Origin of the sequence: Micromonospora sp. NPDC051141 (genome assembly GCF_044455765.1) — a bacterium.
GTDB lineage: Bacteria > Actinomycetota > Actinomycetes > Mycobacteriales > Micromonosporaceae > Micromonospora.
The window spans coordinates 4,984-46,730 of record NZ_JBITFD010000028.1 but is presented as its reverse complement, the minus strand read 5'-3'; the positions used below and the strand labels follow the sequence as shown (position 1 = coordinate 46,730).

37 protein-coding genes, 2 tRNA genes, 1 other RNA gene and 1 pseudogene are annotated in these 41,747 nt (G+C 72.9%); 15 read left to right on the top strand and 26 right to left on the bottom strand.

Annotated elements, in window-relative coordinates; genetic code table 11:
- Nucleotides 1-115 precede the first annotated feature (115 nt).
- The 3 genes from ACIA6B_RS31910 to ACIA6B_RS31900 all read right to left on the bottom strand — a co-directional run bounded on the left by ACIA6B_RS31910 (nucleotide 116) and on the right by ACIA6B_RS31900 (nucleotide 3,739).
- The gene (locus ACIA6B_RS31910) at nucleotides 116-1,858 is read right to left on the bottom strand and encodes a bifunctional metallophosphatase/5'-nucleotidase (protein WP_396779097.1); all 1,743 of its coding nucleotides are present in this window, start codon (nucleotides 1,856-1,858) and stop codon (nucleotides 116-118) included.
- 307 nt (nucleotides 1,859-2,165) lie between these two features.
- On the bottom strand, nucleotides 2,166-2,951 hold the full coding sequence (locus ACIA6B_RS31905; RefSeq protein WP_396779095.1) for a histone deacetylase: 786 nt from the start codon (nucleotides 2,949-2,951) through the stop codon (nucleotides 2,166-2,168).
- A gap of 8 nt (nucleotides 2,952-2,959) precedes the next feature.
- Nucleotides 2,960-3,739, bottom strand: coding sequence for a phosphodiesterase (locus tag ACIA6B_RS31900; RefSeq protein ID WP_396779093.1), 780 nt, complete (start codon nucleotides 3,737-3,739; stop codon nucleotides 2,960-2,962).
- Nucleotides 3,740-3,903: 164 nt separating this feature from the next.
- On the opposite strand from ACIA6B_RS31900, the gene ACIA6B_RS31895 reads away from it, so the two are divergent.
- On the top strand, nucleotides 3,904-5,361 hold the full coding sequence (locus ACIA6B_RS31895) for a diguanylate cyclase domain-containing protein (RefSeq protein ID WP_396779091.1): 1,458 nt from the start codon (nucleotides 3,904-3,906) through the stop codon (nucleotides 5,359-5,361).
- Between the two features lie 362 nt (nucleotides 5,362-5,723).
- Here the strand turns inward: ACIA6B_RS31895 and ACIA6B_RS31890 are convergent, their stop codons facing one another.
- Both ACIA6B_RS31890 and ACIA6B_RS31885 read right to left on the bottom strand, forming a co-directional pair.
- Nucleotides 5,724-6,782, bottom strand: a complete 1,059-nt coding sequence (locus ACIA6B_RS31890; protein WP_396779089.1) for an aspartate-semialdehyde dehydrogenase — start codon at nucleotides 6,780-6,782, stop codon at nucleotides 5,724-5,726.
- 5 nt (nucleotides 6,783-6,787) lie between these two features.
- Nucleotides 6,788-8,053: an aspartate kinase gene (locus ACIA6B_RS31885; protein WP_281934251.1), complete on the bottom strand. Its 1,266-nt coding sequence runs from the start codon at nucleotides 8,051-8,053 to the stop codon at nucleotides 6,788-6,790.
- A 273-nt stretch (nucleotides 8,054-8,326) separates the two neighbouring features.
- Between ACIA6B_RS31885 and ACIA6B_RS31880 the strand changes: the two genes are divergently transcribed.
- The 3 genes and pseudogenes from ACIA6B_RS31880 (at nucleotide 8,327) to leuA (ending at nucleotide 11,738) form a co-directional block, all read left to right on the top strand.
- Entirely contained in the window at nucleotides 8,327-9,091 is a 765-nt protein-coding gene (locus ACIA6B_RS31880; RefSeq protein ID WP_396779087.1) for a hypothetical protein, read from the top strand.
- A gap of 83 nt (nucleotides 9,092-9,174) precedes the next feature.
- A pseudogene (locus ACIA6B_RS31875) lies at nucleotides 9,175-9,704 on the top strand (nitroreductase family protein).
- 294 nt (nucleotides 9,705-9,998) lie between these two features.
- Nucleotides 9,999-11,738, top strand: a complete 1,740-nt coding sequence (gene leuA, locus ACIA6B_RS31870; RefSeq protein ID WP_396779085.1) for a 2-isopropylmalate synthase — start codon at nucleotides 9,999-10,001, stop codon at nucleotides 11,736-11,738.
- 20 nt (nucleotides 11,739-11,758) lie between these two features.
- On the opposite strand, the gene ACIA6B_RS31865 is transcribed toward leuA, so the two are convergent.
- Nucleotides 11,759-13,201, bottom strand: coding sequence for an MFS transporter (locus ACIA6B_RS31865; protein ID WP_396779083.1), 1,443 nt, complete (start codon nucleotides 13,199-13,201; stop codon nucleotides 11,759-11,761).
- A 103-nt stretch (nucleotides 13,202-13,304) separates the two neighbouring features.
- Here ACIA6B_RS31865 and ACIA6B_RS31860 point away from each other — a divergent pair, with 103 nt between their 5' ends.
- Together ACIA6B_RS31860 and ACIA6B_RS31855 are read left to right on the top strand one after the other, a co-directional pair.
- Complete coding sequence (locus tag ACIA6B_RS31860; protein WP_396779081.1) at nucleotides 13,305-13,964, top strand: HNH endonuclease family protein; 660 nt, start codon at nucleotides 13,305-13,307, stop codon at nucleotides 13,962-13,964.
- Nucleotides 13,946-14,437 (top strand): hypothetical protein, encoded by a 492-nt coding sequence (locus ACIA6B_RS31855; protein WP_396779079.1) that lies wholly within the window; start codon nucleotides 13,946-13,948, stop codon nucleotides 14,435-14,437. The genes ACIA6B_RS31860 and ACIA6B_RS31855 overlap by 19 nt, the downstream gene beginning before the upstream one ends.
- A gap of 53 nt (nucleotides 14,438-14,490) precedes the next feature.
- On the opposite strand, the gene ACIA6B_RS31850 is transcribed toward ACIA6B_RS31855, so the two are convergent.
- The 9 genes from ACIA6B_RS31850 to ffs form a co-directional block, all read right to left on the bottom strand.
- A complete protein-coding gene (locus ACIA6B_RS31850) occupies nucleotides 14,491-15,600 on the bottom strand; it encodes an ABC transporter ATP-binding protein (protein ID WP_396779077.1) in 1,110 nt (369 codons plus the stop codon).
- On the bottom strand, nucleotides 15,597-16,583 hold the full coding sequence (locus ACIA6B_RS31845) for an ABC transporter ATP-binding protein (RefSeq protein WP_281934235.1): 987 nt from the start codon (nucleotides 16,581-16,583) through the stop codon (nucleotides 15,597-15,599). Before ACIA6B_RS31845 ends, ACIA6B_RS31850 begins: the two co-directional genes overlap by 4 nt.
- 43 nt (nucleotides 16,584-16,626) lie before the next feature.
- A complete protein-coding gene (locus ACIA6B_RS31840) occupies nucleotides 16,627-17,568 on the bottom strand; it encodes an ABC transporter permease (RefSeq protein ID WP_306766836.1) in 942 nt (313 codons plus the stop codon).
- Between the two features lie 95 nt (nucleotides 17,569-17,663).
- Nucleotides 17,664-18,671, bottom strand: a complete 1,008-nt coding sequence (locus ACIA6B_RS31835) for an ABC transporter permease (RefSeq protein ID WP_396779075.1) — start codon at nucleotides 18,669-18,671, stop codon at nucleotides 17,664-17,666.
- 104 nt (nucleotides 18,672-18,775) lie between these two features.
- A complete protein-coding gene (locus ACIA6B_RS31830) occupies nucleotides 18,776-20,449 on the bottom strand; it encodes an ABC transporter substrate-binding protein (protein ID WP_396779073.1) in 1,674 nt (557 codons plus the stop codon).
- Between the two features lie 184 nt (nucleotides 20,450-20,633).
- On the bottom strand, nucleotides 20,634-21,227 hold the full coding sequence (gene recR, locus ACIA6B_RS31825) for a recombination mediator RecR (RefSeq protein ID WP_396779072.1): 594 nt from the start codon (nucleotides 21,225-21,227) through the stop codon (nucleotides 20,634-20,636).
- A gap of 8 nt (nucleotides 21,228-21,235) precedes the next feature.
- Nucleotides 21,236-21,544 (bottom strand): YbaB/EbfC family nucleoid-associated protein, encoded by a 309-nt coding sequence (locus ACIA6B_RS31820; RefSeq protein WP_281590015.1) that lies wholly within the window; start codon nucleotides 21,542-21,544, stop codon nucleotides 21,236-21,238.
- 233 nt (nucleotides 21,545-21,777) lie between these two features.
- Nucleotides 21,778-24,309 carry a DNA polymerase III subunit gamma and tau gene (locus ACIA6B_RS31815; RefSeq protein ID WP_396779071.1) on the bottom strand — a complete coding sequence of 844 codons (2,532 nt, stop codon included), beginning with the start codon at nucleotides 24,307-24,309 and terminating at the stop codon, nucleotides 21,778-21,780.
- A 107-nt stretch (nucleotides 24,310-24,416) separates the two neighbouring features.
- Nucleotides 24,417-24,506, bottom strand: an RNA gene (gene ffs, locus ACIA6B_RS31810) — signal recognition particle sRNA small type.
- 81 nt (nucleotides 24,507-24,587) lie between these two features.
- Between ffs and ACIA6B_RS31805 the strand changes: the two genes are divergently transcribed.
- Nucleotides 24,588-24,672 (top strand) — tRNA-Ser (locus ACIA6B_RS31805).
- Nucleotides 24,673-24,963: 291 nt separating this feature from the next.
- Nucleotides 24,964-26,727 carry a glycosyl hydrolase gene (locus tag ACIA6B_RS31800; protein ID WP_396779069.1) on the top strand — a complete coding sequence of 588 codons (1,764 nt, stop codon included), beginning with the start codon at nucleotides 24,964-24,966 and terminating at the stop codon, nucleotides 26,725-26,727.
- A gap of 64 nt (nucleotides 26,728-26,791) precedes the next feature.
- Here the strand turns inward: ACIA6B_RS31800 and ACIA6B_RS31795 are convergent, their stop codons facing one another.
- From ACIA6B_RS31795 to ACIA6B_RS31780, 4 genes are read right to left on the bottom strand one after another with little or no spacing between them, the layout of a single operon-like run.
- Nucleotides 26,792-27,436 carry a LuxR C-terminal-related transcriptional regulator gene (locus ACIA6B_RS31795; RefSeq protein WP_396779067.1) on the bottom strand — a complete coding sequence of 215 codons (645 nt, stop codon included), beginning with the start codon at nucleotides 27,434-27,436 and terminating at the stop codon, nucleotides 26,792-26,794.
- A gap of 14 nt (nucleotides 27,437-27,450) precedes the next feature.
- Nucleotides 27,451-28,776 carry a sensor histidine kinase gene (locus ACIA6B_RS31790; RefSeq protein ID WP_396779065.1) on the bottom strand — a complete coding sequence of 442 codons (1,326 nt, stop codon included), beginning with the start codon at nucleotides 28,774-28,776 and terminating at the stop codon, nucleotides 27,451-27,453.
- A 17-nt stretch (nucleotides 28,777-28,793) separates the two neighbouring features.
- Nucleotides 28,794-29,564 carry an ABC transporter permease gene (locus ACIA6B_RS31785; protein ID WP_396779063.1) on the bottom strand — a complete coding sequence of 257 codons (771 nt, stop codon included), beginning with the start codon at nucleotides 29,562-29,564 and terminating at the stop codon, nucleotides 28,794-28,796.
- A complete protein-coding gene (locus ACIA6B_RS31780) occupies nucleotides 29,561-30,286 on the bottom strand; it encodes an ABC transporter ATP-binding protein (protein WP_396779061.1) in 726 nt (241 codons plus the stop codon). Before ACIA6B_RS31780 ends, ACIA6B_RS31785 begins: the two co-directional genes overlap by 4 nt.
- 163 nt (nucleotides 30,287-30,449) lie before the next feature.
- On the opposite strand from ACIA6B_RS31780, the gene ACIA6B_RS31775 reads away from it, so the two are divergent.
- Complete coding sequence (locus ACIA6B_RS31775) at nucleotides 30,450-31,064, top strand: hypothetical protein (protein ID WP_396779059.1); 615 nt, start codon at nucleotides 30,450-30,452, stop codon at nucleotides 31,062-31,064.
- Nucleotides 31,061-31,591: a hypothetical protein gene (locus ACIA6B_RS31770; RefSeq protein WP_396779057.1), complete on the top strand. Its 531-nt coding sequence runs from the start codon at nucleotides 31,061-31,063 to the stop codon at nucleotides 31,589-31,591. Before ACIA6B_RS31775 ends, ACIA6B_RS31770 begins: the two co-directional genes overlap by 4 nt.
- Nucleotides 31,592-31,631: 40 nt before the next feature.
- Here ACIA6B_RS31770 and ACIA6B_RS31765 read toward each other — a convergent pair.
- Nucleotides 31,632-31,721: transfer RNA gene (locus tag ACIA6B_RS31765), tRNA-Ser, on the bottom strand.
- 75 nt (nucleotides 31,722-31,796) lie between these two features.
- Between ACIA6B_RS31765 and deoD the strand changes: the two genes are divergently transcribed.
- Nucleotides 31,797-32,504: a purine-nucleoside phosphorylase gene (deoD, locus tag ACIA6B_RS31760; protein WP_396779055.1), complete on the top strand. Its 708-nt coding sequence runs from the start codon at nucleotides 31,797-31,799 to the stop codon at nucleotides 32,502-32,504.
- A gap of 107 nt (nucleotides 32,505-32,611) precedes the next feature.
- Here the strand turns inward: deoD and ACIA6B_RS31755 are convergent, their stop codons facing one another.
- The 4 genes from ACIA6B_RS31755 to ACIA6B_RS31740 all read right to left on the bottom strand — a co-directional run bounded on the left by ACIA6B_RS31755 (nucleotide 32,612) and on the right by ACIA6B_RS31740 (nucleotide 34,420).
- Nucleotides 32,612-33,148, bottom strand: coding sequence for a nucleoside deaminase (locus tag ACIA6B_RS31755; protein WP_396779103.1), 537 nt, complete (start codon nucleotides 33,146-33,148; stop codon nucleotides 32,612-32,614).
- 85 nt (nucleotides 33,149-33,233) lie between these two features.
- Entirely contained in the window at nucleotides 33,234-33,758 is a 525-nt protein-coding gene (locus ACIA6B_RS31750) for a tRNA adenosine deaminase-associated protein (RefSeq protein ID WP_396779053.1), read from the bottom strand.
- Nucleotides 33,759-33,880: 122 nt separating this feature from the next.
- Nucleotides 33,881-34,117 (bottom strand): hypothetical protein, encoded by a 237-nt coding sequence (locus ACIA6B_RS31745; protein ID WP_396779051.1) that lies wholly within the window; start codon nucleotides 34,115-34,117, stop codon nucleotides 33,881-33,883.
- A gap of 6 nt (nucleotides 34,118-34,123) precedes the next feature.
- A complete protein-coding gene (locus tag ACIA6B_RS31740) occupies nucleotides 34,124-34,420 on the bottom strand; it encodes a hypothetical protein (protein WP_396779101.1) in 297 nt (98 codons plus the stop codon).
- Nucleotides 34,421-34,628: 208 nt separating this feature from the next.
- On the opposite strand from ACIA6B_RS31740, the gene ACIA6B_RS31735 reads away from it, so the two are divergent.
- Together ACIA6B_RS31735 and ACIA6B_RS31730 are read left to right on the top strand one after the other, a co-directional pair.
- A complete protein-coding gene (locus ACIA6B_RS31735) occupies nucleotides 34,629-35,393 on the top strand; it encodes a M23 family metallopeptidase (RefSeq protein ID WP_396779049.1) in 765 nt (254 codons plus the stop codon).
- Between the two features lie 82 nt (nucleotides 35,394-35,475).
- Complete coding sequence (locus tag ACIA6B_RS31730; RefSeq protein ID WP_396779047.1) at nucleotides 35,476-36,546, top strand: PHP domain-containing protein; 1,071 nt, start codon at nucleotides 35,476-35,478, stop codon at nucleotides 36,544-36,546.
- A gap of 4 nt (nucleotides 36,547-36,550) precedes the next feature.
- Here the strand turns inward: ACIA6B_RS31730 and ACIA6B_RS31725 are convergent, their stop codons facing one another.
- Nucleotides 36,551-37,528, bottom strand: a complete 978-nt coding sequence (locus tag ACIA6B_RS31725; protein WP_396779045.1) for a DMT family transporter — start codon at nucleotides 37,526-37,528, stop codon at nucleotides 36,551-36,553.
- Between the two features lie 90 nt (nucleotides 37,529-37,618).
- Here ACIA6B_RS31725 and ACIA6B_RS31720 point away from each other — a divergent pair, with 90 nt between their 5' ends.
- Both ACIA6B_RS31720 and ACIA6B_RS31715 read left to right on the top strand, forming a co-directional pair.
- Nucleotides 37,619-38,242 (top strand): Uma2 family endonuclease, encoded by a 624-nt coding sequence (locus ACIA6B_RS31720; protein ID WP_396779043.1) that lies wholly within the window; start codon nucleotides 37,619-37,621, stop codon nucleotides 38,240-38,242.
- Nucleotides 38,243-38,294: 52 nt separating this feature from the next.
- Complete coding sequence (locus ACIA6B_RS31715) at nucleotides 38,295-39,965, top strand: DUF885 domain-containing protein (protein ID WP_396779042.1); 1,671 nt, start codon at nucleotides 38,295-38,297, stop codon at nucleotides 39,963-39,965.
- Between the two features lie 138 nt (nucleotides 39,966-40,103).
- Here the strand turns inward: ACIA6B_RS31715 and ACIA6B_RS31710 are convergent, their stop codons facing one another.
- Entirely contained in the window at nucleotides 40,104-41,627 is a 1,524-nt protein-coding gene (locus ACIA6B_RS31710; protein WP_396779040.1) for a DUF6114 domain-containing protein, read from the bottom strand.
- Between the last annotated feature and the right edge of the window lie 120 nt (nucleotides 41,628-41,747).

Genomic DNA, 41,747 nt, shown 5'->3' with positions numbered 1-41,747 from the left:
AACCACACACCACCCCCCCCCCCCCCGCCCCGCGGGGGGGGGGGGGGGGGGGGGGGGGGGGGGGGGGGGGGGGCGCCCGGGCCCCGCCCCCCCCCCCCCCACTGGCGGTACGGGGTCAGGCGGCGGGGATCTCCACGGTGGTCTGGATCCGGTCCAGCGCCGGTGCGGACACCGGCGACTTCTCGGTCAGGTACGCGGTGAAGGCGTCCAGGTCGATCTGGCCGGTCACCGCGTTGGTGCCGCCGGTCAGGACGCTGAAGCCGTCGCCGCCACCGGCGAGGAAGTTGTTCACCGTGACCCGGTAGGTCGCGGTGTCGGTCACCGGGGTGCCGTTGATGGTGAGGCTGCCCCGGACCACCCGGCTGCCGGCACACGGCGTGCCGGCCGGCGCGGTGGTGCCGTTGACGTCCACCACGTAGTGCACGGACGAGGACGCGTAGAGCACCCGCGCCACGGTGAACTGCTGCTCCAGCATGCAGTAGAGCTGCGCACCGGTCAGGTCCAGCGTCACCAGGTTGTTGGCGAACGGCTGGACGGTGAACGCCTCGGCGTAGGTGACCGGGCCGGCGTCGAGGTCGGCGCGGACACCACCGGGGTTCATGAACGCGGCGACCGCGTTCTGCTCGGTGTCGGTGGCGGCGAGCTGGGCGTCGGCGATCACGTTGCCCAGCGGCGACTCACCGGTCTGGTACGTCGGCTTGCCGTTGGCGTCGACCCCGGTCTGGTACAGGTTCTCCTGGGTCTTGGTGATCGCGGTGGCGGTCTCGCCGACCACCCGATCGGCCACCGGGCCGAGCGCGGTCTTGTACCGGCTGATCAGCTCGGTCGAGGCCGGGTCCTTGGCGACGTCCCGGGTGACCACGACGTTGTTCGCCGATGCGCTGACCACGTCCCGGGTACGCGGGTCGATCTTCAGGTTGATGTCGGTGACCAGGCGGCCGAACGAGCTGGCGCTGGTGACCAGCTTGCCGTTGATGTTGCAGTTGTACGCGGCGTGGGTGTGGCCGCTGACGATCACGTCGATCGCCGGGTCCATCCGGTTGGCGATGTCGACGATCGGGCCACTGAACCCGGTGCAGTCGTTGATGCCGCCGCCGTTCTGCACGCCACCCTCGTGCAGCAGCACGACGATGCTCTTGACGCCGAGCAGGCGCAGGATCTTGGCGTACTTGTTGGCGGTGTCGGCCTCGTCGGTGAAGCGCAGCCCGGCCACGCCCTGCTGGCTGACGATGTTCGGGGTGCCCTCCAGGGTCATGCCGATGAAGCCGATCGGCACGCCCTTGACGATCTTGATGCCGAACGGCTGCATCAGCGGCAGGCCGGTGGAGGTCTTGAACGCGTTCGCGGAGAGGTACTTGAACGTGGCGCCCTCGAACGGCGTGCCGTCGGCGCAGCCGTCCACCGGGTGGCAGCCGCCGCGCTGCATCCGCAGCAGTTCCTTGGCGCCCTCGTCGAACTCGTGGTTGCCGACACTGGCGAACTCGAGCCCGGCGAGGTTCATCTCCTCGATGGTGGGCTCGTCGTGGAACGCGGCGGAGAGCAGCGGCGAGGCGCCGATCAGGTCGCCCGCGGCGACCGTGACGGTGCCCTTGCCCTGCGCCTGCGCCGCGGCGCGCATGGCCTTCAGATGGCTGGCCAGGTATTCGGCGCCACCGGCGGGCTGCCCGTCGATGGTGCCGCTGGAGCCGGTCGGCGGCTCCAGGTTGCCGTGGAAGTCGTTGATCGCGAGCAGTTGGACGTCGACCGGCTTCGAGTGGGCCTCAGCCTGGTCGGGGGTGACGGCGACGGCGGTGAACGCGGTCGCGGCGAGTGCGGCCAGGCCGACGGCGGCCCGGCGGCGCATCCCGGGGACGGACATGGAACTCCTCGTGAGATACCGGCGCGTGGTTGCCCGGACGATGGTTCGCCCGGCGACCCTGATCCGTGCCGTGACAGGGGTCGATCGCGGAAGGCGGCACTCGGGGGAACGCCGCCCCGCCCGGGGTAGCTTCTCATCCACCGGGCCGCAGGTCGACCGGGGTGGCAATCGGAATGTTCACCGCGCCAGGCGACCCGTGCCGGTCTGCCCGACGAGTCCGACATGACCGTCGGGTGAATTCCCGCACGGCGCGCGTCGGTCACGAAAGGGCGCCGGCCCCCAGGGACCAGGGAGCCGGCGCCGTCGCTCATGTCACGCCGAAAACGTTGCTCTGGCAACCTTCCTGACCGGAAAAACCCCCGGCGGGCCATCCGGCGCCGACCGAACGGCCGTTCATGTCCACCGGTCCGGCGGCCGGAGCGGACTGTCCGAACTCGACCTGGACACCGGAGGGCGGTTCGGCGACCGCGACGTGGGCGGCGCCGACAAGCGTCCGGAGCGCCGCCCGGCTCCACCGCCCGGCGACACCCGGCCGGCCGGACAGATAGTCGACGGTGCGCGCCACACCCCAACCGTGCGCCTCCCGCAGCCCCCGGGCCAGCATGCCGAGATAGACCGGGGCGGGACGGGTCCAGGGCACCGCCACCGCCCGGTGCGGGGCGGTGAACGTGAGCATCGGCCGGCCGTCGCGCTCCCCGACCCGCAGCAGCGTCTCGTACCGGCCCGGACCGAGCGTGGCCCGGCCGTTCGCGACCGCCGCGCCGATCCCGGCCAGATCCGCGCCGGGCGGCCGGTACATCTCCTGGGCGGCGATGTCGGCGAACTGCTCGACCGTGACCAGGTAGCCCCGGACCGCCGCCCGGCCCGGCAGCTCCGGGTCGTAGAACGCCATGCCGCCGGTCCAGGCGCGGGACTCGCCGGCGAAGTAGACGCCGCCGGGGATCAGCGCCGGGACCGTCCGGCGCGGCGGTCGGCAGTCCCGGCAGCCCGGGTACGTGCGCAGCCCGCCCGCCGGGCGCCCGCCGCGCAGGTACCGGTCGAGGCGCGCGGCGTGCAGGTTCGACCCGTACGCGACATACCAGAGCAGGGACACCGGAACGGTCAGAACCCGCACGTCCGGCCGGCGGCGTGACTGACCTGGACGGTGTGTGTGACGCAGCCACCGTCGGCGACCCGGTGCAGCAGGAAGCCGGTCGGCTCGGCGACCCAGCCGATCTCGTCCCCGTCGCTCATGGTCAGGCTGGCCTGGATCCAGGTGCTCGGCGCGCAGGTCAGCACCGTACCGGCGAACGCGCTGGTCACCTGGCGGTGCAGGTGGCCCGCGGCGACGCGTACGACATGGGGGTGTCGGGCGATCACGGCGGCGAGCGCGTCGGCGTCGGCGAGCCGGATGGCGTCGGCGGCCGGGAGGCCCACCGCGACCGGCGGATGGTGCAGGCACACGACGGCGGGCGCTTCCGGCCGGCCGGCGAGCACCCCGTCGAGCCAGTCGAGCTGCTCGTCGCCGAGGCGACCGCCGGAGCCGCCCGGGGTGAGCGAGTCGAGCACCACGAGCGTCGCGTCCGGGTGGTCGACGTGGTAGTGCGCGGAGAACCCACCGGCCAGGTGGGGGGTGCCGCCGAACGTGTCGAGCATCGACTCGCGGTCGTCGTGGTTGCCGGCGGCCAGGTGGACCGGCAGCGGGAACCGCCCGACGATCTCGCGGAGGGCGAGGTATTCGTCCGGCCGCCCATGACCGGTGAGATCGCCGGTGATCACCACGCAGTCGGGCCGGGGGCGCAGGGCGAGCGCCGTGCCGAGCGCCCGGTGCAGGCCGGCCGCCGGCTCGGCGGCGAGCGGACCGGTGGTCACGTGCGGATCGCTGAGCTGGGCGATGAGCATCGGCGCCTCCTCGGGCCGGGACCCCTCACGCTACCGCCGCCCCGGCCCGCGCGTTGCCCACAGGCCGCGTCCACAGCCTGTGGATAGCACATGTGTACGAAGGTCGACGGCGGTCCCGCTGAGTACGCTTGATCGCGAACCCACCCCCTCCGAGCAGGAACGACGTGGATCACGAGCGAGTCCTCCGCGACGTCACGGTGCGCCTTCCCACGGCGTCGACCGTGCCGGAGGCGTGCCAGTGGACCGTCGCCGCGCTCGCCCGGCACACCCCGGCGACCGCCTCCGTCCTGCTCCGCGTCCACGACCGCCTCCGGTGCGTCGCGGCCACCGGCGCCTGGCAGGTCTTCTCCCACGTCCCGGCGACGGCCGACGACGCCGGGCCGGCCCGGCACCGGCCCGAACCGTCGGTGGTGCGGCGGGTCTACGCCTCCGGCGAGACCGCCGCCGTGCCCGACGTGGCCGCCGACCCCGACTACCTCCCGATCCGCCCGGACGTCACCACGGAACTCTGCGTGCCGGTACGCGACCCGGCCGGCCGCCCGATCGGCGTGCTCGATCTCCAGTGGAGCGAGCCGGTCCCGCTGGCGCCCTGGCAGGAGACCGCCGAGCGGCTGGCCGACCGGCTCGGCGCCCGGATCGCGGCGCTCGGCGGCCCACCCGCCGAGAGCCGCAGCGAGAAGCTGCTCCGGCACGCCGCCGCGTTCACCGCTGCCGGAACCGACTGGGACCTGATGACCGCCGCCATCGCCGCGGCCCGGGACGTGTCCGCGCTCTCCGCCGCCGTGCTGGTGCTCACCGGTCGCGGTGGCCCCCGGCTGGGCGCGCCCACCGACATCCCGGGGGCGCTGGAGGCACGGATCCGGGCCGAACTGGCCGGGGCCGGCCCCGCCACGCTGGACCGGATCATCGACCGCGCCCACCGCTACGGGTCGGCGTACACGCTGGGCGAGGCGGGGCACCCGCCGACCGAGGAGTACCTGCCGCTGACCCGGGCCGGCGCGCGCACGCTGGTGGCGGTGCCGGTCGGCACGCCGTCGAGCGGCGGCGTGCTGCTGGTCGCCGACGGACGGCCACTGCGACCCGACCCGACCACGGTCAACCTGATCGAGCTGCTGGCCGGGCAGGCGTGGACCTGTCTGGACCGGCTCCGGACGCTGGCGCGGCTGCGTGAGCAGGCCAGTTCGGACCCGCTCACCGGGCTGCGGCACACCGGCCCGTTCGGGCAGCGGATCGCCACCGCCACGCCGGGGCGTACCGCGCTGCTGGCCATCGACGTGGACGGGTTCAAGCACGTCAACGACACGTACGGCCACCAGGCCGGCGACCGGCTGCTGGTGGGGCTGGCCCGGGCGCTTGAGGGCGCGCTGCGGCAGGGCGACGAGCTGTACCGGACCGGCGGCGACGAGTTCTTCGCGGTGATCGAGGTGAGTCACCCGCAGGAGGCGGTCCGGATCGCCGAGCGGCTCACCGAGGCGGCCCGTCGCACCGGCCGGACGATCAGCGTCGGCATCGCGCTGCCCCGCCCCGACGAGCCCCCGGAGCGCACCCTGCACCGCGCCGACCAGGCCCTCTACGCGGTGAAGCGGCACGGCCGAGACGGCGTCCACCTATCCGCGGCCTGACCCATCCGGCCCGCCCACCCCACGCCCGCCCCACCTCCACGCCCGCCCGACCTCCGCGCCCGCCCGACCTCCGCGCCCGCCCACCTCCGCGCCCGCCCACCCCGCGCCCGCCCGACCTCCGCGCCCGCCCACCTCCGCGCCCGCCCACTCCGTGCCCGCCCACCTCCGCGCCCGCCCACCTCCGCGCCCGCCCACCCCGCGCCCGCCCGACCTCCGTGCCCGCCCACCCCGCGCCCTCTTTCACGGAAATAGTGGCTATGCGGACCCGAATAGCCACTCTTTCCGTGAATGTGGGCGCGCGAGGCGCGCGAGGCGCGAGGCACGGGGCGCGAGGCGCGAGGCACGGGGCGCGCGGGGTGGGGTTAGGGGGTTAGTTCCTTGGCCAGGAGTTCGGCGATCTGGGCGGTGTTGAGGGCGGCGCCCTTACGGAGGTTGTCGCCGGTGACGAAGAGGTCCAGCGCGCGGGGGTCGTCCACCGCCCGGCGGATGCGGCCGACCCAGGACGGGTCGGTGCCGACCGCGTCGATCGGCATCGGGAACTCCCCGGCGGCCGGGTCGTCGACCAGGATCACGCCCGGCGCGTTGCGCAACGCCTCGCGGGCCCCCTCGGCGGCCACCTCGGTGGCGAAGACCGCGTGCACGGCGACCGAGTGACCGGTCACCACCGGTACCCGTACGCAGGTCGCGGAGACCTTCAGGTCGGGCAGGCCGAGGATCTTGCGGGACTCGTTGCGGAGCTTCAGCTCCTCGGAGGACCAGCCGCCGTCTCCGAGCGAGCCGGCCCAGGGCACCACGTTGAGCGCCAACGGGGCCGGGAACGGGCCCAGTTCCTCGCCGACCGCCTGGCGTACGTCGCCGGCCCGGGAGCCGAGCGCCCGGTCGCCGGCGATCTTGCCGAGCTGGAGGTGCAGCGCGTCCACCCCGGTCCGCCCCGCCCCGGAGGCCGACTGGTAGGAGGCGAGGACCAGTTCGCGCAGGCCGTACTCGCGGTGCAGCGGGGCGATCGCCACGATCATCGCCAGCGTGGTGCAGTTGGCGTTGGCGATGATCCCCTTGGGTCGGTTGCGGACCTGATCGGGGTTGATCTCGGGGACCACCAGCGGCACGTCGCGGTCCATCCGGAACGCGCCGGAGTTGTCCACCACCACCACGCCCCGGGACACCGCGATCGGCGCCCACTCGGCCGAGACGTCGTCGGGCAGGTCGAACATCGCCACGTCGACGCCGTCGAACGCGTCGGCGGTGAGCGCCCGGACGGTCAGCTCCTCGCCCCGGCACAGCACCCGGCGGCCGACCGAGCGCTCGGAGGCGACCAGTCGGATCTCGCCCCACACGTTGCGGCGGGAGGAGAGGATCTGGCACATCACCGTGCCGACGGCACCTGTCGCCCCGACCACGGCGAGGGTGGGCAGCGACGGCATCCGCGCTACCGCCCGGTGCCGGCGTAGACGACGGCTTCGGTGTCACCACCCAGCTCGAAGGCGTCGTGGATCGACTTGACCGCCTTGTCGAGGTCGGTGTCCCGGCAGACCACGGAGACCCGGATCTCGGAGGTGGAGATCATTTCGATGTTCACGCCGGCGGTGGCGAGCGCGGCGAAGAAGCCGGCGGCGACGCCCGGGTGCGAACGCATGCCGGCCCCGATCAGGGAGACCTTGCCGACGTGGTCGTCGTAGAGCAGGCCCTTGAACTTGACCGGCTCCTGGATCTTGCTGAGCGCGGCCATCGCGGTGGGCCCGTCCGCCTTGGGCAGCGTGAACGAGATATCGGTGCGGCCGGTGCCCTCGGTGGAGACGTTCTGCACGATCATGTCGATGTTGATCTCGGCACCGGCCACGGTGTCGAAGATCCGCGCGGCGGCGCCCGGCTCGTCGGGCACCCCGACGATGGTGATCTTCGCCTCGCTGCGGTCGTGGGCGACCCCGGTGATCAGTGCCTGTTCCACGGGAAGGTCCTCCATCGATCCGGTGACCATGGTGCCGGTGTTGGTCGAGTATGACGAACGGACGTGGATCGGCAACCCCGCGCGCCGGGCGTACTCGACGCTGCGCAGGTGCAGCACCTTCGCGCCGCAGGCGGCCAGCTCCAACATCTCCTCGTAGGTGATGTGCTTGATGTGCCGGGCGTTCGGCACGATCCGCGGGTCGGCGGAGAAGATGCCGTCCACGTCGGTGTAGATCTCGCAGACGTCCGCGTGCAGCGCGGCGGCGAGCGCCACCGCCGTGGTGTCCGAGCCGCCCCGGCCGAGCGTGGTGACGTCCTTGGTGTCCTGCGAGACACCCTGGAAGCCGGCGACGATCACCACCGCGCCCTCGTCGAGCGCGCCCTTGAGCCGCCCCGGGGTCACGTCGATGATCCGGGCGCGGCCGTGCACCGAGGTGGTGATCACGCCGGCCTGGGAACCGGTGAACGAGCGGGCTTCGTACCCCAGGTTGTGGATGGCCATGGCGAGCAGCGCCATGGAGATCCGTTCCCCGGCGGTGAGCAGCATGTCCAGCTCGCGGCCGGGCGGCAGCGGGCTGACCTGGTTGGCCAGGTCGAGCAGCTCGTCGGTGGTGTCGCCCATGGCGGAGACCACCACGACCACGTCGTCGCCCGCCTTGCGGGCCGCCACGATGCGCTCGGCCACCCGCTTGATCCGCTCGGCGTTGGCGACGGAGGACCCGCCGTACTTCTGCACCACGAGTGCCACGACTGTGCACTCCCTCCCGGTGACGACCCTGAGCGTGCCGACGCCGCCGGGTCTGAAGGTCCGGCGGCGCGTGTCAGACGCCCTCAGGGTATCGGGCGGGCCGCGCGGCCGGGTCGGGTGATCCCACCATCCGGCCCGGCGTGGGGCGGCTCACCAGCCCCGGGCGTCACCCGGCACGGCGGGCGGCACCGGCCCGGACGTCGTGCGACACGCCGAGCGGTACAGCCGTACGGTGGGCTGACCGGAGCCACCGTCGCACCGCAGAATGACCCGGTGCACGCTCATCGACGCGCGGCCCGCCGACTGTCCGGCACCCTCGCGCTCACCCTGCCGACGCTGCTGGCCGCCTGCGTCGCCGACCCGCCGGGTTCGGCGCCGGCCGGCACCGTCGATCCCGTGCCGGTGCAGGTCGACGCCGCCCGCGACGAGCTGGCCGGGTTGGCCGCCGCCGCGCAGGACCGGCACCTCACCGCCACGTACGCGTTCGCGCCGCCCGACGGCCCCGCCCGCACCGTGGCGGTGACCAGCGGGAACGACGGAAGCTGGCGGGTCGACGTGCCCGGCTGGGGGCGGGACGGCACGGTGGACGTCTCGCTCGCCGCCACCTCGGACGGGCTCTTCCAGTGCGCCCTGCCCTCGGCCGGTTGGGCGGGGCCCGCCGGCTGCGTACGCCTCGGCGACGCCGACGACGCGGTGCCCCGCCGGCTGGACCCGCGTGTGCAGCACCCGTTCACCGACTGGCTGGAGGTGCTCACCGACCGCCGGGCCCCGCTGGCGGTCTCCCCCGCCCCGCCGCCGGCGGGCGTCACCGGCCGGTGCTACGCGGTCGACTCCACCTCGGCCTCGCTGAACGCACCGCTGGACGTGGGCGTCTACTGCTTCGGTGAGGACGGCACTCCGGTGGCGGTCCGCGCCACGCTCGGCAGCCTCACGCTGACCGGCTCGCCCGGTCCGGCGCCGGCGACCGTCGAGCTGGCCGGGGCGGTGAGCGAGGGGGAGCCGGTGGGCCGGGACGCGCCGACGCCCGGAACGTCGTAACGCTTTGTCCGTTACGGGTGGCCTTGCCCACATCATTCCACCCCAACCTCGATGACAAACCGGGCATCAGGGACGCTCTGCCCATGACCGACCTGACCCGCTGCTCGCCTTCCGCTGGAGCCCTCGTGCGTTCGACCCCGACGCCGAGTTGACCGCCGACGAGGTGGGCGCGCTGCTGGAGGCGGCCCGCTGGGCGCCGTCGGCCGGTAACGCGCAGCCGTGGCGGTTCGCGCTCGGTCGCCGGCAGGACGAGACGTGGAAACGGATCCTGGTCGGCCTGCCCGACACCGACCAGGGCTGGGCCCGGCACGCCGCCGCCCTGCTGCTCGCCGCGCACGCCGGCGGCGACCCGGAGCGGAGCGCGTACGACCTGGGCCAGGCCGTCGCCCACCTCACCGTGCAGGCCACCGCGCTCGGCCTGCACGTCCGCCAGCTCACCCGCCTGGACCGTCGCCGTCTCGCCGCCGAGTTGGACCTGCCCGACGACGTCCGGCCGCTGGTGGTGGCCGCGGTCGGCCGCCTCGGCGACCCGGCCACGCTCCCACCCGACCTGTACGCCCGGGAGACCGCGCTCCGCCGCCGCCGACCCCTCCCCGCCCTGCTGCTGCGCTGACGGCGACCGCTCGCACCCGACCCGGCGGGCTCGGGTGCGGTGACTCTGGTCCCATAGTCCGGACCGGCCTTCCCACCGTCCGTCCCACCACGTAGGGTGACCCTGTCATGTGGCAGGCGTACCTTCTCCTTGGCTGCCGCGACGAGGCCTGACCGGCCGGCACCTCGTCGCGGAGTTGAACCGCGCCGTCCAGCACATCCGAACTTCCTCTCGGCACCGCCGCGCACCGTCGCCCGGCACCTCGCCGACACCTTCCGATCTGCTGACGCCACATGTTCCAGGGAGCACTCCGAGATGGCTCAACCTGTCACCGATCCGTTCGCCCAGCAGCGTCCCAGCCGCATGCCGGTGCACCGTTACCTCCCGTACGACAGGCAGTTCCGGGTCGAACTGCCGGACCGCACCTGGCCGACCCACCGCATCGAGGCCGCGCCCCGCTGGTGCGCCGTCGACCTCCGCGACGGCAACCAGGCGCTGATCGACCCGATGTCGCCCGAGCGCAAGCGCCGGATGTTCCAGCTCCTGGTCCAGATGGGCTACAAGGAGATCGAGGTCGGCTTCCCGTCGGCCAGCCAGACCGACTACGACTTCGTCCGGCAGCTCATCGAGCAGGACCTGATCCCGGAGGACGTCACCATCCAGGTGCTCACCCAGTGCCGGGAGCACCTGATCGAGCGCACGTTCGAGTCGCTGCGCGGCGCCCGCCGGGCCATCGTGCACTTCTACAACTCCACCTCGACGCTCCAGCGCCGGGTGGTCTTCGGCCTGGACCGCGACGGCATCACCGACATCGCCACCCAGGGCGCGCGGCTCTGCCAGAAGTACGCGGAGATCCACACCCCGGACACCGACATCCACTACGAGTACTCGCCGGAGTCCTACACGGGCACCGAGCTGGAGTACGCGCTGGAGGTCTGCGCGGCGGTGATCGAGGTGGTCGACCCGACCCCGGACCGGAAGCTGATCGTCAACCTGCCGGCCACGGTCGAGATGGCGATGCCGAACGTCTACGCCGACTCGATCGAGTGGATGCACCGGCACCTGCCCCGACGGGACAGCCTGTCGCTGAGCCTGCACCCGCACAACGACCGGGGCACCGGCGTGGCCGCCGCCGAGCTGGGCCTGCTGGCCGGCGCCGACCGGATCGAGGGCTGCCTGTTCGGCAACGGCGAGCGCACCGGCAACGTGGACCTGGTGACGCTGGGCCTGAACCTGTTCTCCCAGGGCATCGACCCGATGATCGACTTCTCGAACATCGACGAGATCCGGCGCGCGGTCGAATACTGCAACCAGCTCCCGGTGCACGAGCGCCACCCGTACGCGGGCGACCTGGTCTACACCGCGTTCTCCGGTTCCCACCAGGACGCGATCAACAAGGGCTTCGCCGCGCTGCACGCCGACGCCGCCGCGGCCGGGGTGCCGGTCGACGAGTTCACCTGGGCGGTGCCGTACCTGCCGATCGACCCGAAGGACCTGGGCCGCACCTACGAGGCGGTCATCCGGGTCAACTCGCAGTCCGGCAAGGGCGGCGTCGCGTACATCATGAAGTCCGAGCACCAGCTCGACCTGCCGCGCCGTCTCCAGATCGAGTTCTCCGGAGTGGTGCAGACGGTCACCGACCACGACGGCGGCGAGGTCGAGCCGGGCACCATGTGGGAGATCTTCGCCCGCAACTACCTGGTCGACCACCAGGTCGACCCGGCGGTCACGCTGGCCGGCTACACCATCGGCACCGTCGACGGCAAGGTCGAGATCGACGCCCGGGTCGGCTTCGGCGGCGAGACCCGCGCGCTCACCGCGGTCGGCAACGGCCCGATCGACGCGTACGTCAACGCGTTGCAGTCGCTGGGCGTCGCGGTACGCGTGCTCGACTACCACGAGCACGCGCTCGCCTCCGGCGGTGACGCGCAGGCCGCCGCGTACGTGGAGTGCGAGGTGGACGGCCGGACGGTGTGGGGCGTCGGGGTGGACGCCAACATCGTCACCGCCTCCGTCAAGGCGGTCACCAGCGCCGTGAACCGCACCCGCGCCTGACGTGCAAGGAGGGGCCCCTCTCACGAAGGGGCCCCTCCTTTCCCCCGGGGGCGGTGGATGAGCAGCGCGGCGAGCAGGGCGCCGGCCAGCAGCAGGCACGCACACCACAGCAGCGCGCCCCGGTACGCGTCGGCCAACGCGCTCTTCTGCTCGTACCCGGTGCCGGAGAGCCCGACCAGCAACGGCAGCGCGGCCACCGCGAGCAGGCCGCCGGCCCGGGAGGCGGCGTTGTTGAAGCCGCTCGCCACCCCGGCGAACCGGTCCGCCACGGCACCGAGCACGCTCGTGGTCAACGGCGCGACCACCAACGTGAGCCCGGCGCCGAACAGCGCCACGCCGGGCAGCACGTCCACCCAGTACGACGCGCCCGGCCCGACGCGGCGCAGCAGCAACAGGCCGGCGGCGGCGACCACCGGGCCGACGGTGAGCGGCAGCCGGGGGCCGATCCGGGCGGAGAGCGCGCCGGCCCGGGGCGAGCCGACCAGCAGCAGCAGCGTCATCGGCACCGTGGCCAGGCCGGTGAGCAGCGCCGACCAGCCGACCACGTTCTGGAGGTAGACGGCGAGGAAGAAGGTGAACCCGCCGAGCGCCGCGTACACCACCACGGTGAAGATGTTGAGCACCGAGAAGAGTCGGCTGGAGAACAGCCCGGTGGGCAGCATCGCGCGGTCCCCGCGCCGCCGTTCGACAAGCACGAAGGCCGCCACGGCGGCCAGTCCGACCACGGCGGCGACCAGCACCGCCGGGGCGGCGCCGCGCGCCGGCGCGTCGATCAGCGCGTACGTGATCCCGCCGAGCGCCAGCGCGCCGAGCAACGCGCCGGCCACGTCGAATCCACCGTGTCCACCGGTACGCGAGACCGCCTCGTCCCGGCTCTCCGGCACCCAGCGCATCGCGGCGAGCACCACGCCCACGGCCAGCGGCAGGTTCACGAAGAAGATCCACCGCCAGGAGAGCGCGTCGATCAGCCAGCCACCGACCAGCGGGCCGAGCGCGGTGGACACGCCGGAGAGCCCGGACCAGGTGCCGATGGCCCGACCCCGGTCGTCGGGGTGGAAACTGGCCTGGAGCACGGAGAGCGAGCCGGGGGTGAGCAGCGCCCCGCCGGCGCCCTGGAGGAACCGGGCGGCGATGAGCCAGCCGGTGCCCTGGGCCAGCCCGCAGAGCACCGAGGCGACCGCGAACCAGACCACCCCGAGCAGGAAGATCCGCCGTCGGCCGAACCGGTCGCCGAGCGCGCCGCCGAGCAGCACGAACGCGGCGAGCATGAGCAGGTAGCCGTTCACGGTCCATTGCAGACCCGCCACGGTGGCGTCCAGTTCGGCGCCGAGGCGCGGCAGCGCCACGTTGACCACGGTGCTGTCCAGGAACACCATGCCGGAGGCGAGGATCGCGGCGAGCAGCGTGCCCCGTCCGGCGGCGGAGCGGGTACGCAGTGCGGGAGCGGCAGAGGTCACGTCCATCCACTCTGCCCGTGATCCCCCCACCTACGCCACGAATCACGGAAACCGCCGCCGGGTACTGTGCGGACTCGCCCGGAGCCCGCAAGCTGGAGAGGTGTCGTCTGTGCGTACGAGATCAGGAGTCCGAGCCGGGCTGACCGCCGCGCTCACCGCGGTGCTCGCCCTCGGCGCGGCCGGCTGCGACGGCTCGGTCACCGAGCCGGACGCGCCGCCGAGCGCCTCCGGCAACGTGAACCAGCAGCTCGGTGAGCTGACCGTGGCCTCGGCCGGGTCGATGAAGGGCTACAGCCGTTCCCGGTTCCCGCACTGGCGGGACACCGGCAAGAACTGCGACGTCCGGGACACCGTGCTGCAACGCGACGGGGAGAACATCAAGCTTTCCGGTTGCAACGTGGTGGGCGGGCGGTGGGAGAGCGCCTACGACGGGGTGGTGCTGACCGACCCGTCGGACGTGGACATCGACCACATCGTGCCGCTGGCCAACGCGTGGCGGTCCGGCGCGGACGAGTGGGACGACTCGAAGCGCGGCGACTTCGCCAACGACCAGACCCGGCCGCAGCTCATCGCGGTTTCCCTCCGCTCCAACCGGGCAAAGGGTGACCAGGACCCGTCCCAGTGGAAGCCGGCGAACCGGTCGTACTGGTGCCAGTACGCGGCGGACTGGGTGACGGTCAAGCACTACTGGCGGCTGACGGTGACAAGTGCCGAGAAGGCCGCCCTCACCGACATGCTGGAGGGCTGCACATGGGCGAGCAAGCCGTGACCGGGGCGGGTGGCACACCGGCGCCGGAGAAGACGCCGGACGCCACCGGCGACGACGCCGCGGCGGCCGGCACCGACCCGACCCCGCCCGGTCCGGCCCCGAGCGGTCCGGCCCCGAGCGGTCCGGCCTCGGCCGGGATGACCGCAGACGGCCAGCAGGCCGCGCCCGCCGACGTCTCCGGGGCGGGCATGTCCGCCGACGCCGCGCCGGGCGCTCCGGCCGGCCCGGCGAACCGCACCGCCGACATCACCGCCGGCCCGGGCGGGGTGATGACCGACGAGGTGGGCGTGGTGACCGGGGAGCTGACGTTGCGCACCGAGCACGCCGACGGCCGGGTGACGCTGCGGGTGCAGTACAAGGACGCCGACGAGTGGTACGCGGTCACCGGCGGCTCGGCGCCGCTGGCCGACCCGGCCGCGCTGGACGCGGTGCACACGGTCGCGGTGGGCCTGCTGAACCGCCCCGAGGGCTGAGCCGGACGGACGCGTCGGCCCGCCCGACGGGACGGGCCGACGCGTCCGGTGGGTCACGGGGTGGGGATGAGTTCGCCGGTGTCGCCCGGCGCCGCACCGTCGTCCGGCCGGACCAGTTCCGGCTCCACCTCGTGCGGCCGGATCCGCCCGGCCGCGATGTCCTCGGCGTAGTGGCAGGCCACCCGGTGCCCGTCGAGCACCTCGCGCAGCGCGGGCCGCTCGTCGGCACAGCGGGTGGGCTGGGCCCACGGGCAGCGGGTGTGGAACCGGCAGCCCGCCGGTGGGTTCGCCGGTGACGGCAGGTCGCCGGCGAGCAGGATCCGCTCCCGGCGGTCCTCCACCTGCGGGTCGGGCACCGGCACCGCCGACATGAGCGCCCGGGTGTACGGGTGCATCGGCTCCCGGTAGAGGTCGTCGCTGGACGCCTCCTCCACCAGTCCGCCGAGGTACATCACCCCGACCGTGTCGGCGATGTGCCGGACCACCGCCAGGTCGTGCGCGATGATCAGGTACGTGAGCCCGCGCTCCTCCTGCAACTCGTCGAGCAGGTTGAGCACCTGGGCCTGGATCGACACGTCCAGCGCGGACACCGGCTCGTCGGCGACGATCAGGTCCGGTTCGAGCACCAGCGCGCGGGCGATGCCGATGCGCTGGCGCTGGCCGCCGGAGAACTCGTGCGGATACTTGCTCAGCGCGGACGCGGGCAGGCCGACCGCGGCGAGCGCGTCCCGGAGCCGCTTGTCGACGGCCGCCTTGTCCTTCGCCAGGCCGTGCGCCCTGAGGCCCTCGACCAGCAGCGACTCCACCGACTGCCGGGGGTCGAGGCTGGACAGCGGGTCCTGGAAGATCATCTGGATGCGGCGGCGGATCCGGCGCATCGGCTCGGCCTTGAGCGAGCGCAGGTCGGTGCCGTCGAAGACGATCTCCCCGTCGGTCGGTTCGACCAGCCGCAGCAGGCCCCGGCCGAGCGTGGACTTGCCGCAGCCCGACTCGCCCACCAGCCCGTACGTCTCGCCCTTGTTGATGGTGAGCGAGACGCCGTCGACGGCGTAGACGTGCCCGATGGTCCGGTCGACGAGCACGCCGCTCTTGATCGGGAAGTGGACCTTGACGTCACGCAGTTCGATCAGGGGTTCGGTCGTCCGCTCGGTCGACTCGGTCACGGGACCGCCACCTCCTCGGAAACGGGGTTGTTGCAGCGCAGGTCGCCGCCGTTCGCGGTGGGCTCCAGCGGGGGCGGCCCGTCGAGGCAGGCGTCCACCACGTTGTCGCACCGGGGGGCGAACGCGCAGCCCTCCGCCCACGGGATGTTGTCGGCCACCGAGCCGCGGATGGCGTGCAGCCGCTCACCGCGCGGCGAGTCGAGCCTCGGCACGGAGTTGAGCAGCCCGTGCGTGTACGGGTGCCGGGGCCGGGCGAACAGTTCGTGCCGGGCCGCCCGCTCCACGATCTTGCCGCCGTAGAGCACGTTGACCGTGTCGCAGAGCCCGGCCACCACGCCCAGGTCGTGAGTGATCATGATCAGTGCGGTGCCGGTCTCGTCGACGAGCTGCTTGAGCAGCGTGAGGATCTGCGCCTGGATCGTCACGTCCAGCGCGGTGGTCGGCTCGTCGGCGATCAGCAGCCGCGGCTTGCAGGCCAGCGCGATGGCGATCAGCGCGCGCTGCCGCATGCCGCCGGAGATCTGGTGCGGGTACTCCTTCAACCGCCGGGTCGGGTCCGGGATGCCGACCGCGTCGAGCAGCTCCCGGGCCTCCTTCAGCGCCACCTTGCGGTCCATGCCCCGGTGCCGTTCGAGCACCTCGGCCACCTGGGTGCCGATCGGGATGACCGGGTTCAGCGAGGAGAGCGGGTCCTGGAAGATCATGCCGATGTCCCGGCCACGCCGGTCCCGCAGATCCTCCGGGCGCAGCTTCAGCAGGTCGGCGCCGTCGAAGTTCACCTCGCCGGTGACCTTGTTGCCGCGCTTCGGCAACAGGCCCATGATCGCCAGGCTGGTGACGCTCTTGCCGCAGCCGGACTCGCCGACCAGGCCGACCGTCTGCCCCGGCTCCACGCTGAAGCTGACCTCGTCGACCGCGGTGAACGGCCGCTCACCCTTGCGCTGGAACACGACGCTCAGGTCGCGTACGTCGAGCAGGCTCATCGGGTCACGTCCTCACCGTGCTGGTCGTTGGTCCACACCGCGCTCACCGCCGGCTCTTCGGGTCGATCGCCTCGCGCATGCCCTCGCCCAGCAGGGTGAAGCCGAGCGCGACCACGATGATGGCGGCGGCCGGGAAGTAGGCCAGCTCCGGGCGGACCTCGAAGTACCGCTGACCGTCCACGCCGAGCATCAGCCCCCACTCGGCGCGGTTGATGTCGGGGTCACCGAGACCGAGGAAGGAGAGCGACGCGGCCTCCAGGATCGCGGTGGAGAGCGTCAGTGTCGCCTGCACGATCACCGCGGTCATCGCGTTGGGCAGCATGTGCCGCAGCACGATCGCCCCGCGCTTGACGCCCAGCGCGCGGGCGGCCAGCACGTGGTCGCTCTCCCGCTGGGCGAGCATCGAACCGCGCAGCAGCCGGGCGAAGATCGGCACGTTCACGATGGCCACCGCGAGGATGACCGTCCACTGGCTGGACCGGCTGGCCAGGGCCACCAGGCTGATCGCCAGCAGCAGCGCCGGCAGGGCCAGCATGACGTCGGTGAAGCGCATCAGGATGTTGTCGACCCAACCGCCGAACGCGCCGGCGAGCGCGCCCACCAGCACGCCCAGGGCCAGCCCGATCAGCGTGGCGAGCACGCCGACGAACAGCGTCTGGCGGCTGCCGTGGATCATCCGGGACAGGAAGTCCCGGCCGAGCGGGTCGGAGCCGAGCGGGAACTCGCTGCTGGCGCCGGGGATGTTGTCGACGGTCAGGTTGCGGGTCAGCTCGTCGAAGCGCTGCGCCGGGTCGTGCGGCGCCAGCAGCGGCGCGAAGATCGCGACCAGCACGAAGAGCGCCACGATCGCCGCGCCGACCATCGCGGTCGGGTTGCGCCGCAGCCGGCGGAACGCGTCCCGGACCAGGCTGACGCCACCCTTGTCGGCGGTGGCCTGGGCCAGTTGCTCCAGCCGGGCGCGCTTGCGCTCGCCGAGCCGGTCCAGGCCGCGGGGCAGGGTGCCCTCGGGCTTCTCGGTGACGGCCGACGGGTCCACGCTCTCGCGCGGAGCGCCCACCGTGGGCCGGGTGATCGGATCGCTCATCGCACACGCACCCTCGGGTCGATGAAGGCGTAGGAGAGGTCGACCAGGAGGTTGACCACCACGAAGACCAGCGCGGCCAGCAGGATCAGCGCCTGGAGCACCGGATAGTCGCGACCGCCGCTGATCGAGTCGTAGATCAGCGTCCCGAGACCACCCCAGTTGTAGACCCGCTCGGTGAGCACCGCCCCGGAGAGCAACGCGCCGGTCTGCAGGCCGATGGTGGTGACCACCGGCAGCAGCGCGTTGCGCAGGATGTGCCGGCCGCGGATGGTCTTGTGCCGCAGCCCCTTCGCCTCGGCGGTACGGACGAAGTCCTCGTTGAGGACGTCGAGCACGCTGGCCCGGGTGATCCGGACGACGACCGCGAGCGGGATGGTGGCCAGCGTGATCGCTGGCAGGATCAGGTGCCACAACGCGTCACCGGTGGCGTCGAACTCCCGGGTGAGCAGCCCGTCGAGCACGAAGAAGCCGGTGACGTCGGTGTTGTCCATTCCGGTGCTGATCCGGCCGGACGGCGGGAACAGGTGCATGTTCTGGGTGAACACGTCCTTGAGCAGGTAGCCCAGGAAGAAGATCGGGATCGAGATGCCGAGCAGGGTGCCGCCGATGCTCAGGTTGTCGAGCAGCCGGCCGCGGTGCCGGGCGGCCAGGTAGCCGAGCGGCACACCGAGCCCGATCGCGATGATCATGGCGGCGGCGGCCAGCTCGACGGTCGCCGGGAACGCACGGCCGATCACCTCGGTGACCGGGTCGCCGCTCCGGATCGAGTTGCCGAAGTCGCCGGTCACCAGCCGCTGCATGAACTTGGCGTACTGCACCAGGATCGGCTGGTCGTAGCCGAGCGCCTTGACCAGCAGCGCGCGCCGCTCCGGCGTGGCCCGCTCACCGAGCAGCGCCTCGATCGGGCCGCCGGGCAGGTTCCGCAGCCAGACGAAGACCAGCGCGGACAGCCCTATCAGGGTCACCACCAGCTGCAACAGGCGGCGAACTATGACTCGCAACATCTCTCACACACCAGATTCTCGGTTGAACAGCGGGTCGGCCCGGGCCGGGAGCGAGAGCCCGGCCCGGGCCGATTCCGCGTGTGGCGTCAGCGGTGGATGCTGCCTCAGCCGACGCTGACGGTGTTGAACCGCTCGTCGGTCAGCGGGCTGGCGACGAGACCCTTGACGTCCTTGGTGACCACGATGGCCGGCGGGGCGTGCCAGACCGGCACGGCCGGCAGCCACTTGGTGGCGATGTCGCGGTTGACCTGCTCCCAGGCGGCCTTCTTGCCGGCCTCGTCGACCGTGGCGTCGGCCTTGGTGATGGCCTCGAACATCTCGGTCATGCTCTGGTCGCCGAACTCGACCTTGCCGCGGCCGAAGAACGTGCCGACGAAGTTGCCCGGGTCGTTGTAGTCACCGGTCCAGCCGAGCAGGTGCAGGTCGTGCTTGCCGAACTGCTGCACGTCGTCCTTGTAGCCACCGTTCCACGGCCGGGCCACCCCGTTGACCGTGATGCCCACGGCCTTCAGGTCGTTGGCCAGCACGGTGAAGATCTCCTGCGGGTTCGGCATGTACGGCCGGGACACGTCGGTGGGGTAGTAGAAGTTGAGGGTCAACTTCTCCGCGCCCGCCTCCTTGAGCAGCTGCTTGGCCTTCTCCGGGTTGTAGTCGTACTTCTGCACGTCCGGGGCGTAGCCGAGCACGGTGTCCGGCATGAACTCGTCGGCGACCTTGGTGCCACCCGGGCCCTTGGTCTGGACGAGCTGCTGGCGGTTGAGCGCGTACGCGATCGCCTGCCGGACCCGCAGGTCCTTCAGCTTCGGGTTCTTCTGGTTGATGCCCAGGTAGAGGATGTTGAACGCGGGGCGGTCGAGGACCTGGTAGCCCTCGCCGGACAGCGCCTTCCGGTCGGCCGGGGCCGGGAAGTCGATGCCCTGGACGGTGCCGGCGCGCAGTTCCTGCTTCCGGGTGTTCTCGTCCTTGATGATCTTGATGACGAGCTTGTCGACCTTGGCCTTCTCGCCCCAGTAGTCGGCGTTGCGCTCCAGGGTGATCTCACCCTTGGTCTTGTCCCAGCCCGCGAACTTGAACGGACCGGTGCCCACCGGGTGCTCGTTGGCGAACGCGCTGTACTCGAACGAGTCGCCGTTCTGCTTCACCGTGTCGGCGTCGTACTTCTTCAGCGCCTCGGGGCTGGCGATGGAGAGCGCGGTCAGCGCGAAGGCACCGGGGAAGGCGCCCTTGTACTGGTTCATCGTGACGACGGCGGTGCCGTCGTCCTTCGCCTCGCACTTGTTGTAGACGGGCTGGCCCACGCCCTCGGCCTCGTTCTTGGCGAAGCCGCCGAACGTGTCCGAGTAGTAGATCATCTGCGACTGGGCGGCGGCGCCCTTCATGTTGAACCAGCGGTCGAAGTTGAAGCAGACCGCGGCGGCGTTGAAGTCGGTGCCGTCGTGGAACTTCACGCCCTTGCGGAGCTTGAAGGTCCAGACCTTGCCGTCCGGGTCGTGCTCCCAGCTCTCCGCCAGGGCACCCTGAAGCTCGGCGGTACCGGGCTTGTTCTGCACGAGGGTGTCGTACATCTGGCGGATCGGCCGGAACGACTCACCGTCGTCGTTGAAGATCGGGTCGAAGTTCTTCGGGTCCCCGGCACCGGCGAAGACGAAGGTGCCGCCGCTCTTGGCGCCGCTCCCACCCTCGTCGTCCCGGTCGCTCTTGGCGCAACCGGACGCACCGACCGCCAGGGCGGCCGCGGCCGCGAGGGCCATGGCCGTTTTCAGCCTGCTCGCCTGCATCTCTCACCTCTGTCATGCGCATGTGTTCACGCCGAGCTGTGACTCAGTCCGTGAGCGGGAGGTTATGGCATGTCACACAGAAGAGGAACGGGCGAAGGGCAATCGCTATCAAGCCGACACCTTCCGAGGCCGCCTCGCATCACGGCCCGGTGGTGGGCGGTGTGCCCACCACCGGGCCGGCGACTCAGACCGCCCGGCGCCCCTCGAAGGCCCGGCCCAGCGTGATCTCGTCGGCGTACTCCAGGTCGCCGCCGACCGGCAGGCCGCTGGCCAGCCGGGTCACCGCGATCCCCATCGGCTTGACCATGAGCGCGAGATAGGTCGCCGTCGCCTCGCCCTCGGTGTTCGGGTCGGTGGCGAGGATCAGCTCGCGGACCTGGCCGCCGCCCAGCCGGGTCATCAGCTCCCGGATCCGCAGGTTGTCCGGGCCGATGCCCTCCAGCGGATTGATCGCGCCGCCGAGCACGTGGTAGCGCCCGCGGAACTCGCCGGTCCGCTCGATCGCCACCACGTCCTTCGGCTCCTCGACCACGCAGAGCACCTCATCGGTACGCCGTGGATCGCGACAGATCCGGCACTGCTCGGACTCGGCCACGTTGTAACAGGTCGTGCAGAACCGGACCAGGTCCTTGACCTTGCGCAGCGCGCCGGCCAACCGGTTGACGTCGGCCGGATCGGCCGACAGGACGTGGAACGCGATCCGCTGGGCGCTCTTCGGGCCCACGCCCGGCAGCCGGCCCAACTCGTCGATCAGATCCTGGATGGCGCCTTCATACATCTGTCGGCTCAGAACCCGGGCAGGCCGAGGCCGCCCATCCCGCCCGCGACCGGGCCCATCTTCTTCTCGGTCAGCTCCCGGGCCGCCTCGGCGGCGTTGTGCACGGCGGCGACGACCAGATCCTCCAGCGTCTCCACGTCCTCCGGGTCGACCGCCTTCGGGTCGATCTTGATCGCCTTCAGCTCACCGGTGCCGGCGACGGTGGCGGTGACCAGACCACCACCGGCGGTGCCGGTCAGCTCCGCCTCGGCCAGCTCGGCCTGGGCGGCGGCGATCTGCTGCTGCATCTTCTGCGCCTGCTTCAGCATCTGCTGCATGTTCGGCTGTCCACCTGGGCGCACGGACCGCTCCTTCTCGCACTCGTCTGCTCGGCCGCCGCTCAGCCTATCCGCTGGGACCGACCCCACCCCGGCCGGCGTGGCCGCCCACACCCGGCCCCGACACCGCCGGCCCGGTCCTGCCGGTGGCCGCCACCACGTCTGTTCGTCCGGGTGCGGCGATCGACGGCCGAACGCCCCCAGCTGCCGGCCGGAGCCCAGCGCCGGGTTGCCTACCGGGCGTCCACCTCGTCGATGCGCTCGGCGCCGAACGCGTCGCGGAGCAGGCGTACCGCCTGTTCCTCACTGGACTCGCGCGCCGTGCGCTCGTCGATGACCTCGTCCAGTGGCTCGTCGCCCGGGTCGAAGCCCTCGAAGTTCGTCGGCGCGGCACCAACGCCCGACCGCTTCGCACCGCCGCGCACCGGACCGTCGAAGTCCGGGTCGTACGGCGGTTCACCGGCCCAGTCGGCCTCGGCCGTCTTCCGGGCCGCCGGCCCGGTACGCGGGCCACGTCCCGCCGCAGCCGCCCGGGCTGCCGCGATCGCGCTGCTCACCGGCGGACCCGGGGGCGCGGCCGGCTGCGCCGGTGGCCCGGCCGGTCTCGGCGGGGCCGGTGCGCCGTGGGCGGCCGACGCGCTGGCCGGTGGAGCGGATGCCGACGCCCCGTCCGTGCTCGGCGCGCCACCCGGGCGGGCCGGCTCGGGCCACTCGTCCGCCTTCGCGGGCGCGCCAACCGGTGCGGGCCGTTCGCCCGCGCCGACGGTCGCGCCACCCGGGCGCGCCGGCTCGGGCCAGTCCTCCGCCGGGTCGACGGTGGGCGCGCCACCGGCGGACCGCATCGCCCCGTCCCGGCCGTTCACCCCGTCACCCGCGCCGTTCGCCCGCCCCGATCCGCCGGGCGCGACACTGGCTCGACCCGCACCGTCGGCCCCACCGGCCGGGTGGGCGCCACCCGGCTCCGGGCGGGCGGGCGTCTCCGGAGGCGGGGATGCCGGTCGGGCCGGCGCGGCGGGCCGGGACGGGCCACCGAGCGACGCGCCGCCCCGCTCGCCGGCCACCTCGCAGCGGATCTGCCAGCGACCGCCCAGCTCCTCGTAGAGCGCGTCGGTGAGCACGGCGGCGTGATCCGCCATCATCTTCGCCAGCACCGTCGACTTCACGGTCAGCACCAGCGTGTCACCGTCCAGGTCACGCACCACGGCGTCGCGCATCAACGCGGCGATCCGCTTGTTGCTCCGGTTGACCTTGCCGACCACCTCCGGCCAGACCCGGCGCACCGCCACGGCGTCCAGCGCGCCGGGACCCGCCGCGCCTGGACGGGGCGGCTCGGGCGTGGCCGGATCGGGCATCACCGCCGACGACGGCACCGGACGACGGGCCGGGGCGGCCGGCTCCCGGTCGGTCGGCAGCGGGGAGCCGGCCCCCGCGCCCGAACCGACCGGACCGGGAGCGGCGGCGGGCCCGGTCGGGGCATCGGCAGCCGCCGGCGTGCCGGCGGTCGACGGGTGGACCGCGGCGGCAGCCGCGCCCGGGGCGGGAGCGGCTGGGCGTACCTCCTGGGTGGGGGTGGCCGGCGCGGACGGCGACGGCTCGGCGCCGCCCAGCGTGAGTCGGCGTTCCATCCGCTCCAGACGCTGGAGCAGGCCGCCGGACGAGTCGTCCGCGCCGGGCAGCAGCATCCGGGCGCAGATCAGCTCCAGCAGCAGCCGGGGCGCGGTGGTGCCGCGCATCTCCACCAGGCCGTTGTGCACGATGTCGGCGCAGCGGGACAGCGTGGCCGGACCGAGCCGGTGGGCCTGGGCGGCCATCCGCTCGATCTGGTCGGCCGGGCCGTCGATGAGGCCCTTGGCGGCGGCGTCCGGCACCTGCTGGAGCACGATCAGGTCGCGCAGCCGCTCCAGCAGGTCGGAGGCGAAACGGCGCGAGTCGTGGCCGGCCTCGGCGACCCGGTCGACTGTCGCATAGGCCGCGGCGCCGTCCCCGGCGGCCAGCGCGTCGCACATCTCGTCGATCAGCGCGGAGTCGGTGACGCCGAGCAGCGCGGCGGCCCGCGCGTAGCCAACCCCCTCCGGGCCGGCGCCGGCGATGAGCTGGTCGAGCACGGAGAGGCTGTCCCGCGCGCTGCCGCCGCCGGCGCGGACCACGAGCGGGAAGACCGCCGGGTCGACCTTGACGCCCTCGGCCTCGCAGAGCTGCTCCAGGTAGGGCCGGAGCACGTTCGGCGGGAACAACCGGAACGGGTAGTGGTGGGTCCGCGACTTGATCGTGCCGAGGACCTTCTCCGGCTCGGTCGTGGCGAAGATGAACTTGACGTACTCCGGGGGCTCCTCGACCAGCTTGAGCAGGGCGTTGAAGCCGGCCGACGAGACCATGTGCGCCTCGTCGATGATATAGATCTTGAAGCGGCTGCGGGCCGGCGCGAAGAACGCCTTCTCCCGCAGCTCCCGGGCGTCGTCGACGCCGCCGTGGCTGGCCGCGTCGATCTCGATGACGTCGATCGACCCGCCGCCGTCGGGGGCCAGCCCGCGGCACGACTCGCACTGCCCGCACGGCTCGGGCGTGGGGCCCTGCTCACAGTTGAGCGAGCGGGCCAGGATCCGGGCGCTGGAGGTCTTGCCGCAGCCGCGCGGGCCGGAGAAGAGGTACGCGTGGTTCAGCCGGCCGCTGCGCAACGCCTGCGACAGCGGCTCGGTGACGTGCTCCTGACCGATGACCTCGGCAAACGTGCGGGGCCGGTACTTGCGGTAAAGGGCCAGTGCCACCCGTCCCGCCTCCTCTCGACCGAGCCATTCTGCGCCGGTCGGCCCCGGGTGACCACCCACCACCCCGTGACCCGACCCGCGGCGACGTTACCCGGCCCCGGAGACAGAAAGGCCTCCCGTGCACCCGGCAGAGCTCGCTTATCCTTGCTGCCTTCCGGCCCTGGGGAGGTTCACGAGGTACCGCCGCACGGGAGGTGACGCCAAGCCTACCCGAAGGCTTGTGGATCTTCCGGGAGGGTGGGGTGGCCCGCCGTCGCGGGACCTGTATCCTGGCTCGCGGAGGATTCGCCTAGAGGCCTAGGGCGCACGCTTGGAAAGCGTGTTGGGTTAACACCCTCACGAGTTCGAATCTCGTATCCTCCGCGCTCTCGTGCGCAGGGCCGGCCCCGCTGGGGCCGGCCCTGCTGCCGTTTCCGGACCCTCCCCTCCGGCCGACCATCGCCCCTTGGCGGGCGGAGTGCCGATAACGTTTTCTTTACCGGTTCATGGGGTTGATGAGCACATCAGCGCGTGCTTAGGCATTGACAGAGTTAACCGGTTAAGCCGACCATCGTGGATATCTTCGCCGGGTCGGACGCCGGAAGGGCAACCGACGTTCCGACCCGTCCGGGCGGCGAGGGCTCCCCGCAACCATCACCCGTACGGGAGTTCCTCATGATCCAGCGCACCCGCACGCGGGCCTGCCTGGCCGGGGCGGCGGCAGCCGTCACCGCACTGGCCACCACGCTCGTCACCACACCCGCCGCCCAGGCCGCCCCCGGAACCTGCTCGGTGACCTGGCAGGTCACCAACGACTGGGGCGGCGGCGCCACCACCAACGTGACGATCACCAACACCGGGGCCGCCGTGAACGGCTGGACCCTGGGCTGGGCGTTCCCCGGCAGCCAGGTGATCGGCGACATGTGGAACGCGACGAAGACGCAGTCCGGCGCGAACGCCACCGCCACCAACGTCTCCTACAACGCGAGCGTGCCGGCCGGCGGCACGGTGAGCTTCGGCTTCAACGTCACCTACACCGGGTCGAACCCGACCCCGACCGCGTTCACGCTCAACGGCGCGGCCTGCGGCGACACCACGCCGCCGAGCCCGAGCCCGAGCCCCACCGGCAGCCCCAGCCCGAGCCCGACGGTCGACCCGGATCCGACCGCCACCCCGAGCGGCAACCTGGCGCTCAACCGGCCGGTCACCGCGTCGTCGACGGAGAGCCCGAACGCCGCCGCGCAGGCAGTGGACGGCAACGGGGGGACCCGCTGGTCCAGCCTCTACGCCGACCCGCAGTGGTTGCAGGTCGACCTGGGCGCCGCGTACCCGATCAACACGGTGCGGCTGCGCTGGGAGGCCGCGTACGGCAGGGCGTACCAGATCCAGACCTCGACCGACGGCACCACCTGGACCCCGGTGTTCAGCACCACGACCGGCGACGGCGGCACCGACGACGTCACGCCGACCGGGGCCAGCGGCCGGTACGTGCGGATGTCCGGCACCGCACGCGGCACCGCCTGGGGTTACTCGCTCTACGAGTTCGAGGTGTACGCGGTCGGGCCGCCCACCCCGCCCGGCCCGGACTGCGGCCAGGCCCCGGCCGACCCGCAGGCGAACTCGAAGGCCCGCAACCTGATCTGCTACCTGCGCACGCACACCTACGTCAGCGGCCAGACCGACCTGCCGGACGCGGACAAGGTGCAGCAGTTGACCGGCCGCTACCCGGCGATCGTGGCGTTCGACTTCATGGAGTACACCCGGGGCGGCATCGAGACCCAGCAGGTCATCGACTGGGCCAGGGCGCGCAACGGCATCGTCGCGTTCCAGTGGCACTGGTACTGCCCGCGCGGCGGCAACTACTCCGCGCCCTGCGACTTCCAACCCGACCTGAGCAACCCGTCGGCCAAGCTCTACCAGGACATCGACCTGGTGGTGCGCGAGCTGAAGAAGATGGGCGACGCCGGTGTGCCGGTGCTGTTCCGCCCGCTGCACGAGGCGAACAACAACTACATGTGGTGGGCGAAGAAGGGCCAGGACGCCTACAAGCAGCTCTGGCGGCTGATCTACCAGCGGGCGCAGCTCGCCGGCGCGCACAACATCGTCTGGGTGTTCAACGGGATGGCCAGCGGGCAGGGCACCTCGCTGGCGTCCTGGTACCCGGGTGACGGCTACGCCGACCTGGTCACCTCGGACTACTTCCAGAGCAGCAGCGACTTCGCCACCACCAAGGCGGTCAGCGGCACGAAGACCACCGGCGTGGCGGAGACGTTCAGCCCGCTCAACCCCAACTCCGACCCGGCGTGGCCGTACTACGTGGTCTGGGCGTCGCGGGACTGGAGCGGCAGCGACAAGGACGTGGCCGGGCTGTGGCGTACCGCGATGGCCAACCCGAGGACCATCTCGATCGACCAGCTCCCCGACATGTCCGCGTGGTGACGACCTGATCGCCAGGGGGCCGGGCCCGTCGAGGGTCCGGCCCCTTCCGGGAGTACGCCTGACGTCAGCCGCCGAGGTGGCGCAGCACGGCCAGGACCCGCCGGTTGTCGGTGTCCGAGGACGGCAGGCCGAGCTTGGCGAAGATGTTCGCCACGTGCTTCTCCACCACCCCGGGCGTGATGACCAGCGCCGCCGCGATGCCGCTGTTGGACCGCCCCTCGGCCATCAGTGACAGCACCTCGCGCTCCCGTGGGGTCAGCGACGCCACCCCGGCGGTGCCCTGCCCGGCCCGCATCAGGTGGCCGACCACCTCCGGGTCCAGCGCGGTGCCGCCGGACGCCACCCGGGTCAGCGCGTCCACGAAGTCGGCGACGTCGGCGACGCGGTCCTTGAGCAGGTAGCCGACGCCGGCCGGCCGGGCGGCGAGCAGGCGGGTCGCGTAGCGGGTCTCCACGTACTGGGAGAAGAGCAGGACGCCGACGCCGGGGTGGTCGCGCCGGATGTCGATCGCGGCGCGCAGTCCTTCATCGGTGTGCGTCGGCGGCATCCGGATGTCGACGACCGCCACGTCCGGCACGGAGGCGGCGACCGCGGAGCGCAGCGCGTCCGCGTCGGCCACCGCGGCGCACACCTCGAAGCCCCGGTCGGCGAGCAGCCGGACCAGCCCCTCACGCATCATCGCGGCGTCCTCCGCGATCACCACCCGCATGCCGTCGCCTCCGTTCACGCGTGCGTGGGCAGGTCGATCTCGATCCGGGTGGGCCCCCCGTCCGGGCTGTGCACGCGCATCCTTCCGTCCACGACACCGACGCGTCGGGCCAGCCCGGCCAGGCCCGGGCCGGCCGGATCCGCTCCGCCTGTCCCGTCGTCGTCGACGGTCAGCGTCAGACGCTCCCCGGAGCCGGCCACGCCGAGGCCGATCCGGGTCGCCCGGCTGTGCTTGGCCGCGTTGGCAAGTAGTTCGGCGGCGCAGAAGTAGGCGATGGTCTCGATCGCCGGCGCCGGACGCTCGGACAGGTCGATGGTCACCGCGACCGGGACGGCGCTGCTCGTGGCGAGCGTCGCCAGCGCGTCACCGAGGCCGTTGTCGAGGATCGGCGGGTGGATCCCGCGCACCAGGTCGCGCAGGTCGGTGAGGGCGTCCTTCGCGCCCCGGTGGGCGAGCGCGACCAGCTCACGGGCCTGCGCGAGGTCGGGCGGCGGGCCGTCGGCCCCGAGCTTCTCGGTGGCCATGCCGAGGTTCATGGCGAGCGTGGCCAGCCGGATCTGCGCGCCGTCGTGCAGGTCCCGTTCCAGCCGGCGCATCATGGTGGCCGCGTCGTCGATCGCCCGGGCGCGGCTGGCCTGGAGTTCGCGTACCCGTTGGTCGAGCCGGCGCGGGCCGAGCAGCCGCCGCATCGCGGCCAGGTCCGATGTCGTGCCGGCGCGCATCACCCACGGCGCGACGAGCAGCATGGCCAGGCCGGCGGCGGCGATGAGGAACGTGCCGGCGTACGTCCGCGCGCCGACGAGGCCGAACGGGGTCACCGCCCACACCGGGCCGAGGCGGGTGCCGGGCGGGTGGTTGCGGAACAGCGGCCACCAGAGCGGGTAGCTGAGGTTGACCGGGCCGAGCAGGTAGCAGAACAGCCCGTAGCCCTGGGGAATGGCCAGCGGCACCTTCAGCAGGCCGTATCCGACGGCACGCCAGCCCGGCCCGTCGGCGACCAGGGCGCCGATCCGCTTCGAGGCCCGCGGTGGCGGGGCCGCCACGCGTACGCCGAGCAGCCGGCCGGCGAGCCGGCGGTGCACCGCGCCGGTGGCGCGCCCGACCGGCGCGGCCAGCACGACCAGGAGCGCGACGGTGAGCGGCAACAGCACCAGGAAGATCGGTGCGACGGTCGGCGCGGGCTGCCGGGACATGCCTCCGGTGGCCCAGAGGACGACCGCGCCCAGCGCCGGCACGAGCGCCGGCACCGCCAGGATCGCGACCGCGCTGACCACCCCGACCAGGCAGAACACCGCCCGGCGCAGGGTCGGCGCGGTGAACGGGGCGCGCAGCGCGGTCACCGGCCCATTGTCGCCTGTCACGCGTCACGCCGACGGAGCAGCAGGCCGCCGCCGAGGATCGCCACGGCCGCGTACCCGCCCATCAGCAGCACGCTGACCCAGCCGGCGAACAGCCCGGGGGTCGGCGTGATCACCGCGACGGAGTTGAGCAGCATCAGCAGCGGGACGAAGCGGCCGACCGTGATGCCGTCCGCGCCGAACAGGCCGACCGCGAACGACGGGACGAACACCAGCGCGAACAGCACGCCGATCGCGGCACCGGAGTGCCTGACGACAGTCCCGACGCCCACGCCGATCAGCGCGGTGGCGGCCAGGTAGCCGCCGGTGAGCAGGACCGCGCCCAGGATCCGCGGGTCGCCCAGGGAGGCGGCCGGGATGGCGGTGCCGCGGATCGCGAGTTGCCCACCCAGGTAGCCGGCGAAGCTGGCGAGCAGGCCGACGACGAGCGCCGCGCCACCGCCGACGGTTGCCTTCGCGGCCAGGACGGTCCGGCGGCGGGGGACGGCGGCGAACGTCGAACGGATCATCCCGGTGCCGTACTCACCGGTCACCGCGAGGACGCCGAGCGCGCCGAGCAGGAGTTGGGCCAGGATGGCCCCGCTCAGGCTGTTGTTGAGGATCTGGGCGGTGGTGGCCACCGGCGTGTGCCCGCGGTAGCCGAGTCCCACCCCGACGCCGGCCGCCGCCATCGAGAGCACCGCCGCCGTCGCCAGCCACCACGTCGACCGGACGCTGGTCAGTTTGATCCACTCCATCCGGGCCGCGTGCCGGAATCCGTAGCCGCTCATGACACATCCGTTCCGTGGTAGTCGGTGACCCGCGAGGTGAGCCGGAAGAACGCGTCCTCCAGGTTGTCGCCGCCGGCCGCGAGTTCGGCGACGGTCGTCTCGGCCAACAGGCGGCCCCGGCCGATGACCACCAGCCGGTCCACGGTCAGCGCCGTCTCGGCGATCAGGTGGCTGGAGACGAAGACGGTCCGGCCCTCGGCGGCGAGCCCGCGCAGCAGGTCCCGGATCCAGCGGATGCCCTCCGGGTCCAGCCCGTTGACCGGCTCGTCGAGCAGGAGGACGCCCGGGTCGCCGAGCAGCGCGACCGCGATCCCGAGCCGCTGGCGCATGCCCAGCGAGTAGGTGCCGGCGCGCCGGTCCGCCACGCCGGCCAGCCCGACCACGCGGAGCACCCGTTCGACCCGGGACCCGGGGATGTCGTTGCTCGCGGCCAGCGCGGCCAGGTGCGCCCGCCCGCTGCGGCCGGGGTGGAACGCGCCGGCGTCGAGCAGCGCGCCGACGGTCCGCAACGGCCAGGTCAGGTCCGCGTACCGGACGCCGTCGACAAGCGCCTCGCCGTGGTCCGGGGCGTCCAGGCCGAGGATCATCCGCATCGTCGTGGACTTCCCGGACCCGTTCGGGCCGAGGAAGCCGGTCACCACGCCCGGCCGCACCCGGAGGGTGAGCCTGTCCACGGCGGTCCGGTTCCCGTAGCGTTTGGTCAACTCACGTAGTTCGATCACGGGATCGACGCTAGGCACCGCGCTCGGGCGCGGTAAGCCGGAAACCATCCGACCTGGTCCGGGGGTTTTCCACCCCCGGCGGCGGCTACCGTTCCAGGGCGACAGCAGGATCCGTCGTCGTACACATGTTCCATCCACAGGCTGTGGACGCCGAGAGGACCGGATGAGTTACCAGCTCAGTGCCGTGGTCGCCGACGTCGAGCTGCTGCGCGAGCAGACCGCGGACCTGGACCACGCGGTGCTGGCCGCGCTCCGGCAGGACTTCGCGCTGCTGCCGGTCACCCCGCATCTCGTGGCGGAGCTGACCGGCGAGCCGCCGGATTTCGCCGCCGAGGAGCCCTGCGCGGTACGCCCGTTCCGGCTGGTCCTCTCGCCGCCGCTGGCGGGGCTGCTGGCCCGCTGGTCGAAGCGCGGGCCGGTGGCGTACCTGGAGGCGGAGTTCGCCGGCGGGCTCGGTCACCAGGCGGCGGTGGTGTGGCTGGACGGCGACGTGACCTGGGGCCCGCGCTACGACGGCGCGCTGGACCGGCCGCGGGCGCAGTGGCCGATCAACACGGCGCTGGCCCGGCTCGGCGCCGAGCCGGGCGCGTGGATCGACCCGTTCGCCGAGCTGGGCATGCACCTGGAGCGCGACACGGCCGGCTGGTTGGCGCACGGCCGGCGCGGGCTGTCCGCCGACTACTGGGACGAACTGGCCGAGGAGTGGGAACTGCGCCAATCCGGCCCGCACCAGCAACCTCCTCGCCCCGGTCCCGTTGGGGACTGGGGGATTGCATGAAAATACGACAATTCGGCTTTATCGCCACACTGCTCGCCGCCGCTTCCATCGCCGGAAGCGGCGTCCATCCACATGGGCCGGACGTGCCCGCCCGACCGGTCGGCGCCGCCGAGGTGGTCAGCCTGAACGGACTGCGCAACGCGGGGTTCGGCGACACCGAGGAGGACCTCACCCGGCGCGGCCTGCTGCGCACCGACGAGGAGGCTTGTGGGCCCACCCTGGCCGGGCACGGCGAGGTCAGCCCGATCTTCGTCGACGACCGGCTCGTCCTGCTCTGGCTCGACGACCCGATGACCACGCCGGAGGGGATCAGCGCCGGCACGCCGGTCGCCGAGGTCCGCGCCGCGTACCCCGGCGCCGCCGCGCTGCCGGCGCCGCCCGGCAGCCACCGCTTCGCCGGGCTGCTCGCCCGCCACGGCGACCGCGCGTACCTGTTCCTGCACGACGGCCTCACCGTCCGGGAGATCATCGCCGGGTACGCGGACTGGGCCCGCCGCCTCTTCGACGAGGGCTACGGCCCCTGCTGAACGCCGAAGCGCCCGGGGAATCCCCGGGCGCTTCGGCAATTGGCGGTGGCGGCGGGATTTGAACCCGCGGAGGGCGTAAACCCTCACACGCTTTCGAGGCGTGCTCCTTAGGCCACTCGGACACGCCACCGCCGACGAGGGTACAGGACCACCGCTTCGGACGCCGAACCGGTATCCCGTCGGCCGGCCTGGCAGGATCTTTGCCATGAGTACGCACATCGGCGCTGAGCCGGGAGAGATCGCCGAGCGGGTCCTGATGCCGGGTGACCCGCTGCGGGCCAAGTGGATCGCGGAGACCTACCTCGAGGAGGCCCGCTGCTACACGACGGTGCGCGGCATGCTGGGCTTCACCGGGCGGTGGAACGGCGTCGACGTCTCCGTCCAGGGTTCCGGCATGGGCATGCCGTCCGCCTCCATCTACGCGCATGAGCTGGTCAACGAGTACGGCGTGAAGACGCTGATCCGGGTCGGCTCGTGCGGGGCCCTGACCGAGGACCTGCAACTGCGGGACGTGGTGGCGGCCATCGGCTCGTCCACCGACTCGAACATGAACCGGATGCGCTTCGACGGGCTGATCGACTACGCCCCGGTCGCCGACTTCGGGCTGCTGCGTACCTCGGTCGAGGTGGCCGAGCGGCGCGGCATCACCATGCGGGTCGGGCCGATCCTGGCCGCGGACGCCTTCTACACCGACCGGCCGGACCTGTACGACACGCTCGCCGACTACGGCGTGCTGGCGGTGGAGATGGAGTCGGCGGCGCTCTACACGATCGCGGCCCGGTTCAAGGCACGCGCGCTGACCATCCTGACCGTGAGCGACCACATCAAGACCGGCGAGAAGACCACGTCGCAGGAGCGTGAGCAGACGTTCGGCCAGATGGTCGAGATCGCCCTCGACACCGCCATCGCCTGACCGACCTTCCCGGCCGTTCCGCCCCCGGCACCACCCGGTGCCGGGGGCGGCGGCTCGTGTGAGAAGGGGCCCCAGCTATACCGCAGGCGTCAACAGGGGGCCCGGCCTTACCGGAAGAACGCGCGCAGCAACGCCGCGCTCTCCGTCTCCAGGACGCCGCCGTACACCTCGGGGCGGTGGGTGACCCGGCGATCGCGCAGCACGTCCCAGAGCGAACCGACCGCGCCCGTCTTCGGTTCCCATGCCCCGAACACCACTGTCGAGACCCGGGCCAGCGCGATCGCGCCGGCGCACATGGTGCACGGCTCCAGCGTCACCACAAGCGTGCAGCCGTCCAGCCGCCACCGGCCCAGCCGCTGCGCGGCGCGGCGCAGCGCCAGCACCTCGGCGTGCGCGGTCGGGTCGCCGGTCAGTTCCCGCTCGTTGCGCCCGATCGCCAGCTCCCCGCCGTCGGGCCCGTAGAGCACGGCCCCGACCGGCACGTCGTCGACGCCCTCGTCCGGCGTCGGCCCGTCCGGGCCGGTCGCGGCGACGTGCAGGGCCCGACGCATCCACAGCTCGTGCCGCTGCCGGCGCCCCACCGCGCCCGGGTCGGCCAGTTCCTCGTCCGCGCCCGGCCCCGCCCGTCCGGGTCGACCCGGCATCGGCTGGCCGGGCCGCAGCGTCTCCAGCGCCGGGTCGGTGGCGTCGGCCGGTTCCACGGCGCCGGGCGTCACGGATTCGCCGGGCTCAGACCTCACGCAGCTCCTCGACCTCGTCCGCGCAGCCGAGCACCTGGCAGATCTCGGCGGTCACGTCGGCCGGCATGTTGCCCTCGTGCGCGCAGAGCGCGAGCAGCTTCGGCGCCGGGATGCCGAGGTCGGCGAGGAGGTCGGCGTCGCCCACCGGGTCGGCCTCCGGGTCCACGGCCGGCTGCTCGGTCTCGTCGTCGCCGCCGGACGGGCGCGGCTCGTCGACGTCCTCCAGGCCGGTGACCGAGGTCTTCAGGTCGCCGACCAGCAGCGCGCCCAGCCGGGACTCCTCCGCGTACGCCGAGTCCGAGCCGAAGACCCGCAGGTCCTCCCCCTCGTCGAGGCGCAGGATGACCAGGTAGGTGTCGTCCGCCTCGACGAACAGCAGGGAGAGGTCGGCGTCCGGCTCGACGTCACGCAGTCGGTCGGCCGCCTCCTCGATGTCGGTGACGCCCCGCAGGCTGACCTCGCCGGCGGTCCAGCCGCCGTCGATGCGCGCCACGGCAGCAGCGAAGTACGACACGGTCCCCCCAAATTGGCCTCGGCAGCACGCCGACACGTCACGCGATGCACGTTAACCGGTCGGGTCGGCGGGCGACCGGTCAACGCCCCGACAGGGGCCGGCCGTTCCTGGATAAAGTCGCCTCAGCCGGCCACGCGGCGACGGGTGGCGATGAGCTGGCGCAGGCGTTCGCTGCGCGCCCGCTGCGGCCGCTCGCGCTGCTGTACCGCACGGGCACCGGCCAACTCGGCAAGGAGTTGTAGGCGACGGCGGCTCCGATCGGGGTCGAGCCGCGGCGGTGTGGTCCAGGCCATACGGCGAGCGTGAACCGTCACCGCGCGTACGTCAAGATGGTCTTCGCTACGCAGCGAAAGCGGCACGTAAGGTCACCAGAGCGGCCAGTCGCCGGTCTGCGCCCACCGCACCGCGACGATCGCGGCGGCGATGCTCCAGCCGCCCGCGGTGACGATCGCCACCCCGGTCGCCACCCCCCGGTCGCCGTGGCGGACCAGCACCGCGGCGACCGCCCAGGCGACGCCGCCGGCCAACATTGTCCACCAGGCGTAACCGGGCACGTCGCGGCCGACCAGCCCGAACAGCAGCAACCAGGCGAAGGTGACCACCGCGCCGAGCGCCACGCCGGCGCCGGTCACCGGGTACGGCTCGCGGTAGCTGGGCCGCATCGGCCCGCCGGACGGGAAGAGCCCCGACGGGGTACGCGGCGGCGCGTGGAACGCCCCCGGACCGCTCGCTCCGGCTGCCCCGTGCCACCCGTTCGTCACCGCTGCTCCCCTCCCCGACCCGTCGACCCCGACGTCACCCACCGTGACCGCCAGGTGCGACCGGGTCGGCGCTGTCGTTCCCACGGTAGTGGTCTGCCAGGATGATCGGATGCGCTCGCCATCGATCGGCCGCCGTGCGCGTCCGGCGTTCCCGGTCCTGTTGCTCGTCGCGGCGTTCGCCGCCGGGTGCGACCGGCCCGCGACGCCCGCGGACGCGTGGCAGGGCCCGAGCCCGATGGTGACGGCGACGCAGCCCGCCGAGCCGACGGCGAGCCCGGACCCACCGGCCGCCTCCGCCGCCCCGACCGCCACCGTCGCCCCGACACCGTCACGCCCCGCTCCGCGACGCGTCTTCCCGGTCCGGGCCGGCAACGTCGACTACCACCCGACGCACGGCGGCTACCCGGGCACCGACGTCTTCGCCGACTGCGGTGAGCCGGTGGTGGCGGTCACCGACGGGGTGGTGCTCGAGGTGAGCCGGGTGGACCGGTTCGACAGGCGGGGGCCGTTGGGGCCGAACAACGGCGGGCTCTCGGTCTCGCTGCTCGGCGACGACGGGGTGCGGTACTACGGTTCGCACCTGAGCGCGATCGCGTCCGGCGTCGACGCCGGCGTCCGTGTCCGCGCCGGGCAGCAGCTCGGCAAGGTGGGCCGCACCGGCAACGCCAACAACGTGTGCCACCTGCACTTCGGGCTCTCCCCGAAGTGCTCCGGCCACGACGACTGGTGGATCCGTCGCGGGGTGGTCTGGCCGGCGCCCTACCTGAACTCCTGGCGCAAGGGCGGCAACCGGTCCCCGGCCGCCGAGGTCGCCACCTGGCAGCGCAGGCACGGCTGCCCGGCGTCGCCGGGCGGGTCCGCGGCGGGCGGCTGACCGACGCGCGGATCAGGCGGCTGACCCGACGCGCGGGTCCGGCGGCGCACGGCGGGCGGTCGGAGCGCGTAGGTTCCACTGCATGACTGCCCGAGATCCCCTCGCCGATCTGCGCCGGATCGCGTTCCTGCTGGAACGGGCCAACGAGGCCACCTACCGGGTCCGGGCGTTCCGGTCGGCGGCTGCGGCGCTGGGCGCGTTGCCGGCCGGTGAGGTGGCCGAGCGGTCCCGCACCGGCAAGCTGACCGAGTTGGCCGGCGTCGGCGACGTCACCGCCCGCTGCGTGGCCGAGTCGCTGGCCGGCGAGGAGCCGGTCTACCTGCGGCGGCTGCTGGCCACCGAGGGCACCGACCTGGACGAGGAGGCGGCGACGCTGCGCGACGCGTTGCGCGGCGACTGCCACACCCACTCGGACTGGTCGGACGGCGGCTCGCCGATCGAGGAGATGGCGCTGGCCGCGGTCGAGCTGGGACACGAGTACGTGGTGCTCACCGACCACTCGCCCCGGCTGAAGGTGGCCCGCGGGCTGACCGCGGACCGGCTCCGCCGGCAGCTCGACCACGTGGCCGCCGTGAACGAGGCGCTGCCGAAGGGTTTCCGCATCCTCACCGGCATCGAGGTCGACATTCTCGCCGACGGCTCACTCGACCAGACCGACGAGTTGCTGGCCCGGCTGGACGTGGTGGTCGGCTCGGTGCACAGCGGGCTCAACGACGAGCGGGCGAAGATGACCCGCCGGATGGTGACCGCGATCGCCAACCCGCACCTGGACATCCTCGGGCACTGCACCGGCCGGATGGTGTCCTCCCGGCCGGCCGGCGTGACCGGGCCGGGCGACAAGGGGCACCGGCCGCGTACCCGCAAGGAGAGCGAGTTCGACGCGGACGCCGTCTTCGCCGCCTGCGCGGAGCACGACGTCGCCGTCGAGATCAATTCCCGGCCGGAGCGGCAGGACCCGCCGAAGCGGCTGATCCGCCGCGCGCTGGAGGCGGGCTGCCGGTTCGCCATCGACACCGACGCGCACGCGCCCGGGCAGCTCGACTGGCAGCGCTTCGGGTGCGAACGGGCGGCGCGCTGCGGCGTACCGGCCGACCGGGTGATCAACACGTGGACCGCCGACCGTCTGGTGAAGTGGACGGCCGGCCGGGGCTGAGCGGTCAGGCCCGAGTGGCCGGCTCGACCGGGCGGGCGGCGGGCGCCACCGGCGTCGGGGCGGGCCGGCGCCGGCCGACCAGGCCCTGCGCGACCGCCACCCCGACCAGCACGATCAGCGCGCCCACCGGCTGGTGCCAGTTCATCCGCTCGCCGAGCACCACGACGCCGACCACCACCGCGAAGACCGGGACCAGGTACGTCACGGTGGACGCCGTGCTGGCCCCGGCCAGCCGGATGTTGCGCAGGTTGATCACGAAGGCGAGCCCGGTGCCGAGCGCGCCGAGCGCGAGCACGCTGGCCACCACCCGGGGCGACAGGTCGGTCGGCGCCGGCGGCGCACCGGCCACCAGCGGCGCGACCAGCGCGAGCTGCGCGGTCGCCACGAGCAGTTGGGCCGCCGACAGCGACAGTCCCGAGTACGCGCGGCCGGCGATGAACTTCTTCTGGTACGGGATCGCCAGCCCGTAGCAGGCCGCCGCCCCGAGGCACATGAGCTGGCCGGTGAAGTGCGCGCCACCGACGCCCGCCCAGACGCCGAGCACCACCAGCACGCCGACGAAGCCCAGCGCCAGCCCGACCGCCCGGCGCGCGGTCAGCCGCTCGGTGCGGAACACCAGCACCGCCAACGGCAGCACGATCAGCGGAGTGGTGGCGTTCCAGATGCCGGCCAGCATGGACTCGACCCGCTGCTCGCCGTAGCCGAACAGGGTGAACGGCAGCGCGACGCCGAACCCGGCGACCACCAGCAGGTGGCCCCAGACCGCCGGCTCGCGGGGCAGCCGGTCGCGCAGCACGACCAGCACCACGAGCAGCGTGGCCGCGCCGGTGGCCACCCGGTAGAGCGTGAGGTGCACGGGGTGCAGCTCACCCACCCCCACCTTGATGAAGAGGAAGCTGGAGCCCCAGATCGCGGCCAGCGCGACGAACCCGGGCAGCCAGCTCCGCAGCGGCGCCCGGTCAGGGGCGGAATCCGTGTTCACCCCTGACACTCTGCCCCTCCGGTACGACGAAGTCGCGCGGATTTCGGCCGCCGTGTCGACCGCCACAGCAACCGACCTACAGTGGGGACGTTGACCGGTCGAGGAGGTGACAAGTCGATGGCCGCGCCGCTGCGTTTCGATCCGCTCGTCGATTTCGACGGGATGTGGACCACCCGGCTCGCCGACCGTTACCTCCCGTTGCGCGAGCTGCCCGACGCGCGCTACGAGTGCATCGACGGAAGGCTGGTCATGACCCCCGCCGAGACCGGCACCAACAGCTATGCCGAGGGTGAGCTGCTCCACCTGCTCAAGCCGGCGGCGAAGGAGGCCGGCTTCTACGTCTTCGGCCAGGTGAACCTGACGTTCGCCCCCGACCGGTGGATCCAGCCCGACCTGACCATCCTGCACGCCCTGCCCGGAACCGACCAGGAGGACCGGTGGATTCCGGTTCGGTTGTGCACGATGGCGGTCGAGTTCGTGTCACCGGGAAGCCGCCGGCAGGACTTCGTGGACAAGCCCCGCCGCTGCGCCGAAGGCGGGGTGCCGTACTTCATGCGGGTGCAGATCGCCCGACAGCTCCGGCACGTCGGCGTCGAGTTCCTCTCGCTCGACAACGGCGGCTACGTCAGTACGGCGCAGGCGGTCAGCGGTCAGCGGCTCAAGCTGGACCTGCCGTTCCCGATCGACTTCGACCCCGCCGATCTGCTGCCCTGAACACGGCAAACAGGCTCGACACCGGGGTGACCCGGTCACGTAGGGTCGCCCCGTGGGACGAATCGATGACCTCGCCAACCGGTACGTGGCCCAGTGGGCTCCGCTGAGCCCGACCGGGGCCACCTACGTCGGCATCGCCGGCTACGACGACCAGCTCGACGACCTGTCGCCCGAGGGCTACGCGGCCCGCGCCGAGCTGGCCCGGCGCACGCTGGGCCAGCTCGACGTGACCGAGGCGGAGACCGAGGCGGAGCGGACCGCGCAGGAGGCGATGCAGGAACGCCTCGGCCTGGAACTCGCCCGCTACGACAGCGGCGAGACCACCAGCGAAGTCAGCGTGATCACGAGTGGGCTGCACGAGCTGCGGATGGTCTTCGACCTGATGCCGACCGACGGCGAGGAGGCGAAGGCGAACGTCGCCACCCGGCTCAACCGCTTCGCGTCCGCGTTGGAGGGCTACAAGCGCACGCTGCGTGAGGCGGTGGCGGCCGGCCGGGTCAGCTCGCAGGTGCAGCTCGTCGAGGTCGCCAAGCAGTGCGACATCTGGGTCGACCCGGAGGGCGACAACTTCTTCCACGGCCTGGCCGAACGCCTCGACGCGGACGGCACGCTCGGTGCCGAGCTGCGCAAGGGCGCCGCCGCCGCGACCGCGGCCACCGCCGAGTTCGGGCACTTCCTCCGCACCGAGCTGGCCCCGGTCGGGCGGCAGAAGCAGGCCGCCGGCCGGGAGCGCTACGAACTGGCCTCGCAGTACTTCCTCGGCGCGAAAATCGACCTGGACGAGACGTACGCCTGGGGTTTCGCGGAGCTGGCCCGCCTGGAGGCCGAGATGCGGGCGGTGGCCGCGCGGATCGTCGGCCCCGGCGCCTCGGTCGACGACGCGGTCCGTGCGCTCGACGCCGACCCGGCGCGGACGGTCCGCGGCAAGGAGGCGTTCCGCGACTGGATGCAGGCGCTCGCCGACCAGGCGATCAGCGAGCTGGACGGCACCCACTTCGACATCCCGGAGCAGGTCCGCCGGATCGAGTGCTGCCTGGCGCCGACAAGCGACGGCGCGATCTACTACACCGGCCCGAGCGAGGACTTCTCCCGGCCGGGGCGGATGTGGTGGGCGGTGCCGCAGGGCATCACCGAGTTCTCCACCTGGCGTGAGGTGACCACCGTCTACCACGAGGGGGTGCCGGGTCATCACCTCCAGGTCGCGCAGACCGCCGTCCGGGCCGACCTGCTCAACCGCTGGCAGCGGCTGCTCTGCTGGGTCTCCGGGCACGGCGAGGGCTGGGCGCTCTACTCGGAGCGGCTGATGGACGAGCTGGGCTACCTGGCCGACCCGGGGGAGCGGCTCGGCATGCTCGACGGGCAGGCGTTGCGGGCGGCCCGGGTGATCGTCGACATCGGCATGCACCTGGAGCTGGAGATCCCGGCGGACAATCCGTTCGGCTTCCACCCGGGCGAGCGCTGGACGCCGGAGCTGGGTTGGGAGTTCATGCGGGCGCACTGCCGGGTGCCGGACGAGACGCTGCGCTTCGAGCTGAACCGCTACCTCGGCTGGCCGGGGCAGGCCCCCTCCTACAAGGTGGGCGAGCGGATCTGGTTGCAGGCCCGGGAGGACGCGAAGGCCCGCAAGGGCGCCGACTTCGACCTGAAGGAGTTCCACCGCCAGGCGCTCGACCTGGGCGCGCTGGGGCTCGACCCGTTGCGCCGGGCACTGGGCCGGCTCTGAGGACGACGGCGGGGGGGGGGGGGGGGGGGGGGGGGGGGCCCCGGGGCGGGGCGGGGGGGGGGGGGGGGGCCGCCGGCGGGGGGGGGGCGGCCCCGCCCCCCCCCCCCCCCCCCCCCCCGTTTCCGTGGTGCGCCCGGATCAGGCCAGGTCGACCCGGAGCACCGGCTTGGCGGTGAGCGACTTCGAGTGCTCGTACGCCAGCTCGATCACCGGGTCGTCGAAGCTGATCGGGATCGGCGAGGTGATCGGGATGCCGTCCGGGAAGGGCAGGTCCGGCGTCAGCGTGATCTTGATGCCGAGCAGGTGCCCGACGAACCGGGTGGCGTAGAACGCGACGTCACCGGAGACGGTGAGCCGGTCGGTGACGTACCGCTGCTTCTTGCCCGCCGGGCCGTTGGCCAGCAGCGTGAAGTCGTCGGTGACCGCCTTGTCCATGGTGAACTTCAGGCACTTGAGCTTGCCCCGGTAGGTGGGCAGCTCGACGATGCCCTCGAAGCGCAGCCCGGTCATGGTCACCTTGGAGCCGGTGAGCCGGGAGGGCGGGTCGGCCACGAGCGGCTGGTCGGGGTCGGCGGCCAGCTTGGGCAGCGGCTTGCCCTCCTCGACCGGCGCGGGCTTGGTCGGGGCGGGGTCGGCCTCGTCGCAGTCGGCGTCCGGCTTCGCCGGGGTCGACGGCTTGGCGCTGCCGCTGGGCTTCGGCGTGCCGCTCCCGCTCGGCGTGGCGGCTGCGGCGGCGGGGGCCACGGTCGGCGACGGCGACGGCTCGGCCTCCTCCTCCCCGCCGGTGAACAGGCCGGTGATGCCGTCAACGAGGTCGGTCAGCAGGTTGCCGTCCGGGTCCTCGGCCGGCGGCGCGGTCGTGGCGGTGGCGCTCGGGCTGGCCGACGGCGACGCCGACGCGGTCTTCGAGGCGGACGGCTTCGGCGCCGGCGCCGACGTGGTCGGGCAGGCCGCCGGCGCGGCGACCGCGGGCCGCTGGTCGCGGAGCGCCACCAGGCCGGCCAGGGAGACCGCGAGAACCAGCAGGATCGCGTACGCCCGGGGCGCGTAGCCCGACCCGTGGGGCGTGTCCGGTCCGGCGGGGTCGACGGGCGACGCCTCGCGCAGCGGGTTACGCGGCTCCGGCAACGTGTCGGTGAGGACGCCGGTGGCGTCGTCCTGCCGCTGCCGGGGCGGCAGCAACTCGTCGACCAGGGCCGGCTCCGGCTCCTCGGCCGGCTCGGTCGCCGGCTCGTCGACCGGCTGGGCCGGCTTCGGGTCGCCGGCGGTTTCCTTGCGCGGCACCCAGGCGAAGCCGAGCGCGCTGCCGATCATGCCGAGCAGCAGGCCGATGAAGAAGCCGCCGAGGTTCACGCCGATCAGCGAGTAGAGCGCGGTGATCGCCGCGACCACCGCGTAGAACATCCGCTGGGCCGGGCTGAACCAGAGCAGCATGCCGCAGGTCACGAGGATGGTCGGGATGAGCCAGGACAGGAAGCCGGTGGGCCCCATCTGGAACGTGAGGCCGTTGAGGCTCATCTGGGTGGTGGCGAAGATCTCCAGACCGGCCAGCGCGGTGAAGAGCCCGCCCCAGAACGGTCGCGCCCGGCGCCACCGGCGGAAGCCACGCCACGCCTGGCCGGGCCGACCCGGCCGGGCCTGCTGCGTCTCGGCGGTTGTCACGTACTCCTCCTGGCGGTGCTGACGGGGTGAGACATGGCCGAGGGGGGGGGGGGGGGGGGGGGGGGGGGGGGGGCGCCCCGGGGGGGGCCCCGGCGGCGGCGGGGGGGGGCCGCGAGAGAG

What these genes read in the sequence shown, in the direction of transcription:
- ACIA6B_RS31910 (WP_396779097.1), bottom strand. Translation starts at nt 1,858, where the DNA reads ATGTCCGTCCCCGGGATGCGCCGCCGGGCCGCCGTCGGCCTGGCCGCA.
- ACIA6B_RS31900 (WP_396779093.1), bottom strand. Translation starts at nt 3,739, where the DNA reads ATGCTCATCGCCCAGCTCAGCGATCCGCACGTGACCACCGGTCCGCTC.
- ACIA6B_RS31890 (WP_396779089.1), bottom strand. Translation starts at nt 6,782, where the DNA reads ATGCCGTCGCTGCCCACCCTCGCCGTGGTCGGGGCGACAGGTGCCGTC.
- leuA (WP_396779085.1), top strand. Translation starts at nt 9,999, where the DNA reads ATGGCTCAACCTGTCACCGATCCGTTCGCCCAGCAGCGTCCCAGCCGC.
- ACIA6B_RS31865 (WP_396779083.1), bottom strand. Translation starts at nt 13,201, where the DNA reads ATGGACGTGACCTCTGCCGCTCCCGCACTGCGTACCCGCTCCGCCGCC.
- ACIA6B_RS31855 (WP_396779079.1), top strand. Translation starts at nt 13,946, where the DNA reads ATGGGCGAGCAAGCCGTGACCGGGGCGGGTGGCACACCGGCGCCGGAG.
- ACIA6B_RS31845 (WP_281934235.1), bottom strand. Translation starts at nt 16,583, where the DNA reads ATGAGCCTGCTCGACGTACGCGACCTGAGCGTCGTGTTCCAGCGCAAG.
- ACIA6B_RS31835 (WP_396779075.1), bottom strand. Translation starts at nt 18,671, where the DNA reads ATGTTGCGAGTCATAGTTCGCCGCCTGTTGCAGCTGGTGGTGACCCTG.
- ACIA6B_RS31830 (WP_396779073.1), bottom strand. Translation starts at nt 20,449, where the DNA reads ATGCAGGCGAGCAGGCTGAAAACGGCCATGGCCCTCGCGGCCGCGGCC.
- recR (WP_396779072.1), bottom strand. Translation starts at nt 21,227, where the DNA reads ATGTATGAAGGCGCCATCCAGGATCTGATCGACGAGTTGGGCCGGCTG.
- ACIA6B_RS31820 (WP_281590015.1), bottom strand. Translation starts at nt 21,544, where the DNA reads ATGCAGCAGATGCTGAAGCAGGCGCAGAAGATGCAGCAGCAGATCGCC.
- ACIA6B_RS31800 (WP_396779069.1), top strand. Translation starts at nt 24,964, where the DNA reads ATGATCCAGCGCACCCGCACGCGGGCCTGCCTGGCCGGGGCGGCGGCA.
- ACIA6B_RS31795 (WP_396779067.1), bottom strand. Translation starts at nt 27,436, where the DNA reads ATGCGGGTGGTGATCGCGGAGGACGCCGCGATGATGCGTGAGGGGCTG.
- ACIA6B_RS31785 (WP_396779063.1), bottom strand. Translation starts at nt 29,564, where the DNA reads ATGAGCGGCTACGGATTCCGGCACGCGGCCCGGATGGAGTGGATCAAA.
- ACIA6B_RS31775 (WP_396779059.1), top strand. Translation starts at nt 30,450, where the DNA reads ATGAGTTACCAGCTCAGTGCCGTGGTCGCCGACGTCGAGCTGCTGCGC.
- ACIA6B_RS31770 (WP_396779057.1), top strand. Translation starts at nt 31,061, where the DNA reads ATGAAAATACGACAATTCGGCTTTATCGCCACACTGCTCGCCGCCGCT.
- deoD (WP_396779055.1), top strand. Translation starts at nt 31,797, where the DNA reads ATGAGTACGCACATCGGCGCTGAGCCGGGAGAGATCGCCGAGCGGGTC.
- ACIA6B_RS31755 (WP_396779103.1), bottom strand. Translation starts at nt 33,148, where the DNA reads ATGCCGGGTCGACCCGGACGGGCGGGGCCGGGCGCGGACGAGGAACTG.
- ACIA6B_RS31740 (WP_396779101.1), bottom strand. Translation starts at nt 34,420, where the DNA reads ATGCGGCCCAGCTACCGCGAGCCGTACCCGGTGACCGGCGCCGGCGTG.
- ACIA6B_RS31735 (WP_396779049.1), top strand. Translation starts at nt 34,629, where the DNA reads ATGCGCTCGCCATCGATCGGCCGCCGTGCGCGTCCGGCGTTCCCGGTC.
- ACIA6B_RS31730 (WP_396779047.1), top strand. Translation starts at nt 35,476, where the DNA reads ATGACTGCCCGAGATCCCCTCGCCGATCTGCGCCGGATCGCGTTCCTG.